Genomic DNA, 57,364 nt, shown 5'->3' with positions numbered 1-57,364 from the left:
CACAGATGAGGTTTGGGGAATTCTGTTCGCCTTGTGGTCTTCAAGCTTTACGATTGCGCGACGGCCACCGTGACGACGGTCCGCCTCCCGCGTATAGCGCTCAGCTTCGCCCAGAGTCAGATGGCCAAGTGCGGCCATGATGTCGTGAGCGGTCGCGCCAGCGTCTGCGAGGAGGCGACCAAAAGTCTTGCGCAGACCATGCGGCCGGCAATCGAGCGGCAACCCGGCGTCGGTCATCGCATCGCGCATCCAACCGCTGAAGCCGTCGACTGTGAACGGCCTGCCCCATTCGGTCGTCAAGATGCAGACGTGCTTTCGAGGAAGTGCTCTGAGGGCGGCGCAAAGTGACTGCGCTTTCTCGACTAGGACTGGAACCCCGGTCTTTTGCCTAGTGTACTCGAAATCGTCAGCGTCGGCTTGCACCCACGTCGTCAGGTGGGTGTCAATGCGAGCGGTGCCAACGTTGAGCATCAATTCGTAAGCTGCGCGCTGCTTTGTGCCGAATGCCCATCGGTTCTCGAAGGCCTTCATTTCGGCATCCGTCCAAGCGCGGATTTCCTTTGACTTGCCGCGCTTAATGCCCTCGGAAGGGTCCACCGCCAGCCACTTCAAATCATCCTTCGCGTGTCGGATCAGGATGCGAAGCTTCTTCAGGGTGTCGATCTTCGCGCCCGGCCGGTTGTGGAGCGGCCGCAGAATTTTTTCTTCGATCCGTTCTTTCGTCAGCCCTGAAACAGCGCGGTGACCGTGATCGCGGCGAATTTGATCCATACGACCGCGATAACCAGCCTTACTTCCGAGCCCGAGCGACAAAAACCTGTCGCCACTCAGGTACGACGTTACAAGAGCACCGATCGATCGCGGCGCGTCTTTAGCCGGCGTCGGCCTGGCTGCAGTATTGCCGGCAACGGCAGCGACATACGCCAATTTAAATTCATCTGACGTTGGGTCGCTGGGCAGCTTGATCCGCGGTCCCTTCCCAACACGATAAGACAGGTAGACGTGTCCCTTGACCACGTTCTTTTCGACATTCGGCGGTAATTTGCGGCGCATCTCTAATTATCCCAGCCGTCGTTAGCGGTGCCGACATCTTCGCCTTCCAAAGGCAGTCCGTCGACGGCTTGATCGAGCAACCGGACGTCCCAGGCTTTCCGACCTGCGGTCAGCACGCGCGGCTTGGGCATTCTGCCTTCGCGCACCATTGTATCGAACGTATTTGGGGCCACCGATACGTATGCCGCCGCAGCCTCTCGGCAAATCAGCCGAGGCGCCAGCGTCGGTGGAAGGGCGAGCTGACGTGCCATCATTGGCCCCGCTGCTTGCGTTTGGAGCCTTCAGTGTTTGTCCCGCAGCGGAGCTGCGTGGGCATTGTGTCTTGATGTTTGAAGGTGCCGCGCCCGCGAGCTTTCACTCGCCTCAATTGGGTTCGATAAACGCTTCCATGTATTCCTCCAACTTCTGATGGGGTCATTGCGAGACTTTCTCGGATCGGAGTAACGCGCCCAAAGTAAGTATTGTATGAGAGCCAAAACTGAGGGTGGTTTGAAGATCGCTGTGCTCTCCCAGAGACGGAGGTGTGCTGTCTATCCAATCAAACAACTTGGACATGTTGACGTCGCATTTCGGAAAGTCTGCATAGGCGACCGCATTGGAGAAAGAACGCTGACCACACTCTAACGAAATCGAGATGCCAGCCTGTGGAAGTGGTCCTGAAAGTCGCACTTCGAGGCGAGGGGTGACGACGGCTGAACCAATTTCGAGACTTTTCTGTAAGGAACCTGAGACGGCGGCTTCCATGAGTGCCTGGAGGCCGTCGCCGAAGGTGTGACTTTCCTCTAGCGCCATCAATTCTGGGACATCGATTTCCCATTGAACGCCAACATTTCCGTCGGGCGCCCGCGCCGAGATGTATTGTCCAGTCCAAGCCGGTAGCCGCGAGTACCGACCCCAGCTTTTGTAGGTGCTGAGAAGAGGCAGCTTACCGACCGACGCAATCAGGAGCTTTGCAGCATCCGAGGCCACGCAATGTGCAGCACTACGACCGCGACCGCCCGTGGTCACCTCCATGTTGTCCCTCAGGATGCGCCATGCGGTTGCGGTTACGTTTGGCTCGAGTCCGAGTAATTCGGCGGCCTTCTTGCAAAGCTCGCCTGGTGTCGCCATGGAATCATTCCTAAGTTCATCGATTAGTAATCTTTCCAATGACGCTAGTCAAATCCATTAGAAGATTATCCAATGGATCTTGTGGGGTTAAAATCCTACCCCACTTGAAATGGGAAAGTGCTGCATCAGGGGTAGAACTGAAAAGGCGGCTCCATCGAGCGGCCACCAGTCGACACGGCAATTGCCGACGTCGTGGCGCCTCGTTTACCGAGGCTCTAGGAAAGCCGGCGACGCTCCCTCGGATGTTCGTGTATTAGTTGAGTATGGCGAAGAAGGGCATACGCAGACAGCCGTCCCGCGACCGATAAGGATACACATCACTTCGGAACCAGGCTCGGAATGAGCGCCCGCCGCCGAGGCACGAGCACACGCAGGACGAGATCTTCGTTTTCGTACCGACGTCTGACCCGCGTCCGACTGCTAAGTTCAGACCCGCTTGCCGGCGCTAAGCCAACGCTTAGTGAACAGTATCTTCGTCGAATCGATTTCCAGTCCACGATGATAATTATCTACTGGCAGGGATCTCCTCTCTCCCACACTCGAATTCGAAAAGGGATGTCCGTCGTGAGAACCGTCGCAGACCAGTTTGCCGCGATCAATCTCGTCTCTATCCCAGCCGTCCAGTCCGAAAGCCCAGATGTCAAGACGGCACCGAACGATTTCGTTGAGCTCCGGCATGCCCACGTAGTGTTGGCCATGCCGGATCGCGACAAGTTGGTCGATGCTGCGGAGTATCTCTGCAACGTCGGTTGGGCAGTCAATCCATCCAGAGTGCATCGACTGAAGATTTATCTGATCATTTCAGCGGCTACTTTGCCGCTCGAAACCGGGCGCTGCTGGTTACTGGGGCTGCTCGCGAAAGAGCTTGTAACAAACGCGGTGCGTCACGCTTGCTTCTTCGGCACTCGAGAGGGCAAGATAAGTATTGAGTTGACGTGGGAAGGCAGCTTAATTCATTGCGCGGTTTCGGACAACGGGTTGGGAATGGCGAGAGCGAGCCCGGTGCGCGACTTTAGGATCGCGCACAATCTTGCCAGGAGCCTGGGTGGTCGGATTGGTCACTGGTTTGATGATGAAGGCACATCCTTTGTCGTGACCTTTCCATTCACGGAACGCGAGTTGCAGGAGATCAGGACACCCGGCTCTCGCTACGCCAGCGAGTCGCATTGAACCAGCACGCGGTGATTGGCTAGGCGAACGAGACCGGCAAGCCGCGCGGCAAGAGCGACGGCAGTGGGAGAGGCCGCGGCACGCGCAATAAGATTGAGTGGCGTTCTCGCAGGATCGGCTCCACCGTTCTCGCGAAATAGCTCGCTTAGTTTCTGTGTGTCTTAGTGGGACCATGTAAGTGCTCGGCGACCGCTACCGCCTCTGCATCTCGCCCAATCATGGCCCCCGACATCTAACGCAATTCGGTCTCTTGCTCTTGCCGGCGCCTCGCCCCTTCAGCGCAGTCAATTGCTCACTGAACTCTTGTCAGATCCGCTACGCTCTTTTCGATCTTTTTGGCCAGATCTAAAAGCGGAGGGACGTAAGATGCTATGGCCTTCGTCTTCGGCATCGCCGAAATGAAGTAACTCACTCCGAGGGTGGCAAGAACCTTGCGTCCGTGGCGTATGGGAACACTGAAGGTGTTCGCTGACTTCGGCGGGACATCAGGCGATCGTTCCGCGAAGCCGTTGCGCCGCACGCGCGCAATGATTTCGCGAACCTCCTCCGGGTCGCGTGCGGCCCGATCCTCGGGATGAGCCGAGCGAGCGAGGACACCAAGAATGTAATTACGCTCCGCTGTGGGACAGAACGCGATATAGGCGCGGCCCATCGCACGCGTCATAAGCGGCAGCCTCATGTTAACGGTCGCGTGAAATGGTGACATCGGACTTTCCCGCGTTGTCGAGAACCGCACAACCATTGCGTCCCGATCGAACACGGCAATGCCGATCGGAAGCTTGTGCCGGCGGGTGAATTCGATCGCCCAAGAACGAGCCGCCTCGACCACCAGCGGATCACCATGGAAGCCTGAGCTTAGTGTGCGAACCCCCGAGGTCACCTGGTAGCCCCCCTGTCGTGGATCGTTCGCCACGTAGCCGAGCAACCGAAGAGTCTCCAGCAGGCGTACGATGGTCGACTTCGGAAGAGCGGTTGCCTTGTGCAGATGTTGAACGCTGTTGATACGCTGGCGGTTCAGCTCTTCCAAAAGCGCGAAGGCGCGTCGAACCGCCTCGACGGGAGATCCGGAAGTCATGTGGTCCTCCTCAATAATGCTGTTTGGCCCTTAAGCCGCGCTTCTCCCTCGTTCCATACAGCGGAACGATGCGTCAAGCCACTGGCTGCCGGTCTGCTTTTGGGGATCAATGGCTGCAGATCACCTCGGCGCGTCGCTTTCCAGGCTGGATCCGGTTCACCACCAGGGCAAGTCGCGCCGACGATCCAACCAGGAACTTACTGTTGTGGCTTCCGGCCGCTGGCGCTGGCGGGGGTGGCATCAGTCCAAAGCTAACCAAACAATATGGTCAGGAGGAGTTGCAGTGACGATTTCAGCGATCCATCGAGTGTCCCTTGCAACGCACGATCTAGCGGAGGCACAGAAATTCTTTGAATCCTATATCGGGTTAGGCCGACCCGTTAAAGTCGCCGATCAGACGATCGCTTTCGGCAGTGGCAGTCGGGGCCTGCGAATCAGAAAGCCGCCGAGGCTGCTCAATAGAACTGCGTCGGAATTGCACGGATCGGCAGGCACTCGCCATGTCGCTTTCGACACGGACGAATTGAATGGAATCGCGAGCCGACTGGACAGAGCGGCGATACCTTACGTGCATGCCCTGCCTGGCGACTTTGACGCATCCGCCATTTACACGATCGATCCGGCGATGAATGTCGTGGCCTTCTGTCAGAGATCGACGGGTGGGCCAACAGACCACGCCATTCAGTCTTTGGTGCACGACTGGGGATGGGGGATCCATCATGTCAATCTAGAGGCCTGCGACGTGCGAGAAGCAGCCGCATTCTATGTCGAAATCGCCGGCATGACCGAAGGTCGCTGGCAAGCTCCGGCTGCTGCTGGTGACGTCGTCGTGGATCCGTCAATGGTTTCCCTTTTGTCCGTTGGCGACTTCAACCGCGGCATTCACATCGTTCGCGCCGACCCACGCTTCCCCAGCCGGTACAGCCTCGAGCACAACCCGACAGTCGGCGGACACCCGGCATTCTCGGTGCGCGATGTGCATGCCGTAAAGGCCCGCCTTGAACGGGACGGCGTGCTCATATCTGACGCCAAAGTGTATGCGATGGACAGGATGTATCAGATCTATCTCCAGGATCCCTCCGCGAACATGCTCGAGGTGAACCAGTTCATCTGAAGCAGGCAGTCATAACAACGCATCGGGAGGTAAGAAATGAAAAGCCAGTCATTCAGATTCAGTTTGTGCACCGCCTCAGCTATCGCACTTGCCGCTATCTCAGGCCAGGCTGCGGCACAAACGCCGCGCGCCAACGGCGAAACGGTCGGCATCCAGAACTACGCCAGCACGACCGGCAACATGCATGCGATCATCGCCAAGGAGAAAGGCTTCTGCGAGAAGTACAACTTCAAGTGCGAGATCAAGATAATCAATTCGACCTCGCTCGGCCTCCAGGCGCTGGTCGGCAAGAGCATCGACTTCACGAATAGCGGCGCGGATCTCGTTGGCGCAGCGGTGGTGGCGGGCGCTGAGGTTGTCATTGTCGGCACCGCCCTACCGGCGAACGTGCTCTCGATCAGCGTCCGCAAAGACGTACCGATGCCCAGCCGCGACAAGGGCTATCCGGCGATCATGAATGACTTCAGAGGCAAGCGGATCGGCGTCGCCGCGCGCGGCAGCTCGAACGAGAAGTATTTCAACGCCATGCTCAAGGACGCCGGCTTGAATCCGGAAGATGTGACGTATGTTGCAGTGGGCGCACCGAACACCACCTATACCGCGCTCGTCATCGGCAAGCAGATCGATGCGGCGATCATGTACCAGCCGCTGACCCAGATGTGTCAATTCAACAAGACCTGCGAGACGGTGATCGACATGACAATCGGCGAAGGTCCGAAGTCGGTGAAAGCGACGATCGGCGCCAACATCGTATTCGCTGCGCGCAAGGAAATGGTGGAGAGTAACCCGAAGCTGATGGAAGCGTTCAACGCGGCGATGACCGACGCGGCCGCCTGGTTCAACGATCCGAAGAACTTCGACGAGCTCGTCAAGATCTACACGCCGATCATCTCCTTCGGGGAGATGGCAGGCGCCGATGAGATACGCAGGAACTGGATCAAGAGCGTGATCCCCGCCTACAGCAAGGACCTGAAGGTCAAGGTCTCGGCGCTGCAGGAGATCATGGACTTCAGCCTCGAGAACAAGATCATCGACGTGAAGGTCGAGGCCAAGCGGGTGTTGTGGGACAAGGCGCCACAGACGCCTTGATGCGGGCTCGAGCGAAAGATCAAACCATGAATATGGCCATGAACACAACGCAGATGAGGGCCAGCGCCGGTGCCGTAGCAAAGCCTGCTCCGGGCTCGATCATCTTCGACAAGGTGTCGGTGGTGTTCGAAGCCGCCAAGCTGACAGCGGTGTCGGAATTCTCGCTGAACATCGCGCCCGGCGAATTCGTCTCCATCGTCGGCCCCTCCGGCTGCGGCAAGACCACGCTGTTGAACTTCGCCGCCGGCCTTTTGCCGTCGGGCGCGGGTCGCGGCACGCTGCTCGTGAACGGCAAGCCGCCGGTCAGGGGCAGCCACGATCTCGCCTACATGTTGGCGCGTGACGCGCTCGCGCCATGGCGCACGGCGCTCAGCAATGCCGAACTCGGCACTGAGGTGCGCGGAGTGCCGGCTGAGAAGCGCCGCGCACGAGCACTCGACCTGCTGGAAAAGGTCGGCCTGAAGGGTTTCGAGAGCGCCTATCCCAAAGCGCTGTCGCAGGGCATGCGCCAGCGCGTGGCGCTCGCGCGCACGTTCTCGCTGGACTCGCCGATCCTGTTGATGGACGAGCCGTTCGGCGCGCTCGATGCGCAGACGAAACTTCAGCTGGAAGACGTGCTGCTGTCGCTATGGCAGCGCGAGCGGCGCACCGTGCTGTTCATCACCCACGATCTGTCAGAAGCCGTGTCGATGTCGGACCGCGTCATCGTCATGAGCTCGCGGCCGGGGCGCATCATTGCCGACGTTCCGATCACGCTCGGCCGGCCGCGCTCGGTGCGCGCGCTGCAAAAGGAGGCACGCTATCACGAACTTTACTCCCAGGTGTGGAGCAAGCTCGAAGAGGGATTAAGCCAATGATCGACGAACGCGTGTGGGGATCTGGAAAGATCTGGGCGGCACGGCTGGCTTTTCTTGCCGTGTTCTTCGTCTTCTGGGAGTGGGCGGCCAACTCGAAACTGATCGATCCGATCCTGATCGGCAAGCCGACCGGCATCGTGCAGTATCTTTGGCATGAGGTGTTCGTCACCCAGAGCCTGTTAAACGACTTCTACTGGTCGATGGGTGGCACCATGATCGCCTTCGTGCTCGGCAGTGTCGCAGGCGTGCTGGTCGGCATGCTGTTCGTCACGAGCCCAACGACGGAAGCGGTGTTCAACCCGATCTTCACGGCGCTGAACGCGATGCCGCGCATCGCGCTCGCCCCGCTGTTCATCATCTGGTTCGGTCTGGGCCTCGCCTCGAAGGTCGCGGTCGGTTTCAGCCTCACCTTCTTCATCGTGCTGAGCAGCACCGTGGCCGGTGGGCGCGGCGTCAATCCGGATCACATCACGCTCGCCCGCACGCTCGGCGCCAGCGAAAGTCAGATTTTCCGCAAGTTCGTGCTGCCGAGCGCCGTGCCGGTGATCTTCAACGGCTTGCGGCTTGGCCTCGTCTTCGCCCTGCTCGGCGTGATCGGCGCGGAGATCTTCGCCTCCGAACACGGCCTCGGCCAGACCTTGTCCGTGCTCGCCGCAAGCTTCAAGACCAATGGGGTGTTCGGCATCATCTTCCTGTTGTCGATGATCGGCGTCGGCATCAGCTCGGGGATGAGCTCGCTGGAGAACCGCCTGCTCAGGTGGCGATAATGATGGTCATCCCCCCGAGAACTCGACCCCGAACAGCACGGCCGGCACCAGTTACGGCGGGCTTTGGCCTCGCTGAGCTTGCAGGCGACGAGTTCCGCCGGCGCGTATGTAATGAAGCCGAGGCCGGTGAGTGCCGAGTGCCCCCTATGACGACAAGCCGAAGGTCCAACTCTGCGCCGACAAGAAGTGCAAGCGTGTCCGGACTTGCGGTTGAAGGGGAGCACGAGGAGGCGCGCGCCTCAATCTATATCCCGTGTTGGAGGGAGACATGAAACCGCTAGAGGGTACCCACGTGCTTGATTTCACACAGGTCCTCGCAGGTCCTCTGTGCACCCAGTATCTTGGAGATCTCGGCGCCGAGATCATAAAAGTCGAGCCCGTTGGCAAGGGCGACGACACCAGACAGTGGCCGCCTTTCCGGGAGGGGTTCGGAGCGGTTTTCCTGAACGTGAACCGGAACAAGCGGAGTCTAGCCCTTGATCTGAAAAATCCCGGGAGCCGACCGATCGTCAGGTCGCTCGTGGAGAAAACTGACGTCGTGATCGAGAGCTTCGCTGGCGGCGTGACCGAGCGGCTCGGAATCGACTACGAAACACTTCGGTCAATCAATCCGAAGATCATCTATTGCAGCGTTTCAGGCTACGGCCGATCCGGCCCAATGAAGGACGCGCGCGGATACGACCTGATCCTGCAGGCCTACAGCGGCATTCTCAGCATGACCGGTCATCCCGGATCCGGGCCGACCCGAGTGCCGTTGTCGCCGATCGACCAAGGCACGGGCATGCATGCTCTATCCGGCATCCTTGCTGCCCTGATCAACCGCAGCAAGACCGGGAAAGGCTGCTTCCTGGAGGTGTCGTTGTTCGAGACCGCCGTCGGCTTTCTCGGATTTAATCTGGAGAGTTACTGGGCACGGGGCCAATTGCCGGCGAAATCCGGGTCTGGTCACGAGTCGCTCTGCCCCTATCAGGTCTTCCAGGCGTCGGACGATCTCGTCCTCTTGGGGATCGCGAACAACAATCACTGGGAGCGCTTCTGCAAGCTCGTGGGACGCGAGGATCTTCTCGCGGACCCCCGCTTTGCGACCAACGCTGATCGCGTCGCTCATTTCGAAGTCACGATCGAAATCGTTCAGGACATCATGGCGACGCGCACGCGGTCCGAGTGGCTGGCGCAACTCCAGAAGATCGGCGTTCCGTGCTCCCCGGTGAACACTATAGCCGACGTCATGAACGAGCCCCAGACCAAGGCGCGCGGCATCATCGTGGACTACGATCATCCGCAGCTGGGCTCTCACAAGGCCATCGCGCACCCGGTCCAGTTCGAGAACGTAACGCGCAAAGTCAGGCTGCCGCCGCCGCGGCTGGGACAGCATACTGCCGAAATCCTCCGCGAAATAGGCCTGAGCGAAGTCGATATAGGCCGGCTCCGTGAAATCAGGACCATCGAGACAGCGGAAACGTAGGAGATCCAACAGAGCAGCGGGAGTGCCTTTTTCGGGCATGGGCCCTGCCTGAGGAATTCGAGTAGCTCCGTGAGGTGAGCGCCGGAAAGCGAGAGGACGAATCATGTCTATTGATCTTGAAGTCGACAAGGACGGCGTCGCCACCGTCACTATCAATCGCGCTGAGGTGCATAACGCCCTCGACGCCGAGCACTACGCGGCGATCTCGAAGGCATGGCAGACCGTGCGCGACGATCCGCAGATCCGCTGCGCGATCCTCACCGGGGCCGGGGACAAGGCCTTCAGCGCCGGCGCCGATATCAAGAACTTCCTGACCATGACACAGAACTGGTCCGACGTGTGGTTGACGCAGAAGGACCAGCTGCTCAACCGCGGGCTGGAAGTTTGGAAACCGATCATCGCCGCGGTGAACGGCTTCTGCATTGGCGGCGGCATGACCATGCTGTTTGCGACCGACATCCGCGTCGCCTCCGAGCACGCGACGTTCAGCTTGTCCGAAGTCAAGCGCGGCATCATCGCGGGTAATGGCGGCACGCAACGCACGCTGCAGCAGTTGCCCTGGTGCATCGGCATGGAGATGCTACTGACCGGCGATCCGATCGACGCCAAAACCGCCGAACGCTGGGGCCTGATCAACAAGGTCGTGCCACACAGCGAACTGATGAAATCGGCGCGCGAATATGCCGCGCGCGTCGCCGCCAACGCGCCGCTCGCGGTACAGGCCGCGAAGGAGCTCGCGATCCGCTCGCGCGACACCGACATTAACACGGGACTGCGCATCGAGCAGTTGATCAATCGGCTGCTGCGCGAGACCGAGGATGCGACGGAGGGCCCGAAGGCTTTTCGCGAAAAACGCAAACCCAATTTCAAGGGGAACTGAAATGGGAACAAATCTTAGCGGCAAAGCCGTGATTGCCGGTATCGGTGCAACCAGATTCGGCGCGCTGCCAGGCCGCACGACGATCTCGATGAATGTCGAGGCAATCCGCAAGGCACTGAACGACACCGGCATTGAGAAGGACGCGGTGGACGCACTTTACGTGAAGTGTCCGACCTCGAAATTCGAAATGATGTACGGGCAGAAGATTGCCGAAGCGATCGGCCTCCAACCCAGGATCGGCGGCGTATGGGATTCGGGCGGCTCGTCCAATGTCATCATGATCTCGCAGGCAATCATGGCCATCGAAGCCGGCCAATGCGAGGTTGCCGTGGTCACCTTTGCCGACAACCCGAAGACCGGGTCCGCGGCGAGCTACAATCAACCGCGCGGCGAAGACGCGCTCTACGGCTGGTTTGCGGTGTTGTCTTCCTATGCGATGATCGCGCGCCGCCACATGGGCGAGTTCGGCACGCCCCGCGAGGCATTGGGCGCAGTGGCTGTGGCCGCCCGGCGCCATGGAGCGCAAAATCCGAACGCGCAGCTGCGCAAGCCGCTCGCGCTTGACGATTACATGAATCTGCCGCCGATGGTCGCACCGTTCTGCCGCGACGATTGCACACTCGTGTCGGACGGCGCCGCCGCCGTCGTGGTGATGAGTGCGGAACGGGCCAGGAAGATGGGCGTCGCAAAACCGGTGCCCGTCCTGGGCTTCGGATTTGGCCAAACGTCGTGGGACGTGACGCAGCGGCCCGACATGACTTCGACGCAGGCGAAAGTCGCCGGCGAAACTGCGCTCAGGATGGCAGGCCTGAAGCCCAAAGACATGGACGTCGCGCAAATCTACGACTGTTTCACCATCACGGCATTGATGACGCTAGAAGACTACGGCTTTGCCAAGAAAGGGCAGATCGCCGACTTCGTGAAGGGTGGCAACATCGAGATCGGCGGCGAGCTGCCGATGAACACGTCGGGCGGGCTCCTGTCGGAGACAGGCATGCCCGGCATGCAGTTGATCCACGAGGGCGTCCGGCAGATGCGCGGAGACGCTTCATTGCAAGTCAAGGGCGCGAAGCATTGCATCATTTCTAACCAAGGAGGAGTGATGCACACCCACGCAGCACTCATTTTGGGACAATGAATACGACCGTACAGACTAAGCCGAAAGCCACGCTTCCCGACCCGGACATCAACGAAGTCTCAAAGCCCTATTGGGACGCGCTGAAGAAGGGCAAGCTCACGTTCCAGCATTGCCGCAAGTGCGGCAACAACTGGCTGCCTGCGCGCGGCGAATGCCCGAAGTGTCTGGAAGCGGACTGGGCCTGGCACGATGCATCGGGCAAGGCCAAGCTGATCAGCTGGGTGGTATTCCATCGCGCGTTTCATCCGGCGTTCGAAGACCGCCTGCCATATAACGTGGCCGTGGTCGAACTCGCGGAGGGCCCGCGCATGATTACCAACATTGTCGTCGAGGATGCCGAGAAACTCGTCATCGACCAGCCGCTTACCTTCATGCCCGCCGCGGAACAGGGGCACGGGATCGCACGATTCAGGCCGGCATAAGTTATCAAGACCGCGAAAGTGTCGCTCGTCATCAGGAGCGGCGCGGGCCGTCAGTGGCAGCGCTGAATCCGCGTTAGCTCATCCCTCTCACGACTGAAAGCGAAAGGCGTCCAATGCCGGTGCGAGATCTTGCCGATATTCAGAGAATCGAGGCCGAGCCTCTTGCGACGCGGGGCTTGCCGCGAACAACCTACGAGGTGTTCACGGCGAGCGCTCAGCGCTGGCCCGACCGCAAGGCGCTGTCGTTCTTTCTGACTGCGGACACCTATCAACGTGCTTCGGCTTGGACCTACGCGGAGCTTCTGGCAGAGATAACCCGTTCCGCGAACGCGCTTCACGCCCTCGGCGTCAGCGCGGATCGTCCGGTCGCCTATGTGCTGCCGAACCTACCCGAAACTCACTTTACGATCTGGGGCGGTGAGGCGGCCGGGGTGGTGCTCGCGGTCAACCCGCTGCTCGCGCCCGATCTGATCGTGGAGATCCTGCGCGCTGCCAAGGTGCGGGTGCTGGTGACGCTCGCGCCGTTTCCCGGCGCCGAGCTATGGAGCAAGCTTGCGCCGCACCTTTCGGCACTCTCCGAGCTTCGTGTGGTCGCGCTGGTCGACGCTATGACTTCTCTTGGAGCAGCCGGGGGGACGGCGGTGGCGGCCGCAGCGGCCAGCGTGCCCGATGCCAAATTCGACATCGTGGATTTCCGCGCGGCGATGCGGGCCCAGCCGGCCGATCGCCTGGTCGCGCCGCGGACGATCACGGAACATTCCGTCTCGTCTTACTTCTGCACCGGTGGCACGACAGGCGCGCCGAAGATCGCGGTGCGTACGCACGGCAATGAGGTCTTCGATGCCTGGGCCGCGGCGCAAGTGTTCGGCGAGCGCGAGGAGCCGCGGACGTATTTATGCGGCCTGCCGCTGTTTCACGTCAACGCGCAACTCGCCACCGGCTTGTTGCCGTGGATGCATGGCCATCACGTGCTGCTTGCCACGCCCGAAGGCTACCGCGGCAAGAACCTGATCGCGTGCTTCTGGGAGATCGCGGCGCACTATCGCATTGCGACATTCTCCGGTGTGCCGACGATCTATGCCGCCCTGCTCGAGGTGCCGATTTGCGACAACGACATCTCCAACCTCGAATACGCGATCTGCGGCGCGGCGCCGATGCCGGCCAAGCTGATCGAGGCGTTCGAAGCGAAGACCGGCCTCAAGATCGTCGAGGGCTATGGGCTGACCGAGGGCACTTGCGTTTCTTGCCTCAATCCGCCGGAGAGCAAACGCCGCGCCGGGTCGATCGGCCTGCGCCTGCCATACCAGCAGATGCGTGTCGTCATTCTTGATGACGCCGGGAGCTTCCTGCGAATGGCGGACGTTGATGAGATCGGAACGATCGCCATCACCGGGCCCAACGTGTTCGCAGGCTACCTCGATCCGCAGCAGAACGCCGATCTGTGGATCGATATTGAAGGCTCGCGCTGGCTCAACACCGGCGATCTCGGGCGACAGGATGATTTGGGCTATTTCTGGCTGGCCGGCCGGCGTAAGGAGCTGATCATCAGGGGCGGGCACAACATCGATCCGAAGCTGATCGAGGATGCGCTGTCGAAACACCCAGCGGTGGCGATGGCGGCTGCTGTCGGTAGCCCCGACGTCTATGCCGGCGAGGTCCCGGTTGCCTATGTACAGCCCAAACCCGGCGTTGCCGTCAGCGAGCAGGAACTGATGGATTTCGCCGCGGCCCACGTTCACGAGCGGGCGGCGATCCCAAAGCTCGTGAAGATCATGCCGTCGCTGCCGTTGACCGGGATTGGCAAGATCTTCAAGCCGGCCCTTCAGCAACGCGAGATCGAGGCCGCTGTTCGCCGCGAGGCGCAGAATGTGGGTGCAACCATCGTCGACTTGGCATTCGAACGCAGTCCCCGACTGGGACAGGTCGTGCGCGTCCTCGCCGGCGAAGGCACCGAGGCTCTGCGCGCAGCTCTGGAGCGGTATGCCTTCAACTTCGAGATGTCCCCACCGATGTGCGGCGCTCACGAAGATATGGCCGGCGACTGCTGACGTCGCACGGTGCCGGCAGGTTTCTCATCGCGGTGGCAACGAGGAGACTAAGCCTTCGTATCGTTCCCTGGCCCCTTTATATGCCCGACGTCTACCCACGCTCAATTGAGTCGTCGATCCCGTCGTCTTAGGTTGCATGCGTGCGCACAGGCTCATCAAAGGCGACGATGAAAGAGGATGATCTACGAACAGCTACGATAGGCCCAAGAGGAGACAACAATGCTCAACACTCACGAAGGTCTTAGAACTGACAGAGCCACGCGATGCGCAGTCTGTGATGGCAAGTTTGGTCTCGTCCGACACCACTCATGGCGAACCCAGCTTTGTTCCACGGAATGCGTCAATCGCTTCAGGAGTCGCCGGCAAAGTGATTGCAAATGGGTGGGCTGGCTCCAAATCGCTTTCGACAAGCCGCAAGAGAACCGCGCGACGGTGTTATGACCATCAAGCTCTCAGGGCGATCTGCCTGTTGAGTCGACCAGCCGTAGTCTCGATCCAATGCGGTCGAAACTGGTCTAGCTCGCGATCGTGTCCGTCGCGTGCCCGGTGGTAGGCGGGGGAATGCTTGGACGGCCGGGCTGGATACTCGGCCATTTTCGCGTCTGGAACGCTGCCTTCGTTCGGCTCTCCAATTCGGAAGGCTGCGTGAAGAGAACTCATGAGTCCTCCACGCCGGCTGGCAAGGTAAATTGGAGTATTGCGCCCCGAGGTCGGTTGGCCTCTGCCCACAAGCGGCCCCCATGGGCGTCGATGATGGATCGACAAATCGAGAGCCCCATTCCCATTCCACTGGTTTTTGTCGTGTAGAATGGCGCGAAGACCCCATCGAGATGTTCAGGATCAATTCCTGGTCCCGAATCGCAAATTGCGACGAGGATGCCGTTCGTCTGGCTTAGCTCAGTGCTAATCGATAACTCTCGCGCTCCTTCCTCAACCGAGCTCATTGCTTCCACGGCGTTCAGAATCAAGTTCAAGACCACCTGCTGCAGTTGAACGCGATCGCCTCGAACGGGCGCCGGATGCTTTATAAGGCAGGTGCGGACCGAGACTTCATTTCCGTCGATTGCGTTTCGCACCATTACGAGCACTTCATCAATCGCCCCATTGAGGTCGAAGAGCTCCATTCGTGGAGGCGCCTTCTTGATGTGATCACGAACGCGGCCGACGATTTCCTTGGCTCGATCGGTGTCCCTGACAACACATCCGAGCGCTTCCATGACTTCAGCCAGATTTGGCGGGCTCATTTCCAGGAAGCGCATTCCCGAACGGGCGTTGTTTCGCGCAGTGGCAATCGGATGCAGAATCTCGTGAGCCAGGGAGGCGGTCAGCTCTCCCATGACATTCAGCCGGTTGAGATGCGCGAGATCTGCCTCCAGCTGGCGCAGCCGCTCATGCTCCTCTTGCGCCCGTTTGCGTTCCGTTATGTCGAGGGCCGTCCCGACAACCTCAACCAGCTCTCCAGCCAAAGAGTACGAGGGGTGACAGATCGCTCGGAGATGCTTGAGCGTTCCATCGGGGAGAACAATTCTGTACTCGACCGTATAATCTTGTTTCTGCCTTACGGCCTCCTCGGCCACTTGCCGTACCCTGTCGCGATCGTCCGGATGCATTCGTTGAAAGCAGGCTTCGCGGTTCGGCATTCCCCGCGACGGATCAAACCCCCAAATTCGGTACAGTCCTTCCGACCAATAGAGATTTTCCTTTAGGTTGTGGGCAAAAGCAGCACTATGGCTCAGCTCCTGCGCTCCGGCCAAATAGGCTTCGCTGCGCCGGAGTGCCTCTTCTGCCTTCTTGCGCTCGGTGATGTCGCGCCCCGCTCCGCGGTAGCCGACAAAACATCCCGACTCGTCAAATACGGGCAACCCAGAAATGGACATGTACCTCTTACTACCGTCGGGAGTGCGTTGCGCAATCTCGAAGTCTCGAAATGGCTGGTGAGCATCAACGGCTTCGCGGTGCTTGCGCCAGGCTTCGGCGTCAGCCTCGAAGTTGCTCAATTCCCAAGGTCTTTTGCCTATTTCCGAGTCTGACACCGGCGCCTCAACTAGCCCTGGAGCATACTCCACGCGGGTGAAGCGATGCTGTGTGTCTGTCTCCCAGTACACTTCGAAGGAGAAATGAACGACGGTACGAAAACGCTCCTCGCTCGCGCGCAGCTCGTCCTCCGCCCGCTTGCGTTCGGTGATGTGCCGTCCGACCCCGCGATAGCCGATGAAGCGTCCAGCCCCGTCAAATACCGGCAGCCCAGAGACAGACACGTAGCGCTTGCCGCCATCGGGCGCAGGTCGAGCGAGCTCAAAATCTCGGAATGGCAGGTGCGCATCGAGTGTCTCACGGTGCTTGCGCCAGCCTTCCTCGTCAGGCCGAAGGTAGGGCACGTCCCACCGAGTCTTGCCGATCTCGGAGCCCGGCGCCGGCGCGTCAGCAAGGCCTTCGGCAAATTCCTGGCGGGTAAAGCGATGCTGCGCATCGCTCTCCCAGTACACGTCGAAGGAGAACTGGACGAGGGTGCGAAAGCGCTCTTCGCTCGCGCGCAGTTCATCCTCCGCCCGCTTGCGCGCGGTGATGTCGCGGTCCAGGGAAACGGCCAGCAGTTGGCCCTCGTGCCAGAACGGCCGGATGCGCACCTCGACGGGAAACTCGGTTCCATCCTTTCGACGATGACGACCATCATAGGTCACAGTTTTCCCCGCCCGCAGACGCTCCCGGATGCGCAGCAGAAGCTCCGGTGTCAGATCCGGACCATAGTCGAACGCGGTCCTCCCGATCAGTTCGTCGCGGCGATAGCCCAAGCTTTCGCACGCCTGGCGATTCACATCGAGAACCGTCGCATCCTCATTGTAGAGAAAGAACGCATCGGATGCGTGGTCCACCAAGGTGCGGAAGCGCGCCTCGCTCGCGCGCAGCTCCCGCTCCGTCTGTTTCAGCTCCGTGATATCGTGCAGAACGCCAAACTGGCGAAGAGCCCGCCCGGATTCGTCCCACGTGACATCACCTTGACTGTGGATCACGCGCAGGGTGCCGTCAGGACGCGCCACCCTATATTCCACGTCGTAACGTGGACCGCCGGGGCTTAGAGCAGCCGCAGCGGCTTCGGCTGCTCTCGCCCGGTCTTCCGGGTGAATTAGGTCTAGCCATCGTCCATGCCACTCCGGCAGATCAACTGGCTGCACTCCGAAAATCCGGGAAACCTCGTCTGAAAGAGACACATGCTTGGTCGTGAAATCTCGCTCCCACCATCCAAAATGCGCGATCCGCTGTGCCGTTTCCAACTTGGATTGATTTTCACGTAGCTCATTCTCCGAGCGCTTAAGCTTGGTCGTCAGCGCAGTTACGACCAGCGACGTCGTCAAGAACACCGCCATCCTTTCAATGTCATCCAGAACATCAATGCGAAACTCGAACAATGGCGGCGCGAAGAAGTAGTTCAGGAACGCTACGGCCAGGAACGACAAAACGACCGAGGCGCTAGTGCTGCCCAGCAGCGAAACCAGCGCGATCAGAATGACAAAAACAAAGCCCGTCCTCGCAACCCCAAAGTCAAGGTGAAAGCAGACGAAGGTGATGAATACCAGGCCGGTGATGCCCAACAGGAACTGGACGGCAATGGCCAGTAATCGGGATCTCCGCTTATGCGTAATCTCCATCCAAGCACGCCCAGACTGCGGGGGCGCGGACAATGGCCCGATATCCTGCCGGTCTCTCGATCACGGCACTTCCGCTTCGCGAGCCAAAAACCGCCTAAATCCGCGCAAACAGCAAGGAACGACGTTACACTATTGGCGCTCTCCGCGGAAGGTTCCCGGACCGTTATCCGTGCGGGTGCCGTCCCGACTCGCCTCCCGGCATCCTCGATCATCGAGCTTCTTATTGTGCTCCATGAGCCATAACGAAGCCTCCATTGCCCAAGCTTGCCACCCGCGTTTCAAAATCACAGTGGCGTGCGTAGCATTGATAATCGCAGTAAGGTAGGCGAAACCTGATTTCGCGGACATAGTTGCCATTGATCTTTTCGCAGCATTGCAGGCAGAACGTTGTCCGGATGGGAGCCATTCACCAATACGAATTTCATGTGGCGCCTCCCAATGCGAAGCAATAGACCGTGTCAGTCGGAAAACGGGCCGGCGTTGGCGCGCAAAGGTGATTTCGGCCGTCAGGATTATCCCTGTTTCGCTCGATCTTCTGGGTCGGTATGAGAATATACTTCCCGTCTTCCCGCCGCCTCGCATAGATCTTGCCGTCGACGTATTGGATCTCGGTAGGGTAACAGTCTGAGTTGTTGCAGCAGCTGACCGTCGGATTATCCGGCATGTGCCAGGTCGAATAAAACTTCTCGTGCAGCGCCTGATCCTGCGGAGGGTGGTGGCGATGAGCCGCATCCTGTGCCGCTTCTTGCGCCTTGGCGGAACTGGTCCACAAAAGCAGAACGGCAACCGAGACAAGACCTTTGCACGGACGCTTCAAGGACGCAGTGTCCCATCAAGGAATTGTTCAACACTCATATTCGATGCGCCAGAAACCTCTCGCGACATGAACGTGAAAACAACCATTGGCGATGGCGTTCGCGTGTCTCCGGGGGTCAGCTCAAACGTTCTGCCACAGAAAGCGCCGGCCTTAGCTGCGCTGCGGCGTTCATGATGTTTTCGGCTATGGCACATTTTGACTCCCGGTTCGCTGTCACGAGAATGGCGAGTTCTGCTGGCGCGCTTTTACTGTCGCATCGAAAGCACAGATGAGAGCTGGAGTTTACGTCGTAGTAATCCGCCAGATCTCGCGCCGTATAGGGGCACTGGGCGCAGAGCTTGACTCTCATATGCAGCTCCCGAGTTGGAGTTGGCCTTTATCCGTCACCATCTCTTCAAGCTCGCGCCGGTCAGTACTCGCGGGCGGATCTGCTCAATCTAGACGGATCAACCGTCTTGGCAGCTTGGTCGAAAACCGACCGGCATGCACCGCTCAGTTCTGTGCTCCTCTGCCGTAGGCAGCTTGCAACTTCGGTCGGATCGGGAATGTAGCTGCTGCAGAGCCGGAAGGCATCAGGCGCACATGCCGTCTGCTGCTCGAGCGTCCCTCGGTTCTCTTGCGCGACTACGCTTGTGACGCAAGAGGAGGAGAGCGTAGCCATCACCAAGAGAGAGGCACATCTGTATCTGCACGTCATGGTCGGATTGCTCCTTCTAGTTTGGGTCACTCGTACACCTCGCGCCCAACGTCGAGGAGGGGCGAGCTCTTGCCTGTAGCGACGCGCAATTTGCCAGCAGAGAAACCGCGATCGCGAGAGACAGGCTGAGAGCTATCAGCGCCAGGGCGACAACTGTGTTGACGCAAGCCAGGATCAGCGAAGCACCGAATTCGCACCCTGACGTTAGCCAGATCAACATTTTGCAGCACCATTGGTGAGATAAATGCGCAACGAGCATCGCGGCTCGGGGCGCAGACGTCTATTGTCTGGCAGTGCCGTCGGATTAACCGATCGTTGGGGAAAAATAGGCTGAGGCTTAGGTTGAAGGCGAGGGGACCTTCACATTGACATGCATCGGGATGACGCGTGGCGTGGGAAAGCAGAAGCAGATTGAAGCGGCGACAATCGTGGATACATCATCGGGTCGGCCAAGTCAGGAGCGCTGCGGCCTTTGCTGCGGTAGGCCAAGCGCATCCACCATTCGGCTGAGCTCGGGAAGAGAACGTGCTTTCATTTTCCGCATGAGGTTGGACCGATGCACCTTCACCGTCGATTCAGCGATGCCGACGTCGTTCGCAATCTGTTTGTTGAGGCGCCCGGCGGTGGCCTGGGTCATGATCTCGCGCTCGCGTGGGCTGAGCGTGTCGAAGCGTTCCCTGAGTGCTCCCAAGGCCTTGTCGTTCTCCCGGCGGGCACGATCGCGCGCGAGCCCGGTCATGATCGCATCGAGGAGATCCTGATCGCGGAACGGTTTTGTCAGGAACTCGATGGCGCCTCCCTTCATCGCCCGCACACTCATCGGAATGTCGCCGTGCGCAGTGATGAAGATCATTGGAAGGTTTCTGTGCGCCGCGGAAAGCTCACATTGGAGATCGAGGCCACTTCGCCCTGGCATTCTCACGTCCACCACCAGGCAGGTTGGACCGTCCGGAGCAGGATCGGCGCTCAAATATTCAGAGACACACGAAAATTGCCGACTTTCCAGTCCAACTGATCGCAGCAGCCGCCCCACCGAGTCGCGAAACTCGGCGTCATCATCGATGATCAAGACACTGGGGTTCGCGTCCACTCAGCACCCCGAGTTAAGGGCCACGTCTTTGACCCTACCACATCTTACTCAAAATCTGTCGGCAAGAACAGCCCCTTCTCTACTAAGGCGAACAGCGGGGGCATAAGCCATGGCTTAGGAGCGGCGGCATTGCTTTGTCGCGAGTCCGAGTGGAAACTGCGAGTTGTATGCGGGCGCCGAGTGTGCCGCGGGCTAATTGCCTGGAAGCCGCGATGCCGAAACGGAAAAATAAACTGGTCGCGATCGTCGAGGATAATCAGCCTTTCCGCGAATCCATGCAGAAGCTGATAAACTTACTCGGCTACTCTGTGGAAGCGTTCCCATCGGCAGCGAGTTTTCTGGCATCACCTCTTGTGGTCGAGGTGGCCTGCCTGGTCGCCGACGTCAATATGCCTGGAATGACTGGGCCTGAACTCCACAGGCATCTGAAGAATACGGGGCACAACATCCCGACAATTCTGGTGACGGCCTATCCGGATGAGATCGTCCGGGAGCGGGCTTTGAAGGATGGGGTCTTCTGCTATCTCTGCAAACCAGTGGACGACGATCATCTCGAACGATGCCTCGGTTCGGCGGTGCGATCCAGCGCTTCGCCTGAGCAGAACTCATGAGGCGTCCTCTCTCCCGCATGTCGTTCGGAAATTGACAATCCAACGCATGAGCCGCTGCTGCTTTGGTTTAGTTGTGCGCGTGGCCTTCGTGAATACAATTGCGCTCAAGATTGCTAGGCCGCGGCTTTTAAGCCGGTGAGCTTCGCGCCAGCGCAACGACAGCCAATCAGACCAGGAGGCGCGTCAAAATGCCGATGTTGGACGAACGGGCCAGCGAAAGTTCGGCGCAGCCGGTTCACCGATTTGCCTTCGATCAACAAATTGGTTCATTTGCGCCGTGCGTCCCGTACGGCGGCAGCGGCACGGAGAGTGGCGCGATCGCCTTAGGTGACCGTGCGCGCGGCGGATTGTCTCCAAAAACGCTCCGAAGGATACGCGAATATATCGATGACCACATTGCACAACGCATCCGCGTGGAACTGCTGGCGAAGCTCGCGAATCTATCCGTTTGCTACTTTGTTAGAGCATTCAAACGCTCCATGAGCGTCACCCCGCACGAGTATCTAATTCGTCGGCGCGTGGAACTCACCATGAGATTGTTGTCCAAAACCGACATGCCATTGTCAGAAATCGCGTTAGCGGCAGGGTTTGTAGATCAAAGTCATTGCGCCCGGCGATTTCGTCAGCATGTCGGAATGTCGCCGCGCGACTACCGCTGGCTCACCTCCTGAAAATAGTTTGCACATCAACCGCGACACTTGACGGCGATCAGATCGTTGACCGCATTGATTTCGGCGTCGAGCGCGTTGATGTCAGAATCGCGGTCGGCTTCCCGGACGCAAGTGGCGGCCGCCCGACGTGCCATCACCAATTCCACGAATGCTGCAGCAAATGCGCGGCATGCCATCTCGTGGTCCGTCGCATTGAAAACCTGTTGACGTATGACTACCCGACGCGTCCGCGACGCCGCGATCTCACTCGACGAAGTGCACTGCGAGGCGAGGGCGGGTATTGAGGCAGCGCCGATTGCCAATGAAGCGAGAAGGGTGGCCAGTCTGGTCATGTGCAGCATTCAATTCGCGACGTTCCCGAAGAGACGTATGAGTTTCGTAGAACGATCTCGCGTATGCTGTTGCGTTTTTCGGGATGCGCTTGTCCCAATGTCATCCGCGGAACGGTTGGCTGGCTCGCACTAGTGCCCTGGATGGACGGATGCAGGACGACATTTGCGACAACTCCGTACAAGAAGGGAGACTGTGGCTCCGCTACGATTATCGTGTCGAACTCACCCGCGCTGTTTCGCCGATCGGCGCTGGCCTCGACACGAAACCCGCAAAGCGCCTCCCCTCCCGAGACGCTCCGGAGTTTGCGCCATCGACTGGCTGCGACGCCGACGGGTCACTTGAGCCGACAGCGTATCGCTGTCGGCTCTTTTTTTCCGAATGTTTCCTTTGGGTGTGGCTATTCATGACGGGTCAGACCCCCAGTCCGCGAGGTCCAGCCCTTTAGGCGCGATCGCGATGTCCGTTCTCGGGAGCGCTCGTGGTCTCGGCGGATGGGCACATCCGCGGTTAGCGGCGAACTGACCCCTGTCGTTCCACTTTGGGCGGCTCGAGCACTACCTCCTTCAAGCGATCGCCATTGGCGATGATGACCACAAAGTTGGTTTTGCCATCCTGCTTCTTCAAACCTCCAGCGAGCGCGCTTCCCTCTGCAGCTTTCTCGGCTATACGTACGGCGTCCGACAGCTCTAGCTCAACTGACTTCAGGGCAATGATGTTGCCCTGATCCTCGTGGTCGAGCTCCCTCAGCGATGATGAAATTTCCTTTTCTGTAACGCTTCCGGTGTTCGCATCTATGACGTTCTCCCAGATTCGCTCATTTTTTACCGTCCGCACTCGATAAACGGGCGGACCGGATATCTCCAAGCTAATGTCGGCGGTCCTTGAACCGTCATGTAAATGCTCGGCGATCACCACCGCCTGACTGAGTGGTATTTTTATGCTGCGAAGTTGATCGAGCAAGCGGCGGGTCACTGCCTCCTCGGCAGCGCCTCGATTTGCGGCGTCCAAAGTTGTATGGGCGACATCGGCTATCGCGCCCGTAGCAGAAAGCGTGGCGAACCAGACGATAATCGCAAATAATCGCTTCTTGAACATGAGGTAGCTCCTGTGACACTTGATCAAGATTGACCGGTGGCTTTACTGGTGTGTATCGAAACTCCGATGCCGCGCAGATCGCCGCCGCTTCTCGGACCGAGTCTGAGGGAAATTGCGCTGTGGTTCCGAGGCAAGCCCGACTCGCTTCCTGCTTAAGCCGGCGTGATCGGAAACTACCGGACTTAACTGCGCCAACGTTTCACGGACACGGGTCGAGATTGCGGGGCTCCCGTCACTCGCGTCTGCTCGCTCGGACAATGACGGGGGCGGATGTCGTGCAGCATCGGCCACATCAGAGCTGAGCGGCGGCGAGGGGGCAGCAATCTCTTTGTCCGGGGGCGTAGGCAGGAAATTGGGCTGGCTGGTATCGATGACAACTTTTTCCGGTCCCTTCAGCTCGGACGTGATCCGGATTGGCGGCAGCGTAGAATGCGATTCGATGAGCTTGCTTGGCAGCGGCGCGGGCAACAGCGAATCGGCTGCAAAGAGCAGCACGAGCAACGCTCCGCCGACCCACAGAAAGTAACCCCGCACGGGACTTTGAGCATCGACTGAGCCGCGGGTACGCATTGACAAAACGGATGTTCTGCTCACAGCGCCCGGCTCCCGCGCTGAAGTCCCTTCGATGCGATCCATGACCGCTCGCCGGCTGTTCGGCTTGATGTGGATGGCATGTGTTGCTTCCGTTTCGATTTCCAATGGAGATTGGCGTCGGGATGGCGGCGCTTGTCCAGCCAATGGCGTGGACTGTAGTTCATGGATTCCGGTCAATCGCGAATGCGCCATCAGGTGGCGCACACAGTGCGCTGTTCGGCCGGGTATAGCTGGACGCCTCTTCGCGCGAGCTCCGACTCAATTATGTTGAATGCGCATTCAACGGGAATGAGCCAGACGTTGACCGAACAGATGATGCAATCGCGAAAGAGGAGGAGGGTTGGCGTCATGAAGTGGCCCTCCGTCGCCGGGCTTGCCGCTTGATCGGGTCCGCGTCTCGATCGACGAACGCGCGCAGCCCGGCAAGCAAGGAAATCGCAACGCCCAGCAGCAAACTCAGGCCCACGAGAGACAGGGCCACGACCAGGTTCAGGGATGCGAGCGCAAGCCCCGGCCACGGATTTTCCTTTGCGAGCGACCAGAAGAGTATTGACATTCCACGTCTCCTAAATAAACTATACCGTATAGTTCATATACATCCCGAACCGCGGGATGTGTCAAGAGCGAAGACTCACAAGCTCGTGTTCAGGCCGTTCGACGGGCGGGAATCGGAGCGTGACGCTGCGTTCCCGTTCGAAAGCGCGATGCCCAGCAGAAGAAAGGATACTGTATGTTCAAGTACACATTAGTCGTCATGCTCGCGGCTATGTTCGGCAATGGGACTGCCATTGCGCAGGAGAACCGCGGCACTGCCGAGCAGAGGGCCGCATGCGCGCCTGACGCCTTCCGGCTGTGCCTTAGCTACATCCCCGACGCCACCAATGTGGAGGCCTGTCTCAGGCAAAGAAAATCGGACCTGAGTGATGCTTGCAGAGCCATCTTCGATCACGCTGCGGAAGCTGCTTCGGTCAGGACAACAGGATCGCCCCGGTACCGCGGCGCGAGAGATGAGGAATGATCGCATGAACACGATTTATTATGCTCCCGCCTTCGCCGCGTTCGGAGGCTCGGCCTTCGGAGCGATCTCCACGATCGTAACTGGATGGGTGACTCGGCGCCGCAGGCTTCGCGAGCGCCACTATTCCCGGTCGATTTCCAAGCGTGAGCGGCTCTATCGAAGCTTCATCGAGGAGGCCTCCCGAGTCTACGCCGACGCGCTCATCAGCGACAAATCCGAGATTCCGCAACTGGTCAACCTGTATGCGCTCATAGGGCGGATGAGGATTCTGTCCAGCGATCAAGTGGTTCAAGCCGCGGAGCGAGCAGGTCGCGTAATCATCGAAACCTACCTGTCACCGAACCGCGAATTTGGCGATCTTCCGGAATTCATGGAGGAAATGGATCCCTTGCGTGGCTTCGGCGAAGCCTGCCGACGCGAATTGCATTCGATCCCATCTCACTGAGGTCCCAAGCGATGCAGGAACACCTACCTCAGGCCGGATCGCCGTGCATTCGTCAACGGATCGTGCAAGCGGCGATCCGATTGCACCGCAAAATCGGGTTCAGGAAGACTACCGTCGCCGATATCGCTCGCGGCGCGTCGATGTCGCCCGCCAACGTCTACCGCTTCTTCGCTTCAAAGCAGGCGATCGAAGAGGCGGTCGTAGCGGATTTGTTCGAACAGGTCTCCGCGGCCGCAACGCTTGCAGCTCTCTTGAGCGGCTCGGCCCTGGAGCGTCTAACGGCCGCCTTGAGCGCAATCTCGCAGTTGCACGAGCATCGGCTGGAGAACGACAGCAAACTGCACGAATTGGTCGCTGCGGCGGTACGCGGGAACTGGGCAGTCGCACTGTCTTACGCAGACCGGGTCCGGGGGCTGGTGCGCACGATCATTGTTGGCGGACAGGCGAGCGGCGAACTGCGACCGGGAAGTCCGATGGCGATGACGTGTTGCCTGCTTGAAGCAATGGACGGATATCTCAATCCGTCGCGGATCAAGGCGGCTACCGTTCGGCCCACGTTTGACGAGATGATGGATTTCTGCGCGAGCGCCCTGCATCACGTACCGTGGGTTCAGTCGATCGACCTGGCCGCCGACTTAAGTCCCCAAGCCGTGGCGCAAGGATAGCGAGCGGGATGGCTGATTCACGGCCTCCAGTCTGCCTCGCAAGCCGCAAGAAAGAAATTGACCCGTTCGTGCAGGAACGTAGGCAGCTCTTTTTTGAGATCCTTCAGGTCCTCACCCATCAGAGATCTCATAAGCATCGGAAGCAGTATGAGATCCATGAACATCTGCGCGGTCGCAACGCTCCGCTTTGCACTGAAAGGTCCTTTAGGCGAGCGCGCGATCCTCAGCGTTGCCTCGTTCAGGAGCTGTGAAACTGCGCCAGCCGCGCGGTCGCGCGCCGCGTCGTGAACATTTCGGCTCAACTCGGGAAATCGCCGCGCCTCGGCGATCGTCGCACGCGTGAGGTCCAACGTGTCCTCGACGAATCGCTCCACGATCTCGATGCCGAGATTGGTGAGCTTTTCCTGGATGGTGCGGCCTGCCGGCGTGAACCCCTCGAAATCCGTCAATCCGTTGATGGTCCGGGCCACCACAGCCACGAACAACGCCTCCTTGCCGGGGAAGTGGGCATAGATGGTCGGTTTGCTCGCGGGGGCTAACGCGGAGATGTCGTCAATGCTGGCGCTCCGAAAGCCTTTCTCGAGAAAGAGCTGCTGGGCTGCATCGAGAATCCGCGCCTGGACGTCGCCGGCAAGGTCCTTGGACGGTCTGCCGCGTTTCGGGCTTTTGTTCTTCGCCATCACGATCTCCTAATTACGATTTTGCAGATCCCGCTTGACATGCACGGAAAGAAAATGCAAGGAAAAGAAAATATACGGTTTAGTGTAGTTAGAGCCACCGCAGACGGCTTTTGATTGCCGGGCCTGCGAAGCTCATCCGGATGACCGGCCAGCCGCCACATGCGCGCTCGGCCCCCCATCGTCCGAGCAACCTGAGGAGATCGTCGTGACTGTGTGCAGGTCGGATTCGCCAATCGTGGAGCAGGGCATTCTGCTGCGCGAATTGAATCACCGGATCGATAGTGGGCTCGCCTCGGCGATCAACCTAGTCTCGGCCGCGGCGGTTCGGGTTGAGGGGGCGGAGGCCAAGCGCGCCTTAAGCGACGTGGTCGAACTGTTGCATGGTCATGCCGATGTGCAGCAGGCGCTCGCAATGCCCAAGGGCAAGGCGCTGATCGACGCCGCGACATACATCCGCATGATGGGCAGCGCCATGCGCCGTTCGTTGCTGGATCGAATGAATATCCGGCTGGCACTTGCAACTGAATCTCTTCCGCTCGAGCCAGAGCGATGCCGGCGGCTCGGATTGATTGTTCACGGGCTCGTAACCAATGCCGCGAAGCATGCGTGCTTCGACGCGCGGAGCGGAGAGATCACGGTCAAATTGACACGAATCGGCACGCTGGTGAATTGCGTCATTCTGGACAATGGGTCGCGGTCGGCACGGGGCGCCGAGGGGCGCGGACTCCGGATCAGTAATGATCTTGCCAAGGGTCTCGGCGGGCGGGTCGAGCACGGCTCCGGCGATGAATTCACGTCTGTCGTTGTGTCGTTTCCACTGACAGAGCGTGAGTGGCAGGCGACCTGGACGATGGTGAAGCGTCGCATCAGACGGTCAAAAGTTAGCCCATCCGATGCCTCGACGCCTCGCAGAGGAGGCTTCCCCGATCGGGACAGCCGTCCCGTTGCAACACGACTGGATCCAAATCCGGCTCAGGGAGCCCAAGCGGTCTCTGCCCGACCAGCGGCGGATGTGCTGGGCAAGTTGTTGTCACCCCGCCACAGCATGGACGTGTCATGAAGCATCACTCTACGAACCACACCGAAATCGACCGAACTGCCCGCAAACGCAAGCTGATGGGGGCCAGCGTCCTTGCGGTTGCACTTGCCGCACTCGCGCTGAGTGGCTGCAATGATCATGCCGCTGCTCCCGGTACGCGCGCGGCGATGGTGCGCACGGAGATCGTGCAGCCGCGTGACCGACAAGCCTCCGTTACCCTGACCGGCGAAATCCAGGCCCGGTTTCGCGCGGATCTCTCGTTCCGCGTCAGCGGACGTGTGCTCGCGCGCTATGTCGATGTTGGCGCCCACGTCGAGGCTGGTGAAGTCCTGGCACTGCTCGATCCGGCGGAGCAGCAGGCCGACGTCGATGCCGCGACCGCGGCGGTGCTGGCCGCAGAATCCCAGCTGCGCGTGGCCAAGGTAACCTTCGAACGGCAGAAGGCGCTGATCGCAAGCGGGTTTACCACGCGGACGGTCTACGATCAGGCGCAGGAAGGATTGCGAACCGCAGAAGGTGCGCTTGAAGCAGCAAAAGCGGAGCTCGGAACGTCGAAAGACGCCCTTGGCTATACCGCGCTGCGCGCAGAAGCGGCAGGCGTGGTCACCGCGCGCAATTTGGAAGTCGGCCAGGTCGTACAGGCAGCGCAGCCCGTTTTCGCCCTGGCGCAGGACGGGGAACGCGATGCCGTGTTTGACATCTACGAATCCCTGTTGTTTGGCGATCTCGACGGCCGCAACGTTGCGCTGGCGCTCGTCTCCGACGCAGGCGTGACGGCGAACGGGCATGTTAGGGAAGTCTCGCCCGCGATTGATGCGAAGAGCGCGACCATCCGCGTCAAGGTTGCCATCCAGGATCCATCGGCCGCGATGACGCTTGGAAGCGCCGTTGCAGGAACCGTCAAAGCGAAAGCCCAGCAGCAGATCGCATTGCCCTGGAGCGCATTGGCGGCGGCGGGATCGAAGCCCGCGGTCTGGACCGTCGATCCCGCGACCAAAACGGCCGCGCTCAAGCCGGTGACGATCGGCGGTTATGAAGCCCGTGAAGTGCTGATCAAGGCGGGCCTCGAGCCAGGTGAGCGCGTCGTTATTGATGGCGGCAAGCTGCTGAGCGTTGGCCAAGCCGTGACATATGAGGGAGACCCGTCATGAAGAGACGCGCCATGATTGCAGCTGGCACGTTCGTATCCGCGCTGGCGCTGGCTGGATGTCAGCAGGACGCGAAAGCGCCCGAGCCTGTGCGACCCGTGCTGTCGATGGTCCTTGAACCGAGCCGCACGGACGGCATGGTCGCCGTGGGCGTTGTTGAGCCGCAGTACAAGACCAATCTCGCGTTCCGCGTCCTGGGACGTCTGACCGGGCGTCCCGTCTCCGTTGGCGACCTCGTCAACGAAGGACAAACTGTCGGTGTGATAGAGCCCACGGCTCTGGAGCTTGCGGTGCGCTCGGCCAAGGCTGAGCTTACGAAGGCCGAGGCGCAGCTGGCGACTGCAACGGCGACGGAGCAGCGGCAGCGAACCCTCATCACAACCGACGCCACCACAAAGCAGACCCTCGACAATGCCGAGCAGGCGCGAGCCGGCGCCGCTGCGTCGGTGGCGCACGCACAGGCCAATTTGATCAAGGCGATCGAGCAACGGAGCTATGCACAGATCAAGGCCGATTTCGCCGGCGTCGTCACCGCGGTGGGCGCAGAAGTCGGACAGGTGGTCTCTCCAGGCCAAAATGTCGTGACAGTTGCGCGGCCTGACATCAGGGAGGCGGTGGTCGATATTGGGGAGGATTTCCCGGTGCAGCTTGAAATCGACTTGCCATTCACAGTCAGCTTACAGCTGCTCCCCGCCGTTCAGGTCGAAGGCAAGGTTCGCGAGATCGCCCCGCAGGCAGACCCCGCGACACGCCTGCGGCGAGTCCGCATCGCCCTGAACAATCCTCCTGAAAGCTTCCGCTTGGGCACGACCGTTACGGCGAAGCTCGGCACAACGCAAAGTCCGACATTGCGCGTCCCCGCCTCAGCGGTGCTCGCCAAGGATGGTGCGAATTTCGTCTGGGTCGTCGATCAGCGTGAGAGCACCGTGTCGCTGCAAAAGGTCGATCTCGCCGGGGACCCCGCAGATGCCCGCGTCGCCAGCGGGCTTGCCCCCGGTGCGCGCATCGTGACCGCCGGAATCCACAGCCTCACGCCGGGGCAACACGTTCGTATTAAAAAGGATCAGAAGCCATGAAGTCGTTCAACCTTTCCGACTGGGCGCTCGAACATCGTTCGCTCGTCTGGTATTTCATGATCGCCTTCATGGCGGCAGGCTTCTTTGCGTACCTTCAGCTTGGTCGTCAGGAAGATCCCGACTTCACCATCAAAACGATGGTGATCCAGGCGCAGTGGCCGGGCGCATCGCCCGAAGAAGTGACGCGGCAGGTCACTGACAGGATCGAAAAGAAGCTCGAGGAGCTGGAATCCCTCGACTACACCAAGAGCGTGACGGTCGCGGGCCAGACCACCGTATTCGTCTATCTGCGAGATACGACAAAGGCGGCTGACGTCAAGCCGACCTGGGTCCGCGTCCGCAACATGATCGCGGATATCAAAGGTGATTTTCCGCAGGGAGTGATCGGACCGGGCTTCAACGACCGCTTCGGCGACGTGTTCGGTAACATCTATGCCTTCACCAGCGACGGCTTGACCCAGCGTCAGCTGCGCGACGAGGTCGAGGGTATCCGCGCCAAGGTCTTGACCGTGCAGGACGTGGGTAAGGTCGACATTCTGGGAACGCAGGAGGAGGTGATTTACCTCGAGTTCTCCACGCGGAAGATCGCGGCCCTTGGCCTTGACGTCAATTCGATCATGGCCTCTCTGCGGGGACAAAATGCGGTCGCGCCGTCCGGGGTGTTCCAGGAGGGCCCCGAGCGGCTCAGCGTGCGGGTGAACGGCCGGTTCACGTCGGAAGCAAGTCTGAACTCGGTTAATCTTCGTATCAACGACCGCTTCTTTCCGCTGACCGACGTCGCGACCATTACACGCGGTTATGCCGATCCGCCCAAGACCTTGTTCAGATACAACGGCCAGCCTGCAATCGGGCTTGCCATCGGCATGAAGTCCGGCGCCAACCTGCTTCACTTCGGCGAGGCGCTGAAGGAGCAAATGTCAAAGGTCATTGCCGACCTGCCGATCGGCGTCGGCGTTCATCTGGTCGCCAATCAGCCCGTCGTCGTCGAGCATGCCGTGTCGGGCTTCACCCATGCGCTGTTTGAGGCCGTGGTCATCGTTCTCGCCATCAGCTTTCTCAGCTTAGGCATGCGCGCCGGTCTTGTCGTCGCAATTGCGATCCCGCTGGTTCTCGCCATTACCTTCGTGGTGATGGCCTATGCCGACATTTCATTGCAGAGAATTTCACTGGGTGCATTGATCATCGCGCTGGGCCTTCTGGTCGATGATGCCATGATTGCCGTCGAAATGATGGTGGCCCGACTGGAGGCCGGCGATCCCCTGGAAAAGGCGGCGACCCACGTCTATACGTCGACCGCTTTTCCCATGCTGACGGGCACGTTGGTCACCGTCGCGGGCTTCATCCCGATTGGGCTGAACAGCAGCAATGCCGGTGAATTTACCTTCACCCTGTTCGTGGTGATTGCGGTCTCCCTGATCGTGTCGTGGATCGTCGCGGTGCTGTTCACCCCGCTGCTCGGTGTCACCATCCTGCCCGCAAAGATGAAGGGGCACCATGGCGAGAAGGGCCGGCTGGCGCAGATGTTCGCCCGCCTGCTGCTCGCCTGCATGCATCACCGTTGGATCACTGTCGGCGTGACGGTTGCAGCCTTCTTCGTCGCGTTGTTCGGCATGACGTTCGTGCAGCAGCAGTTCTTTCCCTCGTCGGACCGTGACGAGCTGGTGATCGACTGGAACTTGCCGCAAAATGCCTCGATTGCGGACACCAATGCGCAGATGGCGCGCTTCGAGCGCGAACAGCTGCAGGGTAATGGTTCCGTGGAGCATTGGTCGACTCATGTCGGCACAGGCGCGCCGCGGTTCGTGCTGTCGTTCGACGTACAAACCGCCAATACCTGGTTTGGCCAGCAAGTCGTTGTGACCAAGGGCGGCATAAAGGCGCGCGACCTCGTCAAGGCGCAATTTGAGGAATATCTAAGGAAGACGTTTCCCGGTACCGACACCTACGTCAAGCTGCTCGAGGTCGGCCCTCCCGTGGGACGTCCCGTGCAATACCGCGTAAGCGGGCCCGACATCGCGAAGGTCAGGGATCTCTCGCTGGAACTCGCCGGCATCGTCCGGAGCAACCTCGATCTCGGCAACGTCGTGTTCGACTGGATGGAGCCTGCGCGCGTCGTCAAGGTCGATGTTCTCCAGGACAAGGCGCGTCAGCTCGGCGTGACCTCGGAAGACATCGCCACGACCCTGAACTCGGTGCTCGAGGGCACGCCGATCACACAGGTTCGCGACAGCATCTATCTCGTCAATGTCACTGGACGCGCTACCGCGGTCGAGCGCGCCTCCATCGATACGCTCCGAGATCTGCAGTTAACCGGGCTCGGCGGGCAGTCGGTGCCGCTCGGGGCCGTGGCCAATCTGCGCTACGAGATCGAGCAGCCGACGATCTGGCGCCGCGCGCGGATTCCCACAATCACGCTGAAGGCTGGCATCGTCACCAACGCCCAGCCGAAGACAATCATGGATCAGTTGGCGCCGAGGGTGGCGGAATTTACCAAAGCACTGCCGGCGGATTATTCGGTGGCGATCGGTGGCTCCGTCGAGGAGAGCGCCAAGAGCCAGGCGCCGATCGTGGCCATCGTTCCGCTGATGCTTTTCGTCATGGCCACAATCCTGATGGTTCAGCTGCAAAGCTTCCATCGCCTGTTCCTGGTATTCGCGGTCGCTCCGCTCGCCGTGATTGGCGTCGTCATGGCTATGCTTCCGAGCGGCGCGCCTCTCGGCTTCGTTGCCATTCTTGGCGTGCTGGCGCTGATCGGTATCCTGGTCCGAAACTCCGTGATCCTGATCGTGCAGATTGAGGATCTGAGGAAGGAGGGACGCCGAGCTTGGGACGCCGTGGTGGAAGCGACCGAGAATCGCATGCGGCCGATCATCCTAACGGCGGCCGCCGCTAGTCTTGCGCTGATTCCGATTGCGCGCGAGATTTTCTGGGGCCCGATGGCCTACGCGATGATGGGCGGCATCATCGTCGGCACGCTGCTGACGCTCTTGTTCCTGCCGGCGCTCTATGTGGCGTGGTTCCGAATCCACCCCGATCACGACGAAGGCCGGCCAATGCCTGAGGCTATGGACTTGACGCAACACGCCCCGTCGTCGGAGCGCGTATCCCCGCAGAACGAGCCGGCGCCGGCTCTCGAAACGCAATTCTAGCAGAAGGAAAAGACCATGACCCGGAAGACACTCTTGACGCTGTCCGTCAGCGCGACACTCGCAATGATTTCCTTGGCACCCACTGCGGTGTTTGCGCAATTCCCTCCGCCGCCTCCGATGGGACCTGGCGGTCCCCCGCCGATCGCGGCCGGCGGTCCTCCGGCGTTCGGAGGTCCTCCTCCCATGGGGCCTGGCGGTGCGCCCCGTGCCGGCTTCGGCGGTCCGGCTCCTCGGCTGGGCGCCGGCGCTGGTCCTCGCGGCGATCTCAGGGGGCCTGCTGGCTTCCGTGCCGGCGGTCGTGGCGGACCGGCAGTTGCAAGTTCGGCCCGCTCCGCATCGGTGAGCTACAGCCGCTCCGGAGGCTACGGCTACGGCGGGTCGCGACACGGTTACCGCGCAGCGCATGCCGCCGGAGCCTATGCCGCAGGAGCCTATTCTGGTTATGCCTATGGCCGCGGGTATTCTTCCGATAGCGACTGCTACTACGTCTACAAGCGCCAGAGACGCATTCTGGTTTGCGAATAACCATCATGAACCCGGGCCGTTGACCTCATTCTGCGAACACTGCGATGGACATCGTAGACGCTTTGGCTTCGTTGGTGCGCGCGACGGAGACCGGTTCGTTCTCCGCTGTTGCCCGCGAGCGGGACGTCAGCAAGGCTGCCGTTGCGCGCCCTGTTCTCGGCCCGAATCCTAAATCCTAATCCAGGCTTTGGATATCGCAAGCTCAACCCGATCGTTGCGCTGCTTTGGTGGCGGCAATTTCGAAAACGTTGCCGCTTTCTGTAACCAGTGGAGAAATTGAAGCATGAAACTCAATCTTCTGTCGGCTGCCCTGTTAACCGCAGTTCTACTAACGACACCCGCTATGGCTTGGGAGAGCCAAGTGACTTCACCGCGCCTCACGGCGAATGCCAACGCGCGTACCCCGATGGACGCGCATAATACGTACCGGAAAGCCTGCTGCCGTAATCGCGCTAGGGATTTGCCCAATCTTGCCGATCGCGATGTGTGGGGCCACTGGGGCGCCTATTACGGGCCCATGGTTCATTAGGCCGAAAAAGTCACCAGAAGCACGTGAGACAAGCGCGTTCGGATCCGGCGGCTTATGGCTGAGACTCAAAAGCACGGAGAGCAACATGAGCAAGACTATCGCCTTCAGCACGATTGCCGCGGCGGCACTGGCCGGCGCGACGCTGTTGAGCGCTGCAGAGCCGATCGCCGCAGGCGGGTACGAATACTGCCGAGAAGACTATTCGTCGGGCATGCGGCAGTGCGGCTTCAACACGGTGGAGCAATGCGTCGCCATGATTTCCGGTCGCGGCGGCAGCTGCGTTCGAAATCCTCTGCTGTCCGAGGCGAGCGCCTCCTACGCTCGCGCGCCGAAGCGCCACGGCCATACGCGTCGTCAACGAGCGGATTAACCGCCACTGGACCGCGTCTGGTCTGTTTTGCGCCAGAACTTTTGCGTGCGAACCGTCAATTGCCTTTCAACCGGCCATGGTCGCGGGGAGTTGCGCCGGCACGCCGACGACATCATCGATATCAAGCTACTGCAACAAAGAATCGGCCGTGGTCATGTGCCTCGAGCGAACGGCAGAAGCGCGAGGGATGCTCTTGACCGCTGCGTCCAGGCTGATTGGGCTCCGCATTTGGTTCCGAGTGCGTGGCTCGCCAAAATCCAACGACGAACGTGGGAGCCCTCAATCAGTTGCAGCACAAGCTTATGAACGTGCCCGCTTGACACGGCGATTAACAAACTATACGGTATAGTTTATTAAGTAGGATCGTGAGCCTGCGACGTCCCGTACCGGACAGAACGCGGGCTTGAGCAATCGGAAACCGAGAGCAAGGAACCATGAACTTTCAACCTCGACCACACCTCACGACCGCCGACCGGCGTCTGCCATTCGACTGCACAGTGTTGCTATTACAGGGCGGCGGCGCTCTAGGGGCATACCAGGGCGGGGTCTACGAGGCCTTGGCCGAGGCCAACATCCATCCGGATTGGATTGCCGGTATTTCGATTGGAGCGATCAACGCTGCGATTATCGCGGGCAATCCACCCGAATCCCGAGTAGACCGGCTTCGCGAGTTTTGGACGCAGGTGACGTCGGACGCGACCTGGCACTGGCCAGGCGCGCCGTTCACCGATTTGATGAACAGCGATCACACGCGCAATCTTCTCAATCAGGTGAATGCGAGCTTTGCGGCAGTGTTTGGCGCAAACGGATTTTTTTCTGCGCGGCCACTGGCGCCATGGTTACAAGCGGGTGGGACGCTTGCCGCCACGAGCATCTACGACACCAGCGCGTTGAAGACGACACTGGAGCGGCTCGTCGATTTCGATCGTCTCAACGCCGGCATGACGCGGTTCAGCGCAGGCGCCGTCAATGTGAGGACAGGCAATCTGGTCTATTTCGACACTGCCACGCATACGATTCGGCCAGAGCACATCCTGGCGAGTGGGGCGCTGCCACCGGGCTTTCCGGCGGTCGAAATCGATGGCGAACATTATTGGGATGGCGGCCTCGTATCCAACACTCCGTTGCAGTGGGCGATCGAGTCTGGCGCCCGTCAGGACACGCTTGTGTTTCAGGTCGATCTCTGGAGCGCGCGCGGCCAGATTCCGCGCAATATGGCCGACGTCGTTACGCGTCAAAAGGAGATTCAATACTCGAGCCGCACGCGAGCAAGCACGGACCAGTTCAAGAGCCTGCACCGGTTGCAGCGAGAGCTGGCCGCTCTCTTGAGCAGGCTGCCTGAAGATCTGCGCGAGCATGAGGACGTCAGGCTGCTCAGGACGGCTGCCTCTCACAACGTGCACAGCCTGGTCCAGCTAATCTATCGCGCGCGGGACTACGAAGGCCACTCCAAGGACTACGAGTTTTCCCGCCTCTCGATGCAGGATCATTGGCGCGCCGGTTATCACGATGCGCTGCGCACCCTTCGTCATCCCGAAGTGCTGGCCCGCCCGACCAGTGCGGACGGCGTGTCCACGTTCGATCTTGAGCAGGATGGTCGCGAGTAAGCCAAGCCGGTTGTTCCGGTCATAGGAGAATTGAATGCACGAGAATGAAGTCTTGAGGCGGGCGTTCGCGATGCCGCTCACCAGTCCGGCCTATCCGCCGGGGCCGTATCGATTCGTGAACCGCGAATACCTGATCATCACCTATCGTACCGATCCGGCGAAGCTGCGATCGGTTATTCCGGGTCCGCTCGAATTTGATGAACGCGAAGCGCTGGTCAAGTACGAATTCATCCGCATGCCGGATTCCAATGGTTTTGGCGACTATACCGAGAGCGGCCAGGTTATCCCGGTGTCGTTCCGCGGTCGCAGGGGCAGCTACAACCACTGCATGTTCCTGAACGATGAGGGACCGATCGCGGGCGGCCGGGAGCTCTGGGGCTTTCCGAAAAAGCTCGGCCAGCCGACGTTGCGGACCGAGATCGATACGCTCATCGGCACTCTGGATTATGGTCCGTTGCGGGTAGCAACCGGCACGATGGGATTCAAGCACCGCGAAGCCGACCTGGCGCAGGTCAAGGCCGCTCTCGAGGAGCCGAACTTTCTTCTCAAGATCATTCCGCACGTCGACGGCAGTCCGCGGATCTGCGAGCTCGTCGAATATCACCTCGAGCAACTTGTCTTGAAAGGGGCGTGGACCGGACCCGCGGCTCTCGCCTTGACGCCTCACGCCCTGGCCCCCGTGGCCGAGTTGCCGGTTCTTGAGATCGTGTCCGCGGTTCACATCCGCGCAGACCTTACCCTGGGGCTGGGCAAGGTCGTTCACGACTATCTGCAACAGCCGGTTCGACACCCGGTCCGGAGCTACGAGAGAAGTCTGGTCTCATGATGGACGACCGCGATCGGCTGCGCGAGCCCGGAAGCAGCCCGGCGTCCAGCCACAAGACCGTCACAAATCAACAAGGAAAGGCGAAATGGATATTCTGAAAGGTAAAGTCGCAGTTGTGACCGGCTCGACCAGCGGCATCGGTCTTGCGTATGCGCGGGCATTCGCGGGTGCTGGCGCCAATATCGTGCTCAACGGGATTGGGGCACCGGCCGATGTCGAAAAAACGCGGACTGCAATCGAGAACGATTTCGGGGTGAAGGCTATCTATTCGCCCGCGAATATGGCCGAGCCGATAGAAATCGCCAACATGGTCTCGTTTGCCGAGAGAACGTTTGGCAGCGTGGACGTGCTCGTCAACAATGCCGGCATCCAGCATGTCTCGCCGATCGAGGATTTTCCGGTCGAAAGGTGGGACGCGGTCATCGCAATCAACCTCTCCTCCGCATTCCATGCGATCCGTGCCGTTACTCCTGGCATGAAGCAACGCGGCTGGGGCGGTATACTCACCACGGCCTCGGCGCATTCGCAGGTCGCGTCCCCCTTCAAGTCGGCCTACGTCGCGGCCAAGCACGGCATCGTGGGACTCACCAAGACGGTGGCGCTGGAGCTCGCCCGGTCGAAGATCACCTGCAACTGCATCAGCCCCGGCTACGTCTGGACGCCGCTGGTGGAGAAGCAGATCCCGAACACGATGAAGGCGCGCAACATGGATAGGGATCAGGTGATCAACGACGTCCTGCTGGCGGCCCAGCCGACGAAGGAATTCGTCACGGTCGAGCAGGTAGCTTCGCTGGCGCTGTTCCTGTGCAGCCAGGACGCCGCGCAGATCACCGGCGCCAACCTCTCGATCGACGGCGGCTGGACGGCCGCATAGGGCCCGCCGAAATGCACACTGGTTCTTGAAACGCACGGTGAAAGCAGATGGTCGACCAACAGCTGCGATCGACCAAGAGAGACAACAATACCCGAGACCTACAACTGCCTTACTGAACATCAACCAATTCTCTGGAGAGAAGATCATGAACAAGCGACTGATCGCGACTGTCATTGGCTGTGCCTGCCTTACCCTGGCAACGGCTGCCGAAGCCCGAACCTCTTACGACGGTCCCTGGAATCTCGTCTTCGTTACACAAAGCGGAAGCTGTGATCCAACCTACAATTTCTCAGTGAACATAAACGACGGCGTTGTGACGCATCCCAATCTGGTGAAGTTTAGCGGGCATGTCGGAAGATCGGGCGCCGTTCGCGCATCGGTGACGGTCCACGACAAATACGCATCAGGGTCAGGGAGGCTGACGCGAGACGCCGGCCGCGGGACCTGGAGCGGCCACGCAGCAGGCGGGCGCTGCTCGGGATATTGGACCGCACAACGAAACAACTAGCACGCAATCACCCGGAAGCCTCAAGGGCAGGCCGGGCCGAACGTGCTGTTCGAGGCTGGGCTGCGATGGGCCGGCGTCTCGCCAAGACGGTGCCGGTCAGGCCTATCAGCCATATCTCTCGGTTACCGCAGCCGCGACGAACTTTCTGCGTCCGGCGCTGCCTGGGCTTGTGCCATGGGTGGTGCACCAGTCTGGGAATGTGGCGGGGGCGATGTAAACACGCAGCACGACGTGCAGCTCGCGTCAAAACTTGACCTTTGTTCTCGCCCAAGCGGCCGTTTCTGATCGGCCGCTTGTGGCGCGAAGCGGTCATTGGTCGCTCCGTATCAATCCAAGCGCGCTGCAGCTGCGCTTCCACTACAGGGGGCGCCGTGGGCTCCGTGTTAAGGCTCGTGTTTAGGCTTGATGTTTAGTTGTTTAGGCTTCGAAAATCCCGTCACACTGCCGAACCCCGGCGGTCCGAACTACGCGCATGCAAAATCTCGCAGGAAGGACCCTGGGCTTTGTCTCGATGGTAGTTAGATCTGGAGCGTGCCAGCGGACGCGACGATCAAGTTCGCTCGGCAAGCACGGCAAGCCACTACCAGACTTGCGAAGCTCCATTTCCGTCGTTGCGTGACGGAGCTCCTCGTCGATAGCGTCGACCATATCGCAAAGGCCTCAGCGCCGCCAATAGCTGCCTCATGAACGGTGGTTCTAGCGCCTCTCCGCACGACCGAACACGGAAATTGCGCGTCTATTGCGGGTTCAGGCGGGAAGGACAGCTTCTGACGGATAGGTTAACACTTCGACGATGCAAGCTGAACTGCCCCGAACAGGGTTTGGCTGGACCCAAGGGTACTTTGGCATTTCCGCAGAACTTACCCCTTTAGGCCCACCGGTCCCAAGGACAGGTGGTCCCCGAGATTCGGCTTTCCCCGCCGCCGCAGACTTGGGTTGCGGTACACAAAAAAATAGTTCTGAGAATTTTGCGTAAAAAAATGAGGTTCTAACCTACCGGTCCCGAATCTTCCGACTCAAGCTTTTGACCCTCCCCTCTCCCTCGACCGATCGTAGCTCATGCGACGAGCTCTGCTCAAACGCCATCTTCCAACGAAGAATTCTAAATTCTAAAGGAAGTGTCTCTATCTGTCGCACTACACACACCGTCATCAGGCGGTGCCGTCACGACACAGCTAGAGGGCGCAATTAGCCCTTCACGGCTTGATGGTCGCCAAGGTTAACCGACCTGGCTGTGCCACACGTGCGACAGCTTCCGGACGATAGCGTCACGCGCGCCAGGCTGATCGCCTGCGATGGACGGACTATGATTTGACATTTTTTTCTCCAATTGAGGTTGAGGGAATTTTCTTGGCCGCGCTTGTGCGGGACCAATTTTCGCGGGACCAACTTGGTTTTTGCGTAGTGAGCTGAGCAACGCGGCAGGGATCACTACAAAATCGTTGCGGCCTGCCGCGCCGCCGAACGATCTCGAAAAGTGTTCCGCACACGTCGCACGCGATCGACTGCGGAAGCGGAAACGAGGGCTGCGCAAAAAATAATACTGCGATCAACGGCCTCGACCGCCGTCGACGGCGGCGCATCGCTCGCAAGGCATTGATCCAACTAGCAAATTTTCTGGTCTGTCATCGTGACTGTCTGTTCAATGGTCCAAAACATTGGGGAGACGCAAAAAAACCTGTGAAGGAGACAACAGCCGGTCTGGGCGCGCAGGGTTTGCCGACTTTTTGACCGCCCCCCCTCACGGCGGCTGCGCAATGCGCGCGGCTGCAGCGACCTCCGCCAACGTTGCGTCGTCGAGCTCGCCGCGACGCTGCAACGTGGTGAGCCTTGCGCGCTGCGTATCGCTTAGCCCTCAATTCCCGCCAGTGTTTGACTTGTGTAGGGGCCAGATGACGTCAACCTGATCCTTTGCTGACTGAGCCTATCCACGGTTGGTGGTCGACTGAGGCCCTTCCGTTGCTAAGCCTCTTCTTGCTTAAATCTATGCTCTTCGTGGTGCTCACCATTTTCACAGGATTGGACCCTATGTCACGCGCGGCAGATGGGCCCCGTTTGATCCAGGCAAGCCATTCTCGTGAAACGACGTCGACAAGGTTCGGCAAACTCTTCCTGCCGGGAACGGGCCGTTCCGTGATCTCGATGTGACCGAGCCGTCGCGCCTCATGCATGGCCGTCTGGACCGTGGTTCGGCACACGCCGGCCAGAGCTGCGATCTTGTCGATCGGCAGGTCGCACACCCCATGCCGCTTGATCTCGCCGGCAACGATGCAGAGAACCGCCCGCTGGCCCTCGGTGTAGTGGTGGCGCAGATTGTCAGGTAGGGCGCTCGAGCCTCCCAGCATCCTACGGCGGTCCCTAGACGCCTTTCGGTCTGGAGATCGCGGACGCTGGCGCGGCACGAAACGACTGATCCGCCCCGCCTTCGCGATGATTGCGAATTTGCCACCCTTAGTTCGCTGGCTCACCGGCTTGCGGCGTTCAATACAGGATGTCAGATAGTTCGCTTCGTCGTCGTTGAGCAGCCCGGCGCCATGGCGTTCCCAGAGCAACTTCGCCATTGCATGGAGCTGATCGGAATTTTGGCAAGCGCTTATGTTGTTGTAGTGCGCCTGTGCCGCCAATCCGAGATCGTCGCGAGAAGGGGGCTCAATCTGAGGAGGGGGGATATCAACTTGAGGAGAGGGGGTATCAGGTTGGGCGGACGCGATGGTGACCGCGCGATTTGTCGCCCTGTATTTCTGTAGCCACTTTTCAGAAGCCTGCATCCGCGCCTGGTCGCTCACGAGCGCGCACTCCGCGCCGCTGCTTTACGGATCGCAGCGAGCATCCTGTTGCGAATACGGAAATTCCCCAATAGCCGGTCGTTCGCGTCAAATGCTTTGAATTTTTTGCGGTCAGTCTGGACATAGCGACCAAGCCTCTGCCTGCCCAAGTAGACAGAGTGCTCCAGGGAATCAAATTTTGGTTTGGGGCGAGCATCTGAAACCCTTTGAGTTTCAATGCTCGTTGATTTCCCCAAATCTGCGGCTAACCCATTGGCTTGGTTGGTATGAGCCTCTCCCCTAGGGAGCGCCATGTGTTCAAGCCGCAATTGATATTCTTGATCTTTTCGACTTGATTGTCCCACTCCATTCTACCGTGGGACAGTCTTTGTTCTTCATCCGATCTCGTATCGCTCAGATCGCTGCGCTTGCGGAACTGATGCAATGCCCAGGCGCCGAAGCTGCCTATCCCCCGGCAAACTAAATCCACCGGCGGTAAGGCATTCAAGGCCTCAGATGATCAGCTTGCGCATGGCGGCATCTGCCGTTTTCTTCCGGCTTGCCGCCCTGGTATAGCGCTCAACCTCTTCCAACGTCTGATGCCCCGTGATCGCCATAATCTCGTGCGGCGTTGCGCTCGCTTCGGCGAGCGCGGTCGAGGTGGCCTTGCGGACACCATGTGCCGAGCAACGTGGAAGGTCGGCTTGACGGCACCAGTCCTTAAATTTGTTGCCAAAACCATTCGCTGTGAAGGGTTTGCCGAATTCGGTTAGCAGGAAGATCATTCTATTGCTGACCTCAGCCGCCGCGATGCTCTCGGCGAGAGCCGGGTGCACCAGTATATCTATGTCGATCGGATTTCGATGTTCGTTCTTCGCTTGGCGGAAACGGACCCGGCCTTCTCGAATGTGCTGGCGGCCGAGCCTGGGCGCATCCTCGCGGCGGCCGGCCGTATAACGAAGTAGGTCCAGAGCAAGCCGCGCTTGCGTGCCGAGGGGATGGCGGTCGTAATATCGCTGGATCTCCTCGTCCGTCCATGTGTGGTGTCCATCCGACCGGTACTTGAGTTTCTTGACACCGATCGTCGGGTTGACCCCCGTTTCGCCGGCCTCGTTGGCCCAGGAAAACATGGCACGAAGCGCTTTTATACGCTGATTGGCTGCGGCCGGTGTTTCAATTTTGGCGTCGCGAATTCGGCGCACGTTGCGCGCCTGCATCGTGGCGACAGGCTTAGCCCCGTGCTCACGCGCAATCTCGTCCAGCGCGCGGCGTTGCCAGTTTTGCGTGCTGCCGTCCAACGCCCTGTAAGCGGCACTCGCATAGTAGCGAATGCAGAGATAACGCAATGAATCTTTTTTTGACTCGTTAGCCTGCCGCATCGGCGCGATAGCTGCCGCCGCGATGGCTGCTTGATATTCCTCTAGGAACTCGGGCGTGCCGGGAAGGGCGTGAATGCGTACTTTGCGTTTTCCCGGCAAGCGAACGTAACAACGCACGTTGTCGTGACGATCGACATCCTCGCTAAAATACTTGAGACGCACGCGCATTTGTTTGCCGAGTTTCAATCCCATGAATTTTCTCCGCCATCGTCGAATGCATCAAAAGCGCAGTCAAGCTTCTTGAGGTCAAAAACAACCCGCCCCCTAAGTCTTTTCGGCCCGGGCATCTCGCCGGCTGCGACCATTTTATCGAATGTCGATGGGCTAATACCGACATATTCAGCGGCCTGAGAACGAGATAGGCCGCGCGGCGGCAATGACGGCGGCAACGTGCTACAGCGGCGCGCGGGTGACTTATGGTCGGGCATGATCAAACCTGAAGGATACAGACAGTTTCGTGGCGCCCGGTGCATGCCGTGCTCAATCACTGGGACTGGCTTTCGGTCTTAGTCCGGGACAGGAAGAGCGAGTGGCGCGGGCGGTAGATAAGCGACGTTTAGCGGCGTGGTTGGACTGCCGTGTTCCATGGCGAGGCGCGTGAAATCGGCGGCATTGCCACGATATTTTTGAGCTTCCCGCTAAGGCAGCCTGCTAGACGCGTTAGAGCCGAGTGCCAGACCGCGTATCGTGCACGTGCGAGCGCGACTCCTTCGATTGTAGGCTGCGCCCACTCCAACGGACAATGCGCTCCGGTGCTGTAGCGATTTTTCCCGTATCTGGTCCCTGTGACAGCTGGCTTGCCGTTGCCGAGAATAGACGGTCGGATTTTCGGCAATCCGACATTCCAAATCGGAGAAATGCCGGTGCAGGCTTGCTCGATAACTAGCGCAATCTCGTCGAAGACAAGAAACTGCTCACGTGATGCAAGGCCCACCAGGTTGCCGAGAAGAAGTTCTTTCGACTCGCGCCAATCAACAACAGCATTAGAACTAAGCTTTCCGACTTCGCGTGCAACAATGAGCGCGTCACTGTCGGGGAACGCAGAAACGTCACCCAAGCAGTCTCTGCGCGGGCTGGAATCAATACTGCAGCCTAAACGCAAATGCCGCTCGAGCATTGCCCACGAATTTTGATATCCGTATCCCCGGCACGGAGCGTCGCGATTTTTGGTCGCAAAACGTCCATTGCAGAAGTCGTTCAATCTCGACCTGCTTCATTGCTCTTCCAACGATGTTTACAATTTGGCGCTTACTCGCCGGTTCGTATCACCATAGAAAAATCCAACCGAGCAGCAAGGGGACCCTGTCAAAAGTAGGGGTAAAAGTGTCTTCAAGCAGCTGATTTCATTTAGGTAATTCAATTCTTGAATTTGACCCAAAAAAGCGCAGTTGGCGCTCAAACAGATGCGCTTTAGGGTCAAGCCCTTGAATAGAATATCATTTCAGGCACGCTCTTTAACGAGTGATTCTGCGCTAGCTTCTTTTGGAATACCGAATGACGCTTACCGGGCCGATCCCTCTGAATTCGTGAACAGCCTGCGTCAGTTCTTGAGCGGATCACGTGTTTCTGGCGGCAAGATCGAAGCTTTGGGGGAGAGCATTGCATCTGCCGCCGATGGCGCGATCCAATGGGACGCAGTGATGACCGATCTTGAAAGACTCGCCGAAGTCGACCCAGAGAATGAGGGCAACGCACTACGTCCAGAAACGCCATCGCTTTCTGCGGCTGGTCTGACCGCAGGCGAAATCGATAGGCTGGCACGCAGCCTCAAACCCGACCAGTGGTTGGCGCTGACGCTTATTCCGATTCCGAGCGTACCTGTGTTCGAGTACAGGGCGCGCGAAAACGAATAACCGTTGTCGCAGCCATTAGTCCGATACAAATGAATAGAAGCGAGCGTTTCATAGTTTCCTCCAGTGTTCAGAGCGCTCGTAACCTCCGACAAGTACAGAAGGTTCCTCGCTGCGACTTAACGCCTACGAATTTTGCAACAGTTGTATTTATCGCTCGGAAGCCGGAGAGGACGCGCGGTCAGAGCGAGGGGAGTCGACAGGCTGAAGTGCGCCGCAAAGTGGGCTCTTCTTATGCACCAGAGCAGTCGGCCGAGGTCGGTGCCATTGACCCAGCGCCCGAGCACTGGTGTCAGGTAACAATGCCGCGCCTTCCATGGGTCGGCCGCCCGGCGTCATGCAGCGTTGTTCGCCAAGCGGGCGCAAGCGGCAGCTCGAACTTTTTCAAATGCGCGAACTTCGATCTGCCGTACGCGCTCCCGTGAAACGCCATATCGTTTCGCGAGATCCTCCAGCCTGACCGATGGTTCGGACAGGAATCGCGCTTCAAATATGCTTCGTTCTCGCGGGTTGAGGACCTCCATGGCGCCGGCAAGCGCCTGACGCCGCTGTTTGGCTTCCTCCTGCTCGGCGTACACGGTTTCGGGACTGGATGCCGGGTCGACCAGCCAGTCCTGCATTTCGGCCGCCTCGTCTGCATGCACCAAAGCGTTGAGCGACACGTCGCCGCCCAGGCGCCGGTTCATTTGGATGACGTCGCTTTCCTGCACGCCGAGCCTCTTGGCGATCATCGCGGTGTGCTCCGGACGGAGATCGCCATCCTCCAGTGCCGAGATTTCCGCTTTTGTCCTCCGAAGGTTGAAAAACAGCTTCTTCTGGGCGGCGCTGGTGCCCATTTTTACCAGCGACCACGAACGTAGGATGTATTCCTGTATCGAAGCCTTGATCCACCACATAGCGTAGGTCGCGAGCCGGAAGCCGCGCTCGGGCTCGAAGCGCTTCACGGCCTGCATGAGGCCCACGTTTCCCTCGGAAATGATATCCGCAATCGGCAGCCCGTAGCCGCGATATCGCATGGCGATCCTGGCGACGAGCCGCAGATGGCTGGTGACAAGGTGATAGGCGGCTTCACGATCGCCGTGCTCGCGCCAGCGCATCGCATAGGCCGCCTCCTGGTCGGGCCGCAACATCGGAAACTTGCGAATTTCCGTAAGATATTGCGTCAACCCGGCGTCGAGTGACAGCATCGGAACAGTTGCCGTGACTCCCATTGCCACCTCGTCTTATCGTGTGTCGACCCTTCCGTCGCTTCGCACTTTCGGCTCTATGCGAACCGAGTGGCATCCGCAGCACGTCGAGCGCGCTTGACGGTAACCGGAATGACCCGGGCGTCATCGGTCCGCACGTGGCGGGACTGAAAGGGCCTAGCCTTGTCGCTGCTCCAGGCTCTTGCGTCCTGCTGCAGCCGGCTTGCCCATCGGTTCTCCAACCGGTCGATCACGTGACGAGGCAATTTAATATCTCTCATGGGATCCTCCTCAGGCGGCCAGAACGCGCGATGTCGAGAAACGACGATTTGGCTTGCCGCCCGGCGGGTTGCGCGGCCGGCCGTCCAGTTCGCAAAGGGCCTCGAGGATGGAATCAATGGTCACGGGCGCCTTCAGTCCTTTCGGAGCCCGCAGCGCGGGACATGAGGCGATCGCCGAAGCGTCCGAGGCCCAGGAGGCCAGGATCGCGCGCTTCTCCGCCAGCGTCAGGTCCGGATGCGATACCACGTCGTTGGGATGCTCGAAGACGGTGCCGGGGTGCAGCAGGGCTTGGAAGTCGAATACGTTGTCGTTGATGGCGGTCGTCGGCCGCATGTTTTCCTCCATTCTACGACGAGGGGGCGGCAGCCCGACAACAACGAGGCCGGGCCGTCGCGGGTTGTTCGCTCAGGCCGCCTTGGATTCGAGCTGATGGACGTTGCTGCCGTTGATGGCGATCCGTCGCGGCTTCATGGCCTCGGGGATCTCCCGGACCAGTTCGATCTTCAGCAGGCCATTGTCGAAGGACGCGTCCTTGACTTGGACGTAGTCGGCCAGGTTGAACTGCCGTTTGAAGTGGCGGGTCGAGATCCCGCGATACAGGAATTCGCGCTCGGCTTTCTCGGTTTTGCCGCCCTCGATGGTGACGACGTTCTGCTCTGCAGTGATCGAGATTTCGTCCGGCGAGAAACCCGCGACCGCCAGCGTGATCTGGTAGCGGTCTTCGGCCAGCCGTTCGATGTTGTAGGGCGGATAGCCTTCCTCGGCACCGCGCTGTGCGGTCTCGGCGAGGTCGAAAAGACGGTCGAAACCGATGGTCGACCGGAACAGGGGAGCGAAGTCATAAGTGCGCATAGCCAGATCCTCCAAGGAGCAAAATGGTTAATAGCGGCACCGGACACGACCGGTGCCCGTCTGGATTTCTCGGGCCCTTCAGGCGCCCGGGAGCCACCTCACGGTGGTGACCTAGAAATTACAAAACTCGGTTTTGGTTTCAAGGGGTGCTCTGAAAATTTTTCAGCCCCGTCTGTCACCTCCGCTTAGGGCACTGAGGCCGGCCCGGGCAGTCCTTCAATGGACGGGCCGCGAGACACTGAAATTATAGATGGGACAGCGCGGAAATAGGCCGTGCCGGATGTAAACCCCTGCGACACCGTGTTGAACGTGAAGGTGATCAGCGCCCTGTTGGTAGCGCCGGAGTTCTTCGCATGTTCGAATGTCCGCTTGAGCAGTTCACTGCCGATGCTGCGCCCCTGATGATCGGGCGACACGAATAGCTGCGCGAGAAACCACAGGTCGCCGCAAACCCAGCTCCATGCGAAGCCGAGAATTTCACCGGCCTCCTCCGCCACCCACAGCCCGTCAGCATCATCCTTTAGCGAAAACAGCTGAAATGCGGGTGTCGGGGCAACTATCGCCGATCGAGTTCAGGACATCCCGAATTTCCGCAACTGCCTGATCCGGAGGGACGCCGGGCGGCGGATCCGGCGGGCAGTCCCTGTCGTCTTCCGGCCGCGCGAGCAGTGGCAATTCACGAAGCGGTCAAGCGGACCATCCACCTCGGAAAGGACCTCGCGCAGAGACAGCTGGCGTGCTGGTGGGATCAGCTTCAGCGTATTCCGGTCTCGTAACTTACTCCGCTGTGCTCGCCGTTACGGCAGCGTTAGCACCAGTAGCTGCGACCGAGCGAACCCCAGCCACATAGATCTCGACCACCCTTTCGAAGATTTCGTCATAGGAATGCACGTGTAGGAATGAGCCCAAGATTTGATGTGCGGCAAAGCCGCGCACCAAGCTCCGAAGCATATGCAAGGCGTCTTCTGCGTGTCGCCCTTGTACGCCACATTCGGCGAAAACGGATTTGATGAGACCGCATAGTTCTTCGTGGCCCGCCCGCCACTCGGCGCAATCAGTTGTGGGCGTTCTCGAAGCAGCGGCCCACAAGGCGGGGCGCTCCATCGCAAATTGTCGCATTTCTAGGGCAACTGACTTAAGTGCGTCAAAAGCCGTTTTGCCCTCGCAAGCTGTCCTCAGCCTAAGAAGCAGATGATAGCCCTTAATGGCAAAGAATCTTCGCAATTCCGGAACTAAACAACGCTTGTCACCGGAGAAATTTTCGACCTCTGAGGCAAGATCTCTTGCAAGCAGCTGATCCCATGATGCCGATAACATTTCATCGACGTTTATTTCGTGGTTCATGCATCCAGCTCCGCATTCAGCACAAAGGTCGGTTGCTTCCGCAGATACGCGACTTCAATCACGTTGCCCCATGTACTGACTCTTCTGCATTGCCTGGAGACCGGGTTTTTAGAGGACGTGAATAAAAGATGGAACTCGGTAAGATCACCCGGAAGACTTACTTGAAGCCGGGCTCCGGTGTCCCACACGCACAAGACCAGGCAGTTTGTCGACCACAGCCCATCGGCCGACACGCATCTTGCGCAAATTGGGGTGGAGAAAGTTACGCGCTTCGGCTCCGTTTGAATAAACGGCGGGAACCCCAGCGTTTGCTTGTTCCTGTCCTTCTGGTGGTGATGCGACTTTGGTTGCATTTTTAGCCCCGTATTTTTACGGAAATCGGCAAAAATAGCTACTAAGTGACGTTCACAACCCATTTTCGAGTTGCTGCTATTTCTACCTGATGGTCTGTCGTTTCAATCGACTGTCATGGACCAATTCATCGGCTAATCTACGGGTAAGGAACGGCAAACACGTGAAAACGATCTTCTCGACCTCCTCAGTTCACCCCCGCGACCGATTTGATTATTGGCACAGCCTCGCCTGCATGGAGATCGTAGGTCACGACTCCTTGCCGGAAAATCGGGCCACGTTCCACGCTGAGATCAAGGCCGCGAAGTTTGGCAACCTGGACCTTGTTGAATTCAGCAACTCGCCGATGCACGTGTCTCACACTGTGGCCCACGCCGAGCGCACCAGGCCGGACACGATGTTCCTGTGTTATCAGTTGTCGGGCAGCGTCCTTATCGTTCAAAACGCGCGTGAGGTTAACCTGGACGCCGGTTCGCTAATGTTGCTTGAGCCGCGCTTGCCTTATGATGCGCGGTTTGCGCTAGACTCGAAAACCCTCGTCATTAAGGTTCCGCGTCGCGAGTTGCGAGCACGGATCGGTGGAAACCGCGAGTTGATCGGGCGACGGGTGACGGCCGAGCTGGCGGACGATAAGCTGGCGCTTTCGATAGCTGCAAAACTGCCTTCGCTCGTTGGGATGACAGCTTCCGTAACGGAGGAAGTGGTCGGCAATCACGTGCTCGACTTGATCGGACTATCCATTGCGAGAACAATTGGGAGCTCTCCCGTTCGCGTCTCGAATTTAAAAGCGTTATTGCTGGGACAGATTCGGTCAGTGGTAGAAGCGAAGCTCGCCGACCCCGACATCGACGGACAAAAGGTTGCGCATAGTGTTGGCATAAGCGTCCGATACGCCAATGCGATTCTCGCCGAACAGGATTCCTCGCTTCATCGTCTCATTCTGTCACGACGGCTCTCGCGTTGCCGGGTTGCTCTTGAAGACCCCAACCAAGTCTCTCGAACCATAGCTGAAATTGCGCAGGGATGGGGGTTTTCGGACATGACGCATTTTGGCCGCTGCTTCAGAGCGGCCTTTGGAGTTTCACCCCGCGAGTATCGGAAAGCGGCGGCGCAATCCCTGCGAGGTGATCGGCTCTGACCTCGGGCGAAAATCGTCGCGATCTAAATCTCGGTCCGCTTAGGGTCAAACGGCGACCCAGCCCGAATGTCCGCTTTTGGGCGCAAAGCTGCCGTTCACGGGCATGTCCGCTCGTGGGGGTAGAACAGAAGTCGGATTTCGGGACCTTCTGGTCCGTTGATGACCCTCAACGGACGTCGCGATACGCCCGCCCCCGAGCGGGCTCCCTCTATCTTGTGACCGGTCCCATTTGGCTCCATTTTGCCGTTCTATTTGAAATGGAGGTGGCGTATAATCGCTGCGCCGCGCACCCTCCACAGGCCACGATATGGCAATAGAGCGCACCAGCAACTCATTTGACCCTCTGGAGTTTCTCGCCAAAGTTGGGGCGGGAAAAACGATATCGGTTTATCGCAAGGATCAGATTATCTTCTCTCAAGGAGAAGTCGCTGATACGATCTTTTTCCTTCAAAAGGGCGGCGTCAAAATTGTCGTGCTATCTGACCAAGGCAAAGAAGCGGTTGTCGGTATTTTAGAACCTGGCCAATTCTTCGGCGAAGGGTGTATGAATGGCCATTCGCTACGGATCGCGACGAGCACCGCGACGGAAGAAAGCCTGATCACCTCGATATCAAAGTCGGCAATGATTGCGGTCCTGCATGACGAACCGAAATTTTCGGAGCTATTTGTAGCTTATCTATTGACCCGAAACAGCCGGGTTGAAGACGATTTGATCGACCAACTATTTAATTCGAGTGAGAAACGACTTGCGCGGCTGCTGCTTCTGCTCGCGAGATTCGGAAAGGAGGGCAGCCCAACACCTATCAGCCCAAATATCAGTCAGGAAACCTTGGCCGAAATGATCGGCACGACGCGTTCTCGCGTAAGTTTCTTCATGAACAAATTCCGTAAGCTGGGCTTGATCAGTTACAACGGAAAAATAGAGGTTCACAATTCGTTGTTGGATGCGGTCCTGCGTGAAAAGCCCCAACTACAAAGGGATGGGGAAGCAGATACCCCTGAGAAACGGGGCGCGTGACCCTCCGCTACGCGGGCTCTTGCGTCATAGAACGACGCTGCATCAAGCACGAAGTTTCCTTTGAAGAACGACTGGCAGAACAGGCCCGAAGGTTTAGAGAGTAAGCCAAAACGCGGACGGCTTGAAAATGAAGGCGCACTACTCACCTCGTCGGCACTGTTAGGGTCTAATGCTCGTGCGGGAACGTGGCAATCTTTCGGGCGGCCCTGCCATAGCTCGACATCATGGACCGTCTGCAGCGGCGAGACGATTTGCGAGACAGTTTTGGTTCCATATTACAGTGTTCGTCGCGAACGAGTCGACATCAGCCGCACAGCGATGGCTCGCTAACGCGCCACGTCATATTCTCTCTGCGCAACCTTTTAGTATTGCTTCCCTGTAAACGTCCTTTAGCCCGGGATCGGCGAGAATAGCATCGCCTGCGTTGAAGGTTTTATCTTCAACCCACTCAGCAGCGGGCAGCGATTTAGACAAAGCCGCCTTGCTCGTTGCGTAAGCCACGCGAGTAGACGATTTGCCATACGGAACTTTTTCGTAGAATCGACGAACCCGGTTCATTCATTCGATCCGTTCCGTTTTGCGGTGGCTGCATCCACCTCCTCGGCCAGCTTTTGCCACTCTTCGGCAATCTTGAGCCAATTCGCCTTGTCAGCTGGCGTGCGAGCTTGCAGGGATCGTAGGCGGCAGTCGTCAGCATTATGGCGATACAGTTCGACGTCCGTCACTTCTTCACACTCACCGAGACAGATTCCTTCGCTGCCTTAAAGCGCTCTGAAGAGCTCGTTTTGACGGCCCATCGCCACAAATTTCCCTCACTGTAATTCCTGCGTTGCTCAGAGACCAAAGTGAGTTTCAATTTCTTTACCCTAGCTTGGACGCCCATGAATGATCGCTTCAGCTCTTTGCCGATCAAGCGCGCGTCCCTTCCGGCGTGGACGAGAGACCGCAATGTGTCGTCCTCTTCAGCCGTCCACCGGCGTGTCTTGTAGGGCGCCCTCTGAGTCGTCATTTACTCCAGCCGTCAACGGTCATGCCGGAATTTACAACCTGGGGGACTGTTTGAGCAAGTAGGGTTGCGGACTATGCCGGGCGGTGATCCCCGTGTCGATGCGATCCACGTCGCCTGTTGGCATCTTTGAGACATGCCGCCTATCCTGTGAATGTCCGTTCGCCGGGGTAGACCGGAAGTCGCCGTGGTCCGGTCAAACCGACGCGAATGACCCAATTGAGACATTAGTTCGCCGCCAGAACTGACATCGGCCCCTTCAAGTATGTTAGTCTGAGCCAGTACGATGCGTGGTATTCAGTGGGGATCCATCCATCAAAAGGGTCACGTCATGAGCAAACGTGAAAATGAAGCAAGCAAGCTCCGTCCATCGGATAGGCCCCTGAACGAATACGAGCAGGAGCAAAAAGCGCTGCGCAAAAACCTAGAACGGCTCAAGGCTGAACGACTGGCGAGAGAGGTTGCCAAGTCGAAGGACGGTTAGAAATCGGAACTCTGTAGCGGCGGGCCGGGCGGCCTCGGTAATTCCTCTATCCCCGGTCGGGGTCGCTTTCGGTTTCTTTGCCTTTACAGTCGCATTTTCGTTCCCACATTATTTGATAGGGCACAGGAGGCTGAGATGAAATCGGAGTTCTTCAGCATGTTCGGAATACCACCCACCGAATGCGAAATCGAAGCCCGCAAAGATGAATTGGGTGTGCCGCGACTGTGGTTTCGATCAACGGGAAATCCGCTGGTCGGCTTGGATTTGACTGGTGCTACCCAGCTTCAGCATTTGTTGACTGATGCCGGCGAAGCCAATCAGGCGAACGAAATTGGTCAACACATCGCCAAAGCGCAGCACCTTCGATAATTGTTTTTCAGGGGTGATCCTGCAGATAGCAGTCAGCCCGAGGGGAGTGCCTTTAGGGCTTCCGGGTATTACGCAACTTCTCCTGGGCCGCCTTATATTCGTCTTCGAGGGGCAGTTTGTCGAAATCGGGCTTGTAGCCGTTCTTCTCGTATGTCGACCTAGGTATCGGGATGGAAACGCCGTCGTATTCAACCTGAGCCGACTGATCTGGTGTTTTAAATAATCCGGTAGGCATGATGCCAGCCCTCCTTGCTTTGGCTAAAGCATATCACGAGGACCTTGATCGCCCCGGCTCACCCAAACAAAAAGACCGCCGGAGACCGGCGGTCCTTTCGTTTACAGTTGGGATTGATGCGCTCGACTTTGCTCTAGCCTTAGACAGTGGCCGCTATGGGTCTCTTATGTCACTTGTTGGTGCTAGCCGGTGCGAGAACCTATCGATCAAACCTAACCTTCCTTAAAACTGGGCGCGGCTCAAGGAAGATCAAGTGAGGGATGCTGACCTAGCCTCTTGCCGATGTTGGTGAGGTCAATACCCTTCGCCTTGACGTTGGCTGCGAGGATGTCTGGATCGTTTGTCGAACAAGATCCGTTTACCGGCGACCTCCACGAGCGCGGAGAAGCCCCAATCCTTCTTCATTGCGGCATCCTGACGGCCGTACGGACATTCCTGGCGCCATTCGAAAATGCCCTTCCTTGCCAGCAATCAACCCTGGCGCTTGCCGTCCTCCACACTCACTGAATCTCAATTCCGCTGCGCAACATTGACTTCGCGAATCGCCAGATAAAGGCTGACCGTACCTACAATGACGGGAAGTAGTCCTATGAGCACCAGGCCCAAGACGAGCCAGCGCCGATCGCGCTAGCAGCAATGCAAAATCCAAAGGCAATGATACCTACCGAGATTGAGAGCGAGAATGCGTCATTCATGATGACCTCCAAAGACCTATGCCTGTCGGATGAATGCCAGCCTCTCAGTAAGTTTCGGCATCAAAGCCAACGGAGGTAATTTAGCCCGGATGTCTTAATTCGCCCGTGAGAAGCTGGGTGACCTCCGGCAATTTAAGGAGGCCTGCTACATCGCAATCGACGCAGCGGAATTTGCGTCCTCCCGTCTTCACGAGCACAAATCGCATAGGCATGCTGCACTTCGGGCAGTTCGGAGGCGGGGAATTCTTGGGCATGGGATCTCCCTTTCGCCAAGGCGGGAGCTCAACACTCTCAGTCACCGACAACAGCCGAAAGCGCGAAACCGGTGATAAATCACCGTGCGCCTTTTAACGGTCCAATAGCGAGTCAATTCCGAGCAATCGACACGGCATTCAGGCACTCCGCCATTTCCAGTTTATATCGGCGCAATAGCGGCGGCCATTCAATCCGGTCAACGGCGACCTATTGCCTTTTGAACGGGTGGCATGATGACGCTTGCGAACGCCCCCCGGTGGAATGCTGCGGGACTGTGCGCTGAAACGCGGCTGGGCGTTGTCTTCTGTCGGCGCCCGGCCGCGCGGGGGGTAACCCGCGATCGGCGGTTTCAACGTCAGCGGTCTTGGTTTATGTTCCTCCCTAAAAGAGGCCGCCAACTGAGGCGACCTCCCGAGAGGACCACGTCAACCATGGCCGCAAAGGTAACCGAGCGACTTTTGGATATCGGTGATATCGTTGGAAGCGTGGGAGGTCGCCCAAGTGAGGCGGTCTATCTGGGGAGGAAGTGCCATGGATTGGTTTAGCCGGAAAACATCGATAGGCGGCAGTCAAATTTCCAATTGGGTGCTCGTTCTGGCGGCTCTCGTCATAGTCTGGATTATCTACTCATTCGCCGTCCGCTGAGTGAAGTGGGCGGATGCTCAGACCGTAGCGCTGTCCATTCAGCACAGCCTCAAGAACCATGAGGGCAAAGGGCGTGGATCCGGTGAAGTCCACGGACTTGCCGCGCTTCATTGGCAGCGCCGCTACGTTTGCGATCTCCAGGAGCTTGCGCGCGGCGGCTTCGGGGTCGGCATAGGGGCGATCGGTGGCGTATTTCATGCGTGCTGCGAATCCATATGTGCATCCTGAACGTGACGGTCGGTTACCGCTATACCGATCGCGGCGCCACAGAAACACCTCGCCCGTCCACTGGTTGAATGCGTCGGCAGCGGGAGGCCCGCGTCATACATTGCGTATTTCCATGCCGTCCAGGCGCGCTGGCGCCGGTATTCGACGAAGTCGGATTCCGTGCATCGTGGCAGATAAGTTTTCCACGCCGTTTCGAAGCCCGCCCGCGCATGGTCGAAGCTAGACGCGTAGCCGCTGCGGGAGTGGCCGCGGTGGGATGCCGGATAGAAACCTAAGTCCCACCTCCATTGCTTGGCGTGCACCGGCAAGCCCGATTGGACCGCGATCGTGCCGACCTGAACGTCCCCGTAGAAGACGTGCCAAGTGTCAGAGCGTTCGGGGTGAGGACGGCGGGTGAGTTCGGGCATGCCCTATTGAAGCGCGGCACTGCACCTACGGCAAATTATCAATCCCTTGGGGATCGGAACGGCGCGAACCCACTTGTTTTCGTGGCTGTGGAGATCCACGGAACGCTGCCAGCGCTTATTGCGGCCGGCGCGGTTGTTTGAAATACAATCCCACTTCACCAGTTGGGTGCGGAACGTGTTTCCTTTCGATTTCACCCGCTGCGGCCATCTTCTTCAAAGTGTGTTTGACACTAACGGGTGACCACATGCCCAGCTGCTGCCAGAGCACCCGGCCCGAGACCGCGTTCGCTTCGCCCTCAGGTACCAACTTGATGAGTTTGGCAGATATGGACATGGTTGGCTTCAGTCCCTCAATCTAGCGCGGCCTTTTGTTAATTTCCTCGATGGCGACCTGCAGAAAGCGCGCGATGTGTTCTGGTGTAGCGCCCATCGAATAAAACTTCTCAACTGTCTCCACCATGATTGGGATCATTTTAGCCGTCAGGTCCATGCGGGCTGTTTTTTCCTGCTGCGCTTTTAGCTTGTCTCCAAGGTTCACGATCTCAGCCAATGAAACCTCCTAACGCGTCGCCTTCAGTCCCATCGCTAAGCGGAGTTTTCCGCAACCAGAGTGGGCCAGCAAGCGATAAGCCGGTTACCGCGAGATCGGGGTGATGAAATCCCTGTGCAGGGCAGTTGGTCTGCTGGCCCCACCGAACAAGACGGTAACGCCTGTGTTGCTGTGGCTCACCTCGACAACGATCCCTGTCTGCCCTGCTAGATCCGGGCATCGAGCGACTCCGAGTTCACTCATCTTAAAACGAGTGCCGACAACCAATCTCTTGGTTTCGTGATTCATTTTTAAAATTCTTTTCGAAGCGAAAAACGTCTTGGCTAAAAATGCAATGCTTTTACCTGATAAAATGACCAGGCCGGGGGTCGTCTGTCCGAGAGTGAAACTTACCTGCAGAGGAGCGAAGCGACAACTACAATCTGTAATCATGTCAGGCGCAGAGCGCCGCCCCGAGAGGCTTGGTAAACGGATCAGGGTTGGGCTTCGCTTTCCAGCCCCAATTCTAAAAGCCGGCGGAAGCCGGCGGATGGCGCTGGGGGGAATCTGGCGCGGAGGTACTCCAAAGTAGCTCCGAACGATCAACCGAGTTGCGGTAATTTCCGTCGCCGTTGGCGCTTTCTTCGGCGTTGCGGCTGGAATGGGCGGGCCCCAGCACAGACCCCAGCCCCCGCTGCTGGGGCCGCTTCTCAGCTGCTTGCGAAATCAAAGGGGCCGCCAACCGAGGCGGCGTTACTACCGGCGACCTTCGATCCGGTCCCGTCCTCATGAAACGGCCCCAGCCTCGGGGGAAGGCTGGGGCCGCGTATGCTGCCGGGGGGCGATTGGGACAGGCAGCCCGCTCACAACGGCAGCCATTGCCACTTGTTCCCGAAATATCGCGCATGTTTTTTAGCAACCTTCTTGTGGCCGCGAAGTATCCTTTCGGCTGGGGTATTGCAATTCTCAGCTCGTGAGCAGCGCCCCCAAGCATTATTCAGCTTGAGGGCGCTGTTTGCGTTAGTAGTAGCCTATTCGCCGCGATCGATACGCTCAAGCGCACCCTGTTCGGCCGCGAACTTTCCTCGTCCATCACCAAGACGCATCCTTGGCCCGCAGCATGGCCGGCGACGCCGGATTTTTGACCTTCACCCAATGAGGTGACCGACCGGGACGGTAAGGCCGATCGTCTAGCTTGGAGACTAATCCTTCCAAGCCCATTTGGCAGGCGTGCCGGAATAGCTCTGGCCCGATCTCGCCGCGCTCGAAGTCGGAGATGAAGATGCCATCCACCCGCCGCGCAAGCAGCCGGGCAAGGTTTGTCTTCCTCATGGTGAGCGGTAGTTTCCGGATATCATCGCCGTCCGTCACCAGCATATCGAAGGCATAGAACTGCACCTCGTCATTGTGCTTCCGACTATGCAGGCCGTCGAAGTCGGAAATGCCATCAACCCCCAGCAACACAGCTTCGCCGTCCAGGACAAAGGACGTTGACCGGATGCGCAGCGCGGCCTCGGTGATGAGCGGATATCGGTCGCTCCAGTCGAAGCCATTTCGAGTGAACAGACGAACTCGGTTTGCCTCCCTCTGCACGATCAGGCGATAGCCATCATGCTTGATTTCGTGAAGCCAGTTTTTGGAGGATGGAACCTTAGCGCCGCGGGTCGGGATGCAAGGTTCAAAGGTCGATGTGCGCATGCGGGATAAATAGGCAAGTACGCGGGAAATGCGAATCGACATCAGAGGCCCGCGCGCCGGAGCATGTTGCCTTACCCGCGACGACTTCGCCCCGCCCTAACCGGCGGGGCTTTTTCTTGGCGTTAGGAACGATCCGGCGCGGCAGGAATCGACTTAGCGCTCCCGGGATGAATCATCAGCCTCCAACCGGGAGAAAACCCCCATTGGGTTGGCGGCCCTTGGTGCGGTGGTTGGAACTCCGCGCCGGGGCCGTTTGCGCGAATCGCGGCCATCAATCTGATATGTGCCGATGGTGCGCAGGCGGGTTTTTCTTTGCCCGCAAAAACGGAGCCTTATACGAGGCTGACAACGGCGAGAACAAGTTCGGCGCCGAATTCGCTCGATGCCAGCGCGATCAATGTTCCGGCACAGATGGCCAAAATAGCGGTGATTTTGAGAGTGATCA

54 protein-coding genes (1 of these 54 cut by a window edge) are annotated in these 57,364 nt (G+C 59.0%); 29 read left to right on the top strand and 25 right to left on the bottom strand.

From position 1 onward, the window contains the following. From JQ611_RS33855 to JQ611_RS33845, 3 genes are all read right to left on the bottom strand, one after another. On the bottom strand, positions 1–1,053 hold the 5' portion of the coding sequence (locus tag JQ611_RS33855) for a tyrosine-type recombinase/integrase (protein WP_212467904.1). 42 nt of this gene lie to the left of the window's left edge; only the first 1,053 of its 1,095 coding nucleotides appear in the window; its start codon is at positions 1,051–1,053; its stop codon lies beyond the left edge, outside the window. A 2-nt stretch (positions 1,054–1,055) separates the two neighbouring features. Next, entirely contained in the window at positions 1,056–1,304 is a 249-nt protein-coding gene (locus JQ611_RS33850) for an AlpA family transcriptional regulator (RefSeq protein ID WP_212467903.1), read from the bottom strand. A gap of 163 nt (positions 1,305–1,467) precedes the next feature. Then, positions 1,468–2,163, bottom strand: coding sequence for a hypothetical protein (locus JQ611_RS33845; RefSeq protein ID WP_212467902.1), 696 nt, complete (start codon positions 2,161–2,163; stop codon positions 1,468–1,470). 564 nt (positions 2,164–2,727) lie between these two features. Here JQ611_RS33845 and JQ611_RS33840 point away from each other — a divergent pair. After that, entirely contained in the window at positions 2,728–3,333 is a 606-nt protein-coding gene (locus JQ611_RS33840; RefSeq protein ID WP_212467901.1) for a sensor histidine kinase, read from the top strand. 292 nt (positions 3,334–3,625) lie between these two features. Here the strand turns inward: JQ611_RS33840 and JQ611_RS33835 are convergent, their stop codons facing one another. Further along, the gene (locus JQ611_RS33835) at positions 3,626–4,408 is read right to left on the bottom strand and encodes a DNA-binding transcriptional regulator (protein WP_212467900.1); all 783 of its coding nucleotides are present in this window, start codon (positions 4,406–4,408) and stop codon (positions 3,626–3,628) included. A gap of 283 nt (positions 4,409–4,691) precedes the next feature. Between JQ611_RS33835 and JQ611_RS42830 the strand changes: the two genes are divergently transcribed. From JQ611_RS42830 to JQ611_RS33790, 9 genes are all read left to right on the top strand, one after another. Next, on the top strand, positions 4,692–5,522 hold the full coding sequence (locus tag JQ611_RS42830) for a VOC family protein (protein WP_212467899.1): 831 nt from the start codon (positions 4,692–4,694) through the stop codon (positions 5,520–5,522). A 36-nt stretch (positions 5,523–5,558) separates the two neighbouring features. Then, complete coding sequence (locus JQ611_RS33825) at positions 5,559–6,611, top strand: ABC transporter substrate-binding protein (RefSeq protein ID WP_212467898.1); 1,053 nt, start codon at positions 5,559–5,561, stop codon at positions 6,609–6,611. Between the two features lie 38 nt (positions 6,612–6,649). Then, positions 6,650–7,468 (top strand): ABC transporter ATP-binding protein, encoded by an 819-nt coding sequence (locus JQ611_RS33820; protein WP_212467897.1) that lies wholly within the window; start codon positions 6,650–6,652, stop codon positions 7,466–7,468. Further along, on the top strand, positions 7,465–8,235 hold the full coding sequence (locus JQ611_RS33815; RefSeq protein WP_212467896.1) for an ABC transporter permease: 771 nt from the start codon (positions 7,465–7,467) through the stop codon (positions 8,233–8,235). Before JQ611_RS33820 ends, JQ611_RS33815 begins: the two co-directional genes overlap by 4 nt. 268 nt (positions 8,236–8,503) lie before the next feature. Beyond that, positions 8,504–9,700, top strand: a complete 1,197-nt coding sequence (locus JQ611_RS33810; RefSeq protein WP_212467895.1) for a CaiB/BaiF CoA-transferase family protein — start codon at positions 8,504–8,506, stop codon at positions 9,698–9,700. 103 nt (positions 9,701–9,803) lie between these two features. Next, entirely contained in the window at positions 9,804–10,580 is a 777-nt protein-coding gene (locus tag JQ611_RS33805; protein WP_212467894.1) for an enoyl-CoA hydratase/isomerase family protein, read from the top strand. Between the two features lies 1 nt (position 10,581). Then, complete coding sequence (locus tag JQ611_RS33800; protein WP_212467893.1) at positions 10,582–11,718, top strand: thiolase family protein; 1,137 nt, start codon at positions 10,582–10,584, stop codon at positions 11,716–11,718. Then, a complete protein-coding gene (locus JQ611_RS33795; RefSeq protein WP_249133668.1) occupies positions 11,715–12,140 on the top strand; it encodes a Zn-ribbon domain-containing OB-fold protein in 426 nt (141 codons plus the stop codon). The genes JQ611_RS33800 and JQ611_RS33795 overlap by 4 nt, the downstream gene beginning before the upstream one ends. Before the next feature lie 113 nt (positions 12,141–12,253). After that, positions 12,254–14,188, top strand: a complete 1,935-nt coding sequence (locus JQ611_RS33790) for an acyl-CoA synthetase (protein WP_212467892.1) — start codon at positions 12,254–12,256, stop codon at positions 14,186–14,188. A 656-nt stretch (positions 14,189–14,844) separates the two neighbouring features. Here the strand turns inward: JQ611_RS33790 and JQ611_RS33785 are convergent. The 3 genes from JQ611_RS33785 to JQ611_RS33775 all read right to left on the bottom strand — a co-directional run bounded on the left by JQ611_RS33785 (position 14,845) and on the right by JQ611_RS33775 (position 20,439). Next, complete coding sequence (locus JQ611_RS33785) at positions 14,845–17,835, bottom strand: PAS domain S-box protein (protein WP_212467891.1); 2,991 nt, start codon at positions 17,833–17,835, stop codon at positions 14,845–14,847. A gap of 421 nt (positions 17,836–18,256) precedes the next feature. Next, complete coding sequence (locus JQ611_RS33780) at positions 18,257–18,652, bottom strand: hypothetical protein (RefSeq protein WP_212467890.1); 396 nt, start codon at positions 18,650–18,652, stop codon at positions 18,257–18,259. Positions 18,653–19,803: 1,151 nt separating this feature from the next. Beyond that, complete coding sequence (locus JQ611_RS33775) at positions 19,804–20,439, bottom strand: response regulator transcription factor (RefSeq protein ID WP_212467889.1); 636 nt, start codon at positions 20,437–20,439, stop codon at positions 19,804–19,806. A 212-nt stretch (positions 20,440–20,651) separates the two neighbouring features. Between JQ611_RS33775 and JQ611_RS33770 the strand changes: the two genes are divergently transcribed. Together JQ611_RS33770 and JQ611_RS33765 are read left to right on the top strand one after the other, a co-directional pair. Further along, positions 20,652–21,050: a response regulator transcription factor gene (locus JQ611_RS33770; protein ID WP_212467888.1), complete on the top strand. Its 399-nt coding sequence runs from the start codon at positions 20,652–20,654 to the stop codon at positions 21,048–21,050. Positions 21,051–21,238: 188 nt separating this feature from the next. Next, complete coding sequence (locus tag JQ611_RS33765) at positions 21,239–21,721, top strand: helix-turn-helix domain-containing protein (protein WP_212467887.1); 483 nt, start codon at positions 21,239–21,241, stop codon at positions 21,719–21,721. Positions 21,722–21,735: 14 nt separating this feature from the next. On the opposite strand, the gene JQ611_RS33760 is transcribed toward JQ611_RS33765, so the two are convergent. The 3 genes from JQ611_RS33760 to JQ611_RS33750 all read right to left on the bottom strand — a co-directional run bounded on the left by JQ611_RS33760 (position 21,736) and on the right by JQ611_RS33750 (position 24,299). Further along, complete coding sequence (locus JQ611_RS33760; RefSeq protein WP_212467886.1) at positions 21,736–22,053, bottom strand: hypothetical protein; 318 nt, start codon at positions 22,051–22,053, stop codon at positions 21,736–21,738. Positions 22,054–22,561: 508 nt separating this feature from the next. Further along, a complete protein-coding gene (locus tag JQ611_RS33755; RefSeq protein ID WP_212467885.1) occupies positions 22,562–23,149 on the bottom strand; it encodes a PepSY domain-containing protein in 588 nt (195 codons plus the stop codon). 940 nt (positions 23,150–24,089) lie between these two features. Continuing rightward, positions 24,090–24,299 carry a hypothetical protein gene (locus JQ611_RS33750; RefSeq protein ID WP_212467884.1) on the bottom strand — a complete coding sequence of 70 codons (210 nt, stop codon included), beginning with the start codon at positions 24,297–24,299 and terminating at the stop codon, positions 24,090–24,092. Between the two features lie 174 nt (positions 24,300–24,473). On the opposite strand from JQ611_RS33750, the gene JQ611_RS33745 reads away from it, so the two are divergent. The 3 genes from JQ611_RS33745 (at position 24,474) to JQ611_RS33735 (ending at position 25,871) form a co-directional block, all read left to right on the top strand. Further along, positions 24,474–24,761 (top strand): hypothetical protein, encoded by a 288-nt coding sequence (locus tag JQ611_RS33745; protein WP_212467883.1) that lies wholly within the window; start codon positions 24,474–24,476, stop codon positions 24,759–24,761. Between the two features lie 4 nt (positions 24,762–24,765). Further along, on the top strand, positions 24,766–25,206 hold the full coding sequence (locus JQ611_RS33740; RefSeq protein WP_249133666.1) for a hypothetical protein: 441 nt from the start codon (positions 24,766–24,768) through the stop codon (positions 25,204–25,206). Positions 25,207–25,268: 62 nt separating this feature from the next. Next, positions 25,269–25,871 (top strand): TetR/AcrR family transcriptional regulator, encoded by a 603-nt coding sequence (locus tag JQ611_RS33735; RefSeq protein ID WP_312012309.1) that lies wholly within the window; start codon positions 25,269–25,271, stop codon positions 25,869–25,871. A 17-nt stretch (positions 25,872–25,888) separates the two neighbouring features. Here JQ611_RS33735 and JQ611_RS33730 read toward each other — a convergent pair whose 3' ends face one another. Beyond that, the gene (locus JQ611_RS33730; RefSeq protein WP_212467915.1) at positions 25,889–26,551 is read right to left on the bottom strand and encodes a TetR/AcrR family transcriptional regulator; all 663 of its coding nucleotides are present in this window, start codon (positions 26,549–26,551) and stop codon (positions 25,889–25,891) included. Between the two features lie 235 nt (positions 26,552–26,786). Here JQ611_RS33730 and JQ611_RS33725 point away from each other — a divergent pair, with 235 nt between their 5' ends. The 9 genes from JQ611_RS33725 to JQ611_RS33685 all read left to right on the top strand — a co-directional run bounded on the left by JQ611_RS33725 (position 26,787) and on the right by JQ611_RS33685 (position 37,694). Then, positions 26,787–27,611 carry a sensor histidine kinase gene (locus JQ611_RS33725; RefSeq protein ID WP_212467880.1) on the top strand — a complete coding sequence of 275 codons (825 nt, stop codon included), beginning with the start codon at positions 26,787–26,789 and terminating at the stop codon, positions 27,609–27,611. Then, the gene (locus JQ611_RS33720; RefSeq protein WP_409411316.1) at positions 27,608–28,741 is read left to right on the top strand and encodes an efflux RND transporter periplasmic adaptor subunit; all 1,134 of its coding nucleotides are present in this window, start codon (positions 27,608–27,610) and stop codon (positions 28,739–28,741) included. Before JQ611_RS33725 ends, JQ611_RS33720 begins: the two co-directional genes overlap by 4 nt. Then, the gene (locus JQ611_RS33715) at positions 28,738–29,814 is read left to right on the top strand and encodes an efflux RND transporter periplasmic adaptor subunit (protein WP_212467879.1); all 1,077 of its coding nucleotides are present in this window, start codon (positions 28,738–28,740) and stop codon (positions 29,812–29,814) included. Before JQ611_RS33720 ends, JQ611_RS33715 begins: the two co-directional genes overlap by 4 nt. Further along, on the top strand, positions 29,811–32,963 hold the full coding sequence (locus tag JQ611_RS33710) for an efflux RND transporter permease subunit (protein WP_212467878.1): 3,153 nt from the start codon (positions 29,811–29,813) through the stop codon (positions 32,961–32,963). Before JQ611_RS33715 ends, JQ611_RS33710 begins: the two co-directional genes overlap by 4 nt. A gap of 15 nt (positions 32,964–32,978) precedes the next feature. Then, complete coding sequence (locus tag JQ611_RS33705) at positions 32,979–33,488, top strand: hypothetical protein (protein WP_212467877.1); 510 nt, start codon at positions 32,979–32,981, stop codon at positions 33,486–33,488. 614 nt (positions 33,489–34,102) lie between these two features. Further along, positions 34,103–34,387 (top strand): DUF3551 domain-containing protein, encoded by a 285-nt coding sequence (locus JQ611_RS33700; protein WP_212467876.1) that lies wholly within the window; start codon positions 34,103–34,105, stop codon positions 34,385–34,387. A gap of 434 nt (positions 34,388–34,821) precedes the next feature. Next, positions 34,822–35,994, top strand: a complete 1,173-nt coding sequence (locus JQ611_RS33695) for a DUF3734 domain-containing protein (RefSeq protein ID WP_212467875.1) — start codon at positions 34,822–34,824, stop codon at positions 35,992–35,994. Between the two features lie 34 nt (positions 35,995–36,028). Next, entirely contained in the window at positions 36,029–36,820 is a 792-nt protein-coding gene (locus JQ611_RS33690; protein ID WP_212467874.1) for an acetoacetate decarboxylase, read from the top strand. A gap of 85 nt (positions 36,821–36,905) precedes the next feature. Beyond that, complete coding sequence (locus tag JQ611_RS33685; RefSeq protein ID WP_212467873.1) at positions 36,906–37,694, top strand: 3-hydroxybutyrate dehydrogenase; 789 nt, start codon at positions 36,906–36,908, stop codon at positions 37,692–37,694. 2,406 nt (positions 37,695–40,100) lie between these two features. Here the strand turns inward: JQ611_RS33685 and JQ611_RS33680 are convergent. From JQ611_RS33680 to JQ611_RS33670, 3 genes are all read right to left on the bottom strand, one after another. Continuing rightward, positions 40,101–40,988 (bottom strand): hypothetical protein, encoded by an 888-nt coding sequence (locus JQ611_RS33680; protein WP_212467872.1) that lies wholly within the window; start codon positions 40,986–40,988, stop codon positions 40,101–40,103. 491 nt (positions 40,989–41,479) lie between these two features. Next, a complete protein-coding gene (locus JQ611_RS33675) occupies positions 41,480–42,538 on the bottom strand; it encodes a tyrosine-type recombinase/integrase (RefSeq protein ID WP_249133665.1) in 1,059 nt (352 codons plus the stop codon). A 364-nt stretch (positions 42,539–42,902) separates the two neighbouring features. Further along, a complete protein-coding gene (locus JQ611_RS33670) occupies positions 42,903–43,403 on the bottom strand; it encodes a hypothetical protein (protein ID WP_212467871.1) in 501 nt (166 codons plus the stop codon). A 331-nt stretch (positions 43,404–43,734) separates the two neighbouring features. Here JQ611_RS33670 and JQ611_RS33665 point away from each other — a divergent pair, with 331 nt between their 5' ends. Further along, the gene (locus JQ611_RS33665; protein ID WP_212263335.1) at positions 43,735–44,199 is read left to right on the top strand and encodes a hypothetical protein; all 465 of its coding nucleotides are present in this window, start codon (positions 43,735–43,737) and stop codon (positions 44,197–44,199) included. 332 nt (positions 44,200–44,531) lie between these two features. On the opposite strand, the gene rpoH is transcribed toward JQ611_RS33665, so the two are convergent. The 5 genes from rpoH to JQ611_RS33640 form a co-directional block, all read right to left on the bottom strand. Continuing rightward, complete coding sequence (gene rpoH / locus JQ611_RS33660; RefSeq protein WP_212263336.1) at positions 44,532–45,407, bottom strand: RNA polymerase sigma factor RpoH; 876 nt, start codon at positions 45,405–45,407, stop codon at positions 44,532–44,534. 267 nt (positions 45,408–45,674) lie between these two features. Beyond that, positions 45,675–45,998: a hypothetical protein gene (locus JQ611_RS33655; protein ID WP_212039334.1), complete on the bottom strand. Its 324-nt coding sequence runs from the start codon at positions 45,996–45,998 to the stop codon at positions 45,675–45,677. A gap of 72 nt (positions 45,999–46,070) precedes the next feature. Further along, a complete protein-coding gene (gene hspD / locus JQ611_RS33650; RefSeq protein ID WP_212263337.1) occupies positions 46,071–46,517 on the bottom strand; it encodes a small heat shock protein HspD in 447 nt (148 codons plus the stop codon). 185 nt (positions 46,518–46,702) lie between these two features. After that, complete coding sequence (locus tag JQ611_RS33645) at positions 46,703–47,014, bottom strand: GNAT family N-acetyltransferase (RefSeq protein WP_312012308.1); 312 nt, start codon at positions 47,012–47,014, stop codon at positions 46,703–46,705. A 280-nt stretch (positions 47,015–47,294) separates the two neighbouring features. Beyond that, positions 47,295–47,861, bottom strand: a complete 567-nt coding sequence (locus JQ611_RS33640) for a TetR-like C-terminal domain-containing protein (RefSeq protein ID WP_212263338.1) — start codon at positions 47,859–47,861, stop codon at positions 47,295–47,297. Positions 47,862–48,375: 514 nt separating this feature from the next. Here JQ611_RS33640 and JQ611_RS33635 point away from each other — a divergent pair. Beyond that, on the top strand, positions 48,376–49,350 hold the full coding sequence (locus JQ611_RS33635) for a helix-turn-helix domain-containing protein (protein WP_312012306.1): 975 nt from the start codon (positions 48,376–48,378) through the stop codon (positions 49,348–49,350). Between the two features lie 307 nt (positions 49,351–49,657). Then, a complete protein-coding gene (locus JQ611_RS33630) occupies positions 49,658–50,368 on the top strand; it encodes a Crp/Fnr family transcriptional regulator (RefSeq protein ID WP_212039112.1) in 711 nt (236 codons plus the stop codon). A gap of 339 nt (positions 50,369–50,707) precedes the next feature. Here JQ611_RS33630 and JQ611_RS33625 read toward each other — a convergent pair whose 3' ends face one another. Then, positions 50,708–50,926, bottom strand: coding sequence for a hypothetical protein (locus tag JQ611_RS33625; protein WP_212467870.1), 219 nt, complete (start codon positions 50,924–50,926; stop codon positions 50,708–50,710). After that, positions 50,923–51,093, bottom strand: a complete 171-nt coding sequence (locus tag JQ611_RS33620; RefSeq protein WP_212039114.1) for a hypothetical protein — start codon at positions 51,091–51,093, stop codon at positions 50,923–50,925. The genes JQ611_RS33625 and JQ611_RS33620 overlap by 4 nt, the downstream gene beginning before the upstream one ends. A gap of 612 nt (positions 51,094–51,705) precedes the next feature. On the opposite strand from JQ611_RS33620, the gene JQ611_RS33615 reads away from it, so the two are divergent. After that, on the top strand, positions 51,706–51,858 hold the full coding sequence (locus JQ611_RS33615; protein ID WP_192739910.1) for a hypothetical protein: 153 nt from the start codon (positions 51,706–51,708) through the stop codon (positions 51,856–51,858). A 135-nt stretch (positions 51,859–51,993) separates the two neighbouring features. Continuing rightward, complete coding sequence (locus JQ611_RS33610; RefSeq protein WP_108522855.1) at positions 51,994–52,227, top strand: hypothetical protein; 234 nt, start codon at positions 51,994–51,996, stop codon at positions 52,225–52,227. A gap of 1,812 nt (positions 52,228–54,039) precedes the next feature. On the opposite strand, the gene JQ611_RS33605 is transcribed toward JQ611_RS33610, so the two are convergent. The 4 genes from JQ611_RS33605 to JQ611_RS33590 all read right to left on the bottom strand — a co-directional run bounded on the left by JQ611_RS33605 (position 54,040) and on the right by JQ611_RS33590 (position 56,961). Continuing rightward, on the bottom strand, positions 54,040–54,255 hold the full coding sequence (locus tag JQ611_RS33605) for a hypothetical protein (RefSeq protein WP_212263349.1): 216 nt from the start codon (positions 54,253–54,255) through the stop codon (positions 54,040–54,042). Between the two features lie 552 nt (positions 54,256–54,807). Then, positions 54,808–55,026, bottom strand: coding sequence for a hypothetical protein (locus tag JQ611_RS33600; RefSeq protein ID WP_212263350.1), 219 nt, complete (start codon positions 55,024–55,026; stop codon positions 54,808–54,810). A gap of 21 nt (positions 55,027–55,047) precedes the next feature. Beyond that, positions 55,048–55,242: a hypothetical protein gene (locus JQ611_RS33595; RefSeq protein WP_212263351.1), complete on the bottom strand. Its 195-nt coding sequence runs from the start codon at positions 55,240–55,242 to the stop codon at positions 55,048–55,050. Positions 55,243–56,313: 1,071 nt separating this feature from the next. After that, entirely contained in the window at positions 56,314–56,961 is a 648-nt protein-coding gene (locus JQ611_RS33590) for an RNA ligase family protein (RefSeq protein WP_249133663.1), read from the bottom strand. Between the last annotated feature and the right edge of the window lie 403 nt (positions 56,962–57,364).

Origin of the sequence: Bradyrhizobium sp. AUGA SZCCT0182 (genome assembly GCF_018130185.1) — a bacterium.
Lineage (GTDB): Bacteria > Pseudomonadota > Alphaproteobacteria > Rhizobiales > Xanthobacteraceae > Bradyrhizobium.
The sequence above is the reverse complement of the archived record's forward strand: the minus strand, read 5'-3'. Positions and strand labels throughout refer to the sequence as shown.

Coding starts and splice junctions, on each gene's coding strand:
- JQ611_RS33770 (WP_212467888.1), top strand. CDS start 20,652: ATGCCGAAACGGAAAAATAAACTGGTCGCGATCGTCGAGGATAATCAG.
- JQ611_RS33590 (WP_249133663.1), bottom strand. CDS start 56,961: ATGTCGATTCGCATTTCCCGCGTACTTGCCTATTTATCCCGCATGCGC.
- JQ611_RS33605 (WP_212263349.1), bottom strand. CDS start 54,255: ATGAAATACGCCACCGATCGCCCCTATGCCGACCCCGAAGCCGCCGCG.
- JQ611_RS33615 (WP_192739910.1), top strand. CDS start 51,706: ATGAGCAAACGTGAAAATGAAGCAAGCAAGCTCCGTCCATCGGATAGG.
- JQ611_RS33685 (WP_212467873.1), top strand. CDS start 36,906: ATGGATATTCTGAAAGGTAAAGTCGCAGTTGTGACCGGCTCGACCAGC.
- rpoH (WP_212263336.1), bottom strand. CDS start 45,407: ATGGGAGTCACGGCAACTGTTCCGATGCTGTCACTCGACGCCGGGTTG.
- JQ611_RS33715 (WP_212467879.1), top strand. CDS start 28,738: ATGAAGAGACGCGCCATGATTGCAGCTGGCACGTTCGTATCCGCGCTG.
- JQ611_RS33740 (WP_249133666.1), top strand. CDS start 24,766: ATGAACACGATTTATTATGCTCCCGCCTTCGCCGCGTTCGGAGGCTCG.
- JQ611_RS33795 (WP_249133668.1), top strand. CDS start 11,715: ATGAATACGACCGTACAGACTAAGCCGAAAGCCACGCTTCCCGACCCG.
- hspD (WP_212263337.1), bottom strand. CDS start 46,517: ATGCGCACTTATGACTTCGCTCCCCTGTTCCGGTCGACCATCGGTTTC.
- JQ611_RS33720 (WP_409411316.1), top strand. CDS start 27,608: ATGAAGCATCACTCTACGAACCACACCGAAATCGACCGAACTGCCCGC.
- JQ611_RS33750 (WP_212467884.1), bottom strand. CDS start 24,299: ATGTCAATACTCTTCTGGTCGCTCGCAAAGGAAAATCCGTGGCCGGGG.
- JQ611_RS33805 (WP_212467894.1), top strand. CDS start 9,804: ATGTCTATTGATCTTGAAGTCGACAAGGACGGCGTCGCCACCGTCACT.
- JQ611_RS33790 (WP_212467892.1), top strand. CDS start 12,254: ATGCCGGTGCGAGATCTTGCCGATATTCAGAGAATCGAGGCCGAGCCT.
- JQ611_RS33820 (WP_212467897.1), top strand. CDS start 6,650: ATGAACACAACGCAGATGAGGGCCAGCGCCGGTGCCGTAGCAAAGCCT.
- JQ611_RS33850 (WP_212467903.1), bottom strand. CDS start 1,304: ATGGCACGTCAGCTCGCCCTTCCACCGACGCTGGCGCCTCGGCTGATT.
- JQ611_RS33655 (WP_212039334.1), bottom strand. CDS start 45,998: ATGCGGCCGACGACCGCCATCAACGACAACGTATTCGACTTCCAAGCC.
- JQ611_RS33600 (WP_212263350.1), bottom strand. CDS start 55,026: ATGTCCATATCTGCCAAACTCATCAAGTTGGTACCTGAGGGCGAAGCG.
- JQ611_RS33825 (WP_212467898.1), top strand. CDS start 5,559: ATGAAAAGCCAGTCATTCAGATTCAGTTTGTGCACCGCCTCAGCTATC.
- JQ611_RS33610 (WP_108522855.1), top strand. CDS start 51,994: ATGAAATCGGAGTTCTTCAGCATGTTCGGAATACCACCCACCGAATGC.
- JQ611_RS33705 (WP_212467877.1), top strand. CDS start 32,979: ATGACCCGGAAGACACTCTTGACGCTGTCCGTCAGCGCGACACTCGCA.
- JQ611_RS33695 (WP_212467875.1), top strand. CDS start 34,822: ATGAACTTTCAACCTCGACCACACCTCACGACCGCCGACCGGCGTCTG.
- JQ611_RS33845 (WP_212467902.1), bottom strand. CDS start 2,163: ATGGCGACACCAGGCGAGCTTTGCAAGAAGGCCGCCGAATTACTCGGA.
- JQ611_RS33640 (WP_212263338.1), bottom strand. CDS start 47,861: ATGAACCACGAAATAAACGTCGATGAAATGTTATCGGCATCATGGGAT.
- JQ611_RS33810 (WP_212467895.1), top strand. CDS start 8,504: ATGAAACCGCTAGAGGGTACCCACGTGCTTGATTTCACACAGGTCCTC.
- JQ611_RS33625 (WP_212467870.1), bottom strand. CDS start 50,926: ATGAACCGGGTTCGTCGATTCTACGAAAAAGTTCCGTATGGCAAATCG.
- JQ611_RS33760 (WP_212467886.1), bottom strand. CDS start 22,053: ATGACCAGACTGGCCACCCTTCTCGCTTCATTGGCAATCGGCGCTGCC.
- JQ611_RS33710 (WP_212467878.1), top strand. CDS start 29,811: ATGAAGTCGTTCAACCTTTCCGACTGGGCGCTCGAACATCGTTCGCTC.
- JQ611_RS33785 (WP_212467891.1), bottom strand. CDS start 17,835: ATGGAGATTACGCATAAGCGGAGATCCCGATTACTGGCCATTGCCGTC.
- JQ611_RS33700 (WP_212467876.1), top strand. CDS start 34,103: ATGAGCAAGACTATCGCCTTCAGCACGATTGCCGCGGCGGCACTGGCC.
- JQ611_RS33730 (WP_212467915.1), bottom strand. CDS start 26,551: ATGGCGAAGAACAAAAGCCCGAAACGCGGCAGACCGTCCAAGGACCTT.
- JQ611_RS33835 (WP_212467900.1), bottom strand. CDS start 4,408: ATGACTTCCGGATCTCCCGTCGAGGCGGTTCGACGCGCCTTCGCGCTT.
- JQ611_RS33745 (WP_212467883.1), top strand. CDS start 24,474: ATGTTCAAGTACACATTAGTCGTCATGCTCGCGGCTATGTTCGGCAAT.
- JQ611_RS33765 (WP_212467887.1), top strand. CDS start 21,239: ATGCCGATGTTGGACGAACGGGCCAGCGAAAGTTCGGCGCAGCCGGTT.
- JQ611_RS33815 (WP_212467896.1), top strand. CDS start 7,465: ATGATCGACGAACGCGTGTGGGGATCTGGAAAGATCTGGGCGGCACGG.
- JQ611_RS33630 (WP_212039112.1), top strand. CDS start 49,658: ATGGCAATAGAGCGCACCAGCAACTCATTTGACCCTCTGGAGTTTCTC.
- JQ611_RS33690 (WP_212467874.1), top strand. CDS start 36,029: ATGCACGAGAATGAAGTCTTGAGGCGGGCGTTCGCGATGCCGCTCACC.
- JQ611_RS33800 (WP_212467893.1), top strand. CDS start 10,582: ATGGGAACAAATCTTAGCGGCAAAGCCGTGATTGCCGGTATCGGTGCA.
- JQ611_RS33675 (WP_249133665.1), bottom strand. CDS start 42,538: ATGGGATTGAAACTCGGCAAACAAATGCGCGTGCGTCTCAAGTATTTT.
- JQ611_RS33755 (WP_212467885.1), bottom strand. CDS start 23,149: ATGTTCAAGAAGCGATTATTTGCGATTATCGTCTGGTTCGCCACGCTT.